This is a genomic window from Sporosarcina sp. P1, from assembly GCF_002743155.1.
In the GTDB taxonomy this organism is placed as follows: Bacteria; Bacillota; Bacilli; order Bacillales_A; family Planococcaceae; genus Sporosarcina; species Sporosarcina ureae_B.
Map to the genome: position 1 here is coordinate 1 of NZ_PDYS01000013.1, position 57,671 is coordinate 57,671.

Sequence of the window (57,671 nt, forward strand, 5' to 3'; positions counted from 1 at the left end):
GCTATCACTTGTTTCTTGCGAGTGAAGTGTATGAACTGTCCTACACACTATCTAACGAAGGCGCCTGCTGTGGTAGGCGAAGTAAGGAGACAGAGACAGGCGCACTTCCTGTCTGTGGCTCCTTGCGAAAGCCATCCTCCAGCGCTGCAGTGGGGGCAATGAGCATTACACTTACATTGCTAGCAAAACCACATACTCCTAACAGAAACGTAATCCAACAGCACTACTTCCATTTAAAACAACGATCCAAACTGCCTCACACAAGCTAACGAAGGCGCCTGCTGTGGTAGGCGAAGTAAGGAGACAAAGACAGGCGCACTTCCTGTCTGTGGCTCCTTGCGAAAGCCATCCACCAGCGCCGCAGTGGGGGCAATGAGCATTACACTTACATTGCTAGCAAAACCACATACTCCTAACAGAAACGTAATCCAACAGCACTACTTCCATTTAAAATAACTATCCAAACTGCCCCACACAATCTAACGAAAGCCATCCACCAGCGCCGTAGTGGGGACAATGAGCATTACACTTACATTGCTAGCGAAACCACAAACTCCTAACAGAATCGCAATCCAACAATGACATCTGCCGTCGTAGACTTTGCAAGAAAGTGGATCCAATCACTAGCCGCTTACCAAACTAAAAAACCGTTATAAGAAGCAAGCTTCTCACAACGGATCATTTTATTAGACAATCAGCTGATTAACTTCTTTCGCAAATACACTTTGCGCTTTAGAAATATCTACTTCATGCCCCATCTCGTTCAACGTTTCACCAATTTGCATAACTGCCTTCTCCAGCATATCCGCTGTAGTATTCCCCATATGTCCGATACGGAACGCCTTGCCTGCTAAATGGGCGAGTGAACCGGATAGGACTGTCCCTTTCTCCGCCATAGCCGCACGGAACTTTCCGTCATCAATACCTTCAGGATACAAAATACAGCTCAATGTTGGTGCTGCCACTTCTTCTGTTGCAATCGCATTCATACCATAGACCGCTAGACTCTGTCGGACAGCGCGACCGAATGCTTGATGACGTTGAATTCTCGCGTCTAGCCCTTCTTCCAATACGATACGTAATCCCTCTTCTAACGCATACACTAAGTTGACTGCAGGCGTTGCGAAATATTTTGAAGGATCATGCATGATCGGAATCCAATTATAAATATCACAATAGTAAGCTTGCACTCGCTCCATGGCGGCACGAGCTTCCAAAGCTTTCTGATTAAACGCTACGAGCGCAATGCCTGGTGGAACTCCAATCGCTTTCTGGGATCCAGTCAAGACGATATCAATCGTGTTGCCTACCCCACCGTATTCTTTACTCATATCCTCATCCATTGCAGTAGTCGCACAAACGCCGTCTACAATAACAAGAGCACCATGCTTCTTAATAACGGGCACAACTGCTTCCAAATCAATCCTTACTCCAGTGGAAGTATCTGCGTGCGTCACAGTAACTGCCTTATAATTCCCTTCAGACAATTTCTGGTCGATTTCCTTAGGTGATACTTGCTGACCCCATTCGGATTGTAATACGTCTACTTGAATACCGAATGCTTGTCCCAATTTAATGAAACGGTCTCCGAAGTACCCTTGGCTAACGACGAGAAGTTTTTCTCCTTCAGCAACTGTATTGACAATCGCCATTTCCATTCCGATTGTTCCTGAACCGGCGACTACAAATACTTCACCGTCTGTATTAAAGATCTCTCTCGTTTGATCAATAGTATGTTTATAGATTTTCACAAAACGCGGATCAGTATGTGACCATGTCTCACTGGCCATTGCATCATAGATAGAATCGACTACTGGTGTGGGTCCAGGGATTAACAGCATTTCTTTATTTCTCATTATTTAATTCCTCCTCTTAATGAAGTACATATCTTCTATACTATACAAACTATTTTAACTTTTCAATTAAAAGAAAAGGAGGGATTGGATGTATATATCCAATTCCCTCCACACTTCACACTATCTAATTGAAGATGGTGTGACCCCGTTATCATATGAATACCCCTTTGTTGCAATGAATGAAACTTTCTCCCAAAGGTCACATTCGGTAAAGCAATTATACTATTAGAACTGTGCTGTTTCAGTTGAACCAGACATAGCAGTTGTTGAAGATTGACCTTCAGAGATAACTTGTGTAACTTCGTCAAAGTAACCTGTTCCAACTTCACGTTGGTGACGAGTAGCAGTATATCCTTTTGATTCGTTTTCAAACTCAGCTTGCTGAAGCTCTGAGTAAGCAGCCATTCCGCGAGTTTTGTAGCCATGTGCCAATTCGAACATGCTGTGGTTTAATGAGTGGAAACCAGCAAGTGTTACGAACTGGAACTTGTAGCCCATCTTACCAAGCTCCACTTGGTACTTCGCGATTGTTTCTTGATCAAGATTCGCTTTCCAGTTGAATGATGGTGAACAGTTATAAGCAAGCATTTTTTCAGGGAATTTCGCGTGAATTGCATCAGCGAATTCTTGTGCTTCTTCAAGTGATGGGTGAGAAGTTTCACACCATACTAGATCAGCATATTCAGCATAAGCAAGTCCACGTGCGATTGCTTGTTTGATACCTGGTGTAGTTTTGAAGAATCCTTCGTTCGTGCGCTCTCCCGTGATGAATGGAGCGTCGATTGGATCGATGTCGCTAGTTACCATATCCGCAGCGTCAGCGTCAGTACGAGCGATGATGACTGTATCAACACCTAGTACGTCAGCAGCTAGACGTGCAGCTGTAAGGTTACGAACTGCGTTTTGAGTTGGAAGAAGTACTTTACCACCCAAGTGTCCACATTTCTTTTCTGATGCTAATTGGTCTTCCAAGTGAACACCAGCAGCTCCAGCTTCGATCATGCCTTTCATCAATTCAAACACGTTCAATGGACCACCGAAACCAGCTTCCATGTCAGCTACGATTGGAGCGAACCAATTAAATCCGTCTTCACGGCCTTCAGCATGGTCGATTTGGTCTGCACGTTGAAGTGCTTGGTTGATGCGCTTAACAACTGCAGGTACAGAGTTTGCTGGATATAAACTTTGGTCAGGATACATTTGTCCTGCAAGGTTTGCATCAGCAGCAACTTGCCATCCGCTTAGATAAATAGCTTGTAGACCAGCTTTAACTTGTTGAACTGCTTGGTTACCCGTTAGTGCACCTAGTGCATTAATGAAATCCTCTTCATGAAGAGATTCCCAAAGGCGAGCAGCACCCTTTTCAGCTAGTGTATTTTGAATTAGAAGTGAACCTCTTAGTTTAACTACATCCTCAGCAGTGTAGTTACGTTTGATTCCTTTCCAACGGCTATCCTCGGCCCAGCTTTTCTCCAGTTGTGCAATTTGTTCTTGTCTAGTTGACATTATCTTCACACCTTCCCAATTTTTCAACGGCTAACTGTTACAATCTGTTTCATAACAGCTATCTTCGTTATGTATTACTATATAACAGTGCTTCAGAATTGTCAGTCCATTTCGACAAAAAGGCTTTTTTAGAGGATGAAAGAATGGTAGAATGGATGAAAGGGCATACATTGGAATAAAATTATATAAAAAGGGGATTTTATGAAGATTATGGAAAATATCGATATCCCAAAGAAAATTCTGAATCAATACGCTTCTGTATTAGAAGACTGGGTTCCAAAAGACGCGTCTATAGCTATCGCAGTATCTGAGCAGTATATTTATTATGTTCCAGGCATGCATGATATTCATTTGAAGGAAGGCCAGCATATCCAGACGGGCAGTATCGCGGAAGTTACGATCAAAGATCAGCGCAAAGTGGAAGTTGTCATGGATAATTCCCTTTATGGTACGTCTTACTTCGGTATTGGCTATCCTATTGACGTGCAGGGAGAAAATGGCGCGTTAATCATTATCCTTCCGCCTAACTTCCACGTACTCAAAAAAGCTCAGTTACAGTTCCTAACCGGGAAGAAAGATGATGAGTGGTTCCCCATCCCTTTAGACCAAGTCAGTTATGTAGAAAGTTTACATAAGAAAACATGGTTTTACACAGCGGGTGAGAATTATAATATTAGTTTCACGCTGAAAGATTTACACCTTCGTTTGCCGCGGTATTTCCTACGTATTCATCGTTCATACATTATTAATATGAATTGTATTGAAAAGATTTCGCGAGACTTTTCTTCGAATCTTGTAATTAAACTAAAAGACGGTACGGAATTGCCAGTTAGTCAAACGTATGTGAATGAAGTGCGGTCGCTTTTAGGTTTTTAATATAAAAAAGACTGAACACCATTCCAAGTAATTCTCGGTTGGTCTTCAGTCGGAGCATATGACTCATTTCATATGCTTTTTTTATTTGTTCTTTTTAATTGCGTCCGTAAATTGTTTTGTCCCTTTCATCGCTTCTTTATATAATGAAGCGGAAAGTTCTGCGGTTTTTGCACATGTACCTTGCCAGTCTACTGCCAGTGCATCAAAAGCTTTAGTGAAGTGATCGTCCGCTGTATGCATTTCACCAATTGGAATCGCCACATCTGATAGATCTGCAAGTTTCATGAAGTCTGTCACTTTATGATGGTAGCAGACCGCGATAACAGGTGTTGCCGTGCATGTTGCTAAGATCAACGAGTGCAATCTTGTGCCAATTACTATATCTTGTTCAGCAGAAATTTGCAGTAAATCTACTGGTAATAAATTACGATCGATTATAGTCGTTTTTTGAGCTTCCTTCATTAAGGATTGAATATCTTTCGTAACATCGGCATCTTGAGGGAACTTTGTAGCAAAGAATGTGATTTCTACAGGATGTTTAGCCGCTAATTCATCTAAGTTTCTCGCCATTCCTTCTATATATTGTTGATAGATATCTTCTTTGCTTTCCGGCCAGTAGCCAGCATGATAATAGGGTACAGCTGTAATCCCGATTTTCAACGGACGATCAGCTGTCACTGTGCGCTCACGTTTTAATGAAAATGCCGGATCCCCTATCACTTCCACAGGTTTCTGTACGCCTACTGACTTCAATAATTCAGCGGATTCAGGATCTCTCACTGAAATACTTTCAGCATGTTTGCTCATATACCGGATGAACCATTTGCCTAACTCACTGCTAAGAGGTCCTGCCCCACAGCCATAAATGACATAAGGGACACCAGAATTTTTAGCCATCATAGCGTATGATCCGTATAATGGTGCTTCGCGTTTATACAGATCCATTAGAATTCCGCCACCACCTATAATCAACAAGTCGAAGGTTTTAACAATCTTTTTGTTTTGAAGGTATGTAGCACCAAACGTTTTCACTGCGTTGCCTTTTTTATAATATAAAGGTGCACTCATTACTTGATAGCGCTTCGCAGTTTGCTTCGGGTTATTGCTGAATACCGTAATGACGTCACTTGGGACATTGAACGTCGATGTAACTTGTGAAATAAGACTCAATAAAATGGCTTCATCGCCATTATTGTCATTTCCGTAGTTCCCTACTATTCCTATTTTCAATTTATACCATCCTCTGCAGTTCATTTGCTATAAGTATAGCAGAGTGACCTTTTATAGTGTATTCAAAAGACAGAGAAGCCTTCCAATCCAAGAACACACCAAGGATTGGAAAGCTTCTATTATTACTTTTCTATACTTCTATATAAGAACGCACTGAATTGAGCACGGTTGACCGGCTTGCCTGGCATGAATTCCCCTTTTTCATTTCCAGTTGTAATGCCGTGGTTTGCCAAAATATGAATTTGCTTGTACGCACCATGCTGTGGGGAAACGTCTATGAATTTCTTCGCAGACTCTCCTTCTAAATTATAGGCTTTGACTAAAATCATCGCCATCTGCGAACGAGTCAACTGTCCTGTCGGATTAAATGTCCCATCAGAATAACCGCCTACGATATTGGCATTGGCGATCGCACTGATTTCTTTGTAATAGCGATGTGTCTTTGGAACATCACTGAATTCTTTACGTGCTTCCTCTGCCGGTGATAAATTGAAAGCTCGGCTTAAAATCAATGCCGCGTGCTCTCTTGACAAAGTGTTACCCGGATTGAATGTTCCGTCTGTATCTCCATTAATAATACCTCGATCACGTAAGAAATAGATTTCTGTCGCGTACGCATACGATAAAGGTACATCTTTGAACAATTCTTTATTCGGATTATCTATAATAGGTGGCGCAGGTGGGCCTTCAGTGGATTTCACTTCAACCGGTACAGAAATCACTTTCTTGCCAAGAGTCGCCTGCACTTGCCCTTTACCAACTGTTGTTGCCGTAAACGTTCCAGATGAAGTAATCGAACCAATATTACCTGTGACACTCCATACTAATTGGTGTGGTTGATAGATGATCGGTTTACCGGAAGCATCTGCCGGAGTAGCAGTAAATGTGATTTTTTCACCTGGCTTGACACTTGTTGCAGAAGACTTCACGTCGAGTCTTGCAGGTTGGTCAATGACCGTGATGGGGAAAGATTGTTCAGCTAATCCGTAGTTGACGCTGATGCGATCTTCTCCTGCCTGAACCGCTTTATATGTCAGACCTGTTCCTTCAACCGTTCCTTTTGCAGACGTCGTTTTCAATTGGGAAGCGCTCGGCACAATGGGATTATAATGCGCATCCAATACATGATTGATTTTCAAATCGGCTGTAGCACCGACCAACATTTCTCCCATTTGAGAACGGGAAACACTCACATGTGCTGGTTGCCCAGTTGGTGCGGTACTTACCGCTTCGAGAATTGCCGAGATATTTCGTTGTGTCGAATTGGATGTACGATTAGCCAATACTACTTCGTTACTGCCATAATTGCGAATTCCCATCGTAGTAGACCCGCCACCGTCAAAGTTCAACGCGCGGTCATATCCTTGTGATACAAGATAATTTGCAAATTGGATCAATGTCATGCCGTTACTATATCCTGCTCTTGAATCAACGGTCACCATATGAACTTGCTTTTTATCTTTACTGATTGCAATAGCCGTTCTAGCCGTCTTTGCGGTCGCACGCCAGTTATTCGTATCCATCGTGATATGGCGTTGTCCGTCTTTCACAAGCATCGGCCCACTCGCCATCATAAATTCAGAGTCTTTCCATTTATCATCGATTGATAGATTCAAGGACAGCGGATCTCCAACAGCGACGGATTTGAATCGTTCCAATCCTTTTTTCCCATGGATAGATACAACAAAACCATTTTTCGGTATCGTTGCTGCCTGCTTATCGCCGTAACCACGTACTTTGACCACTTTACCTTGAAGTTGCTGCCCATAATGGGTCGATGTGATCGGCGCATCTGTTTCAACGACTAATTCAATGCCGTATTCATTGGAACCGGTTGAGTTTTTCACATGCTGCGGAGTGAAGATGATGGTTTCATCCGCCTGACGCTCACGGTTAAGGCCCGTCATTTGAAAGACATTACCATTGACTCCCACTTCAATTCCTAGATTGAAATAATCAATTTCGGAAAGACCATTACTCGTCACACCAAATGCAATTGGATGGCTGACATAGAATGAACTTGCATTCGAGATGACACCACCATTAACGATTTCATTACCTTCGGACAACAGATACATCGGCATACCTGTGTTCATATCGAAAAACGAAGTGTTTACTGCACCTACAACGCGATGACCTTCTTTTGAATCGCGGTTTGCCAAAGTCAATGTAGGGGCTGTTTTCGAAATAGGTGCGGGAAGACCCATTTTCAATTTCGTGAATGGATCACTGAGATTCACGCCTATGTGATTGATGTGACTACTTGCTGAATATGTATAGTGAGAATAAGTAACACCTGAAGACACGGGGTAACTAGAAACAACTTTCGTGCTCGCCGCCGCTGAAAATGGCAATGAAATGAGCATAGCTGCTGACATAGCGGTAACGACTACCTTCCGCTTCGTGCGAGACAGCAAAGTATTTTGTACGATAACACAACTCCACCTTTCCTACTCTTATCAATCTCTAGTCTATCAAATAAGGCCTATGTTTTCATGCACCGTTTGAACGAAATAAGTAAAGAAAAGCAGAATTGTGGAATTTGAGAGAGATATAGGGATCTTATGAATTGGTGGTTTGGATTTATGATGCTTATCACTTATTTTAGCTCGAGACGTGGATCTTGGATGAAACAATGAGCGGGTTTTAGTCTGTATTGAGCGGTTACCGCGTGACTTTGAGCGGATTCCAAACAACATTGAGCGATTACCACGGGGCTATGAGCGGATTCCAAACAACATTGAGCGATTACCACGGGGCTATGAGCGGATCCCAAACAACATTGAGCGATTACCACGGGGCTATGAGCGTTTTCCAAACAACATTGAGCGATTACCGCGTGACTTTGAGCGGATTCCAAACAACATTGAGCGATTACCACGGGGCTTTGAGCGGATTCCAAACAACATTGAGCGATTACCACGGGGCTATGAGCGGATCCCAAACAACATTGAGCGATTACCGCGTGGCTATGAGCGGATTCCAAACAACATTGAGCGATTACCACGGGGCTATGAGCGGATTCCAAACAACATTGAGCGATTACCGCGTATCTCCCCCCAAAAAAACCTACGAATGGATTAACCATTCGTAGGTTTCGATGTGTCTTGCTGCTTGCTAAACGCAACAAATGCACCAAGCAAGATAAAGTAAAACAATGTATACATCTTCAGTTCCCAAATATTATAGTACATTCCGGAAACGCCTGTTGAAAACCATAGTGCAATCATAAATACACCGAAATTCGTGTGACGTGATTTCCAGAAGTACCACAACATACTTAGTAAGAAGAGCGCGAAAATCAATACTCCGATTATGCCGGTTTCTGCAATCACTTGAATATATTGATTGTCTGAGTAGAAATACTTCCCACCGTAAATATCCGAATTGATACCATAATGGTCATAAATCGGTGACCCATACGATAATGTGGCTGAACCGCCGAATGAACCGAATCCTGTTCCCGTTATAGGATGATCACCGAAGATCTCAAACCCTTTACTAATATAGAAAAACCTCCCGCTCTCAGTCATGAGCGCTAAGTTCTTCTCATCAAACGTTTCACCGAAGCGTCCCCCGATACTCCCCGCTCCGCTAGGCTTTTCATCAACTGTCACACCTAACTCTGTTATATATTGTACAGCTAAATTTACTGGATAATATATCAAGATAATTGATGCGACACCTGCAATCACTAGTCGTTTCAGAAGATACCATTTTTTCGTCATAAGGATAAAGACAATACCGAACACCACTGCCGAAATCCAAGTTCCTCTTGAATAAGTAAGAACTAGAATACCGAAGAACAATACGAGTAATACACGGAATGTCCATTTGTATTTATTCTGCTGGTAAACATGTTGCAAATAAACGATCCCGATAATCCCGAAAAATAGGGATAATGCCAAAGAGTTCGGATTACCGGTAAGTCCGTAAATACGCACAGCATTTGTTGCAGATAAAACTTTATACTTCCATTCTTCAGGAAGCAACCACTGACGCAATGACAGTTTTTCCACTAAACCATGAAGCGACATCACAATGTTTAAAAACACTGTCACCCACGCAAGTTGTTGTAGCCATTTGTTCGTCAATGTCATTCTTGAAATGATGTAGTAAAGCAAATACATAATCAAAAATGTTCGAACTTGGAAAATAATAGAAGTCGGTGTGACATCGTTCAAGAATCCTACGATCGAGCCAAATAAAATAAAGGCAAAGTAAGACCACTCAAACCATTTGAATGTAAATAGAGAACGAATATTATGTCGGTACTGGAACAATGTCCACGCAAATACGACAAAAATAATTAAATCTCCTATTAACTTCATCCCACTATTCACTTCTAGCAAAAATGGTCGGATGTTGACGTAGATAACCAGAAATAGAATACTTTGCTGGGGTTTAATGATAGAAAATAGGACAAAAAATAAGGCCGTTCCGAGTAATGCTATCTTTGACGGCAGCAATAGTGCAATGATCATCACTGCTACTGCAATCAGTATGGTACTTGTGTTTTGTTTTTCTAATCGTTGTTTCCATATATTCATTAGTCTATAAAACCCTTTCTACGCTTGCTAGTTCCTTGTTGCATTATATCACTATCTAGGACGGAATAGTGAAAGCATTCGTTGCATCTTTTCAAATAATTGTAGATTGTCGTTTATTGTTATATTTGGTATTTCAACCTTCAAGCGTATTTTCAATAATTGGTATGCCCTTTTATCCTACCGTTCTAGTAATACCACTCATTATACAGGAATTAATTACAATAATAGTCTATTAATATACCAAAAGGTGCTTACCAATAATAGTCCTTTCTGCTACAATAGTAGGAGATTTATATAGGAGGTTTTGATTTGAAACGTTTGATTACATTACTGACACTTTCGCTTTTGCTAGCTTCTCCTATCTTCACACCAGTGGCAAGTGCAAATGATTTCACTGGTCATCAAATGCAGCAAGAACTGACATTTTGGGTAGATAAAGGCGTGATACAAAAGGATGCAAAAGGGAATGTCTATCCGAATCGTGCGGTCACGCGAGGAGAATTTGCTTCGTATTTGGCACGTTCACTCGAATTACCTGCTTCGACAAGATATACCTTTAAGGATTTAAAAGCAAATCATTCCCGCACTATTGAGATTCAAAATGCTGCAGGTGCTGGAATTTTAGCAGGATATCCTGATGGTACATTCAAGGCGAATCAGCAGATTACTCGACAGCAAATGGCAGGAATGATATTTAAAGCATTCCGCTTCCTTGATATCTCTGTCAATACACCTACAGTTCAATTTAAAGATAGCAAGAAAATCTCTTCGAACTTCATACCGGCTGTATCTGCGGCTTCTTCATTGAATATCATACGAGGAGATCAAGGGTATTTCAAACCGACAAGTAACGCAACGATTGCTCATGCTTCTGCATTTTTATTCCGTATGTTCGCAGTCGCTGACGGAAAAGGCAATACTCGTCCCCCAACGGATGTTGGCGGTACGGAAAACCCTAAAGTGCATAAAGTCAGCGCCATTTCAAACAATCAGCTGAATGTAACAAATGAATCATACCTCACGTTTGAAGATGCATTGGCAGCATATAATGCTTCTTCAAACATTCAGGCGATTTCCGTTAATAATACAATCATCAAAATGAAGTCAGGTCAGGCATTTGCTTCAGAAAACCCAAAGCAGTATACGTCACTATATAGTGACCCCACATTAAAAAACGAAGTGACATATATCCAGAAAGGGTATGAACTGGACTATGTAGGCAGTAGCGCAGAACGTGTTGTAGTAGACGTAGGCGGCTATACCTATTATGCAAAACACGATGAAATCGATCTAGTCCCTTCATTATTATCTAAAGGGGCAAGCCAGTATAAAGTAACAAGCGACGGCTTACTCATTCACCAACCATATTATCGTACGTACGATGCCAAGACGAAACAATATAAAGGCAGTTACGCAGAGTATACAGTAGGCCCAGCTTCTCCCGCAATGAAAAAAGGACAGACCTATACAAGTAACGATGGCGTTCATTTTAAAGAATTGAACGGTACGGCGACTATTACCTATTATCCGTATTTCCAATTCCAATCCGTGCGTCAGCCTTCTACTTACACTGGACAGGAACTGGATCGTTTTATTTCTAATGCATTACAAGCCAGACAAAAAACAGGTATTGCACGCTATAAAAATGCTACAACTAAGTCGAAATTAATCGGATTGGGTACGTATGTGAAACAAATGGAAAAACAGCATAACGTCAATGCGATGTTCATTTTAGCAACCGCTATACATGAGAGTGATTATGGAATGAGTGGCAATGCACAGCAGAAAAACAACATTTTCGGTATCCGCGTATTTGATTCTTCACCAGATAAAGGTGAAGTCTATAGTAATCCGACGAAAAGTGTCGATGCATTCATCACACGCTACATCAACTTAAACTATGCGAATCCACTCGGTGCTTATGCCAATGGTGCAGCTCCAGGAAATAAAGCTGTCGGCTTCAATATGAAGTATGCATCGGATCCTTTCTGGGGAAGCAAGATTGCGGGCCATATGTGGCGGATCGATCAGTTCCTAGGTAATAAAGATGCGAACCAAGCGCAATTAGCTGTGATTTCCTATACAGGCAATACAGCAGTTAATATTCGGACAAGCCCTGAAACGGGGAATAAAAATAATATTCTATTCTCTTACAAGCCCAAGCATCCAGGTAATCTGGCAGCATTCGGCTATCCACTAATTGTTACGGATCGTACGACTGGCGCAGATGGTTTTGTTTGGTACAAGGTGCGTCTGGATATCAATCCAGGGACACAACAAATCAACGAACCATATGGCTGGATCCGTTCCGATCTAGTGACGCTTATTAATTAAATAGACCGTGAAACCACCATCTCCAGTAGCTTAGGATATGGTGGTTTTTAGTGTGTAGAATGATTTAAGAAGAAGAAATGCTCATAGTTCCGTGATATCCGCTCATAAACCTTCAAAAGTGCTCTATAATCCTTCGAAAACGCTCTATCTAACTAAGTAATCGCTCTATGAACCTCAGCAAGCGCTCTATACACGTCAGTAACCGCTCTATTCATCTTCACCAGGATACCCCTCAATCCATCTATAATTGCCATCCCCCTTAATTGCTCAGTAAAACAACAAAACACCATCTCCTAGACGAACGGAGATGGTGTTGGCTTCATTATAATGCGTCTGTATACTCTTTACCTGCTGGCAATAAGTGAGACATGTTGATACGTTTCAAACCTTCTTTGATTTTCGTCGTATAACCTTTTTTCGTACTGTTCAAATAACCAGCCTTCGATTTAATCATCCGCTCAAATACTTTAGCTTTCGACTGATCGACTTGTGACCATTTTTCATAAGAATAAATTAAGTCTTCTAATGTCAGATGAACATAATCTGTTCCTGAAAATTGACCATTTGGGGCACGTTTGTACCAAATGTCCCCATTTGGACGCGTCCATTTCTTTTCTTCAAAGCGAATCGCTTTTTCAATGGCACTGGCATTTTCCAAATAGACCGGATCATTGAACTCCTGGAATGCAAGCAAGAGAATGTTCATGCCGCCTAGTAAATGATTCATTGACGTATGGGTCTTCACTTGTGATTTTGCCGGGAAGTAATCCGGAATATAATAGGCAGTTGGAGACAAGAAGTTTACATTCCCTTTTCTATGTTGCTGAACAAGCAAGTTCGCATAGTTACGTAAGCCTTCGTTGTAATCTTTATGATTGAATGCTTTGCCACCATTATAAAGGAATAGTGCAATCTGTTCATTGAAGCGTGTATCGACGAATGGCGCTGTAAAGCCATATAAATTCGTCAAATACGTACTAGTCACTTCAGTTTCCCAATACGGCTTACTTCCTCTAAAGATAGCTAAGTTCGTAAAGGAGTTATGCAAAATATCTTCATAATAGCGTTCTTTCGTTTGGTTGTATAACAACATGACACGATCTTCTTTTACTAAAAGTAAATTACGACCATATCCTCGCCCTGAAGCAGGCATCGGCTCGATAGTGGTTGCCATCTTATTGTATGGCCCTTGTGCTGTATACCATTTATTGCGCTTTTTATAGTTGGTAATGGACTCACGAAGCCATGAATCCAATCTTTCTTTTGACGAAAAGAGTTTTTTATTGGATGAAAGATACCATTGATCCACTACATCGTACCCTCTAGAGTTTAACTCATACACTGATACACGATTATCACCCATAAGAATATTGCTGTACGATTCTTTCTCGTCCTGGAGTTCTCGTGTTCTGCTGACTGCACCATTACGGTATTTTAACTCAAGCTCACGTGAACGATAGGTTTTTGATATCATTTGCTGTCCAGTACCTTGTTGCGAAATCGTTTCAAGAACACCAACTGGCGAAGTAGCAATATCGAATCCGAATGTTTCATCTACATCTTTTTTCATAGGGAACTTATCGAAACGTTCCATCGAATTCGTTTTAATATCTCCATCAATTCGTACCAAGTCGACACGAATCGGCAGACGGTCAGGGTTTCTCAACTCTACGAATGTAAAGTAATCGCCATTTGGCAATTCGCGTTTCGTTACAGTGACTCTCGTATTTTTTCTTTCACTGACACCATAGACATAAATATGATCCGTTGCATGTCCATGGGCTTTTACTCGCTTAGCTGTTAAAGACATGAAATGGTTTGACCGCAAGTATGTCTGTCCTTCTTGCGTTAGGGGGACTTCCGTAAGAAATTGATTAAAACGTATCGGATCAAATTTCCCCATAGTTTGTATTTTATTGAAAACAATCGGTTGCTTTTTTTCAAGAAGTCCTGCTTGAATCATTGCTCTATGTAGGAATACAGCGAATGAACCACGGTTTACGGAAAGTTTTGGAGCAAAGGATCCGTCCTCCTTACCTGTGGTAATGCCGTGTTGCATAAGTACTTTGACGCCATATCTGTGAGATTCACTAATTTTATTCTCATCAGTAAATTGTACTTTTTCACCTGTGTCTTTTAATTTAAATGCATGAACTAGCACACTGGCCATTTGTTCACGTGTTAATTCATCACTTACACCGAAGTTACCATCGGGCTTTCCTTTAAATATACCTTCTTGATAAGTAGACATGGCACCGCGTAAGTAAGATGACTTTGCGCTGACATCCTTGAATATCGGCTGGTAGGGAGCTTCCGGTAATTTCAAGGCCGCAGTCAGCAAGTTTGCTGCTTGTCCACGTTTAATACTGATGCCTGGTCGGAATTGCAAATCTTGGTATCCGTTAATGATTCCTTCTTCCACGAGCTGCATTACTTCATCTTTTGCCCAATATTCATTCCCTACATCGGAGAAACGTTGGTTTACCGTTTCCGCTTGCGCATGTATTGGTAGTACAATGAAGCATAACATCACGATGAGAAAAGAATTAAAAATAGCGAATGTACTTTTCTTTGATGCGCTGAACATCTTAAAAATCAACTCCAGTCTTTGAATTTCTTGATTTTAGTATGTAGTTTCCTTCGACAATTATAGCATACCAAACATTTCATTTGGGCTTTCATTGTAAAGGAAGAATACTCCATACTGTAAAGCTGTGATACGTACTTAGGCTACTTTTCAATTCATTGTAACCGCAGCGTACAGACGTAGAAAAATAGAAATAGTTTCAAAATTTTACACTTTACCTTCACTATTTATGCCCACACGAAAAAACAGTTCATGCTAAGTAAGCGATGAACTGTTTTGAGTTATGCATGTTTTTGTTCGTACTCTGTAATCTTATCTTCATATTGGAAGGTCAGGGAAATCTCATCCCACCCGTTCAACAACATCTTTTTATTATACGGATCAATATCAAAGCTATACACCGAACCATCCTCACCTGCTACAGTCTGGTCCTCGAGACTCACTGTTAATGTATACGGGGCTTTTTTCCCTTTTTGTAGAAACTCATCAATTTCTGCAACAGATAGCCTAATCGGTAAAATGCCGTTCTTGAAGCAATTACTATAGAATATATCTGCAAAGCTTGGTGCAATAACAACTCGGAATCCGTAATCCAAAATTGCCCAAGGTGCGTGTTCGCGAGATGATCCACAACCGAAGTTATCATGTGCAACTAGGATAGTTGAACCATCGTATCGAGGATCATTTAACACGAACTCTTCATTTTTTGTACCATCTGCATTAAAACGCCAGTGATAGAATAAATATTTCCCGAAACCAGTGCGCTCAATACGTTTCAAAAATTCCTTGGATATGATCTGATCTGTATCTACGTTATTTTTATCTAAAGGAGTGAGTACACTCTCTATTTTATTAATTGGTTCCATCTGAATACCCTCCTCAAATTTGCACAGCTGCTTCGATTTTACGAACATCTACGAAATGTCCATGTAGGGCAGCCGCTGCAGCCATGGATGGGCTGACTAGATGTGTGCGTGAGCCTGCACCTTGGCGTCCTTCAAAGTTCCGGTTGGATGTAGAAGCACAACGTTCGCCAGCTGGTACTACATCATCGTTCATAGCCAAGCACATACTGCATCCCGACTCTCTCCACTCAAAACCAGCGTCCAGGAAGATCTTATCAAGTCCGATCTCTTCTGCCTGCTTTTTCACTGTACGTGAACCAGGTACAACAATTGCAGTCACAGTCGGATGAACATGTTGACCTTTTACCACTTTCGCCGCTGCTTCCAAATCGCTAAGACGCGCATTTGTACATGAACCAATGAATGCGTGCTGAATTTCAATATCAGTTAACGCCATTCCTTCTTCAAGTCCCATATACTCCATTGCAGAACGAAGTGCAGATTTATCAGTTTCGGATACATAGTCTGCAGTCGTAGGGATGTTAGCCGATATTCCAGATCCCATCGATGGGTTCGTTCCCCACGTTACGAATGGTTCGATTTCATCTGCATGAATTTCAAGCACTTGATCATATTTTGCATCTTCATCCGTATTCAATGCGAGCCAACGCCCTGCTGCCGCTTCGAATTCTTCGCCCTGCGGTGCATAACGACGACCACGCAAATAATTGATTGTTGTTTCATCGGGGCCAATTAAACCAGCTTTCGCCCCTGCTTCTATTGACATATTACAAATGGTCATACGTTCTTCCATTGTAAGTCCACGAATTGCTTCTCCTGTATACTCGACAATATGTCCAGTACCCACGCCAATTCCAAACTTTGAAATGATCGCGAGAATAATATCTTTAGCTGTTACGCCAAACCCAATTTTGCCTGTTACGCGAATCTCCATCGTTTTCGGTTTACTTTGCCATAATGTTTGCGTAGATAATACGTGCTCTACTTCACTTGTGCCGATACCGAACGCAATGGCTCCAAACGCACCGTGTGTTGATGTATGGCTATCACCACAAACAATCGTCTTTCCTGGTTGTGTCAATCCTAACTCAGGACCGATAATATGCACAATACCTTGGTCTGGATGTTGCATATCTGCCAATTGCACACCAAACTCTTCACAGTTTTTTTGAAGTGTCGTGATTTGTTTTTTTGCAATCGGGTCATTGATTACCGGTAAGTTCTTTGTCGGGACGTTGTGATCCATCGTCGCAAAGCAAAGATCCGGACGACGCACTTTGCGATTTGCGAGACGTAATCCTTCAAATGCCTGCGGTGATGTGACTTCATGAATCAGATGTAGATCAATATACAATAGATCCGGCTTTCCCTCTTCTTCGTACACAATATGCTCATCCCATATTTTTTCAATAATTGTTTTAGCCATAATTGTTTCCCCTTCCAAGCCATTACCATAATAATGTGTGGCATCTGTTTCAACACGTCAGTCTGATCCCTACCTACACACAAAGGGCGCACCAGTTTCGGTATGCCCTCATGTGCATGTCGAGACTTAGACAGCGTTATTTTTTTAAATATACGAATACATAATACTATTCGAAACGAACTGAAGATCTAATTCATCTACAATCTTATCTGTCCATTCTTTAGTCGTTAATGAACGTTGGTCTTTGCCAGCCAAATCTGCTGTAAAGTGACCTTCTTCGAATACTGTATTAACAGCCTTTTCAATGGCTGTCGCTTCAGTTTCTAATCCAAATGAATACTTCAACATCATTGCGACAGAAAGAATTGTCGCTGCTGGATTTGCTATCCCTTGCCCTGCTACATCCGGTGCTGAACCGTGCACTGGCTCGTATAAACCTAAACCATCTGAACGGACACTCGCTGAAGGTAATAATCCAAGTGATCCTGTAATTACAGACGCTTCATCACTCAAAATATCTCCAAACATATTCTCTGTAACGATTACATCGAAATAGGCGGGATTTGTAATTAATTTCATTGCTGCGGAATCCACTAACTGATGCTCTACTTCCACATCTGGATACTGCGCTTTTTTCTCTTCTACAATCTTTCTCCAAAGCTTACTGGATTCGAGCACATTCGCTTTGTCCACAGAAGTTACTTTGCCTTTACGTAGGCGAGCCAACTCGAAACCTTTGTCGACAATACGTTCGATTTCTTCACGTGTATATACAAGCGTGTCAACAGCTGATTGATCTGTATGACGGCTCGGTTTACCGAAGTATAGACCTCCAGTTAATTCCCGAACAATCATCATATCGACTTCCTTGACGATTTCTTCTTTTAAAGGAGAAGCTTGGATCAAAGAAGGCACAGCTGCAACAGGTCGAAGGTTTGCAAATAGATCGAAATGTTTACGTATCGCAAGCAACCCTTTTTCCGGTCGTAATTCAGATGGATTCTGATCCCATTTAGGACCACCCACTGCTCCTAGAAGAATGGCGTCGCTTGACTCACATAACTCGATTGTCTCTTTAGGAAGTGGATTATTCTTTTCATCAATCGCTGCTCCACCAATTAGTCCATATTCTGTATGGAATGTATGGTTAAAACGTCTGCCGATCACTTCCAATACTCTGACTGCCTCTGCTACTACCTCGGGGCCTATGCCGTCTCCGGGTAATACTGCTACTTTCTTTTCCATAGAACTTCTCCTCCTTGATCAATCTCGTATCACTCGATCGAATACTCTATCCCTTTGACATATGTTGCTTATTTTATTAACTCTTCTTTCCGCAATTGTTCGCGAACTAGTTGACGATTGATAGCATTCAAATAAGCTTTTGCAGACGCTTCTAATACGTCTTGCGCTACGTCCCGGCCTGTAAGCTCAAGTCCGTTATGTCTTAAGTTGACTACTGCCTCTCCCAGTGCATCGCGGCCTTTACCGATCGATGTTACACGATAATCCAGAATGAGTACTTCACCTTTAACGGCCAATTCCAGTGCGTTGAAAATAGATTCAACAGAACCTGCACCAGTCGTTGCCACTGTAACTGTTTCCCCGCTAGGCACTGTCGCTGTCACGGTAGCAGTCGGAATATTATTCGTTCCATATTGAACTTGAACATTATGCAATTCGTAAATTGGTGTATCCGTATCAGCCAATTGCTGTCCTGTGAATAGAACAAACAAATCGTCTTCTGTAATTTCCTTTTTACGGTCCGCTAATTTTTTGAAGTTATCAAACGCTTCATTTAATTGGTGATCAGTCAGTTCAAACCCCATCGTAATTGCCCGATCTTTGAACGCAGCACGCCCGGAGTGTTTACCTAGCGCTAGTGGCCTATCCGTTTCACCGATTAATTCCGGTGTAATAATTTCGTATGTCTCACGGTTTTTCAGCATGCCGTCCTGGTGAATACCAGATTCATGTGCGAATGCATTCTTACCGACAACTGCTTTGTTTGGCTGGATGACTACACCTGTCAAACGACTAACAAGCTGACTAGCTTTTTTGATTTCTTTTAGGTTGATTCCAGTTTCCATGTTGTAGAAATCTTTACGGATGTGCATGGCGACAGCAATTTCTTCTAATGCTGCATTACCTGCACGCTCTCCGATACCATTAATCGTACATTCCACTTGATCTGCACCATTCTCAACTGCTGCAATAGAGTTTGCAACGGCCATTCCAAGATCATCATGACAGTGAGCGGAAAGCTTAACGTTGTCTATTCCTGTTACGTTCTCTTTCAAGTACTTAAATAGAGCGCCATATTCTGCAGGTGTTGCATAGCCTACAGTATCGGGAACATTAATGGTTGTAGCTCCTGCCTCAATTACTTTATTAATAATACGTACCAGGTATTCCTTATGAGAACGGAAAGCATCTTCTGCCGACCACTGAACGAGTGGGAAATACTGTTTGGCGTATTTGACCGCATCCACGGCAATGTCCACTACTTCGTCTGGAGATTTCTTCAATTTATATTCCATATGAATCGGTGATGTGGCTAAAAACACATGGATATGTGGCTGTTCTCCGCCTCGTAATGCTTCCCATGATATATCAATGTCTTTCTTCATGGCTCTAGCAAGGCCTGTAACAGTGGAATTCTTTACTGTTTTGGCAATGCGTTGAACGGCTTCGAAATCACCTGGGGATGAAGCAGGAAATCCTGCTTCAATAACTGCTACCCCAAGTTTTTCTAGCTGACGAGCGATTTCTAACTTTTCTACTGTATTTAAATTAATACCTGCAGATTGCTCACCGTCGCGAAGAGTTGTATCGAAAAGATCAATTTTTCTCACTCGCTACCACTTCTTCCTCTTTTGATTTAGCTCCTTCGTTGATGAATGGCATCATAGAGCGAAGCTTCTGTCCTACTTCTTCGATTTGGTGCTTAGCTTCTGCTTCTTCGATTGCATTGAAATTAGGACGTCCGTTTTTATTCTCTTCAATCCATTCTTTTGCGAACTTGCCTGATTGGATGTCCGTAAGAATATCTTTCATACGTGCTTTTGTATCTGCATCGATTACGCGTGGTCCAGAAACGAAGTCGCCCCACTCTGCAGTGTCTGAGATGGAATAACGCATTCCAGCCATTCCGCCTTCATACATCAAGTCAACAATTAGTTTCGTTTCGTGCAATGTTTCGAAATAAGCTAGTTCAGGCTGGTATCCAGCTTCTACTAATGTTTCAAATCCTGCTTTAACTAATGAAGTCAATCCTCCACAAAGTACTGCTTGCTCTCCGAATAGATCTGTAACTGTCTCTTCTTCGAAAGTTGTTTCCAAAACGCCGCCACGTGCAGATCCGATGCCTTTTGCATACGCAAGGGCTACGTCTTTTGCTTGGCCAGATACGTCTTGATAAACTGCGAATAGTGCAGGAACTCCGCCACCAGCTTCGAATGTTCTACGTACAAGGTGTCCTGGTCCTTTTGGAGCTACTAAGAATACATCTACATCAGCAGGTGGTTTGATTTCACCGAAGTGTACGTTGAAACCGTGAGCGAATACCAATGATTTACCTTTAGCAAGAGCTGGTTCGATTTCTGCATCGTAGATTGCTTTTTGGTTTTCATCTGGAAGTAAGATCATGATCAAATCTGCTTTTTCAGAAGCTTCTTTTACTGAAAGTGTTTCAAGACCGTCCGCTTGTGCTTGATCGAATGATTTTCCAGCACGAACACCTACTACTACGTTAAAGCCTGAATCTTTCAAGTTACGCGCGTGTGCGTGCCCTTGTGAACCGTATCCGATGATTGCGATAGTTTTACCTTCTAATAGTCCTTCATTGATATCCTGGTTATAATACATTTTTGTCATTTTAATTTCCCCCTAAGTGTGTGTGTGTTTTACTGTTTCAAAATTGACAGCTGTGGTGCTTGAACTTTTTGCATATCGCGGGCAAAGCCGGTTGCGCCAGTTCGTGTTAATTCTTTGATGCCATATGGTTTCAGCAAATCGATAAACGCTTCGATTTTATCTGGGTCACCCGTTACTTGGTACGTTACTACATTCTTTCCGGAATCAACTATTATCGGTCGGAAAGGTTCCACAATACTATTCATTTCAGAGCGAATCTGTGGTGGTGAGATGACCTTTACTAGCGCTAACTCACGTAACACGATTGCTTTGTCTGTTATATCTTTCACTGTAATAACATCAATCTGCTTTTGCAGCTGTTTTACAAGTTGTTCAATTTTCTTCTCATCTTCTACGTGAACTTGGAATGTCATCTTGGATCTGTTTGGCTGTTCCGTAGCGCCGACGGTCATACTTTCAATATTGAATTGACGCTTCATTAGCAGTCCCGTTACACGGTTTAATACCCCGCTCTGATTAATTACTGTTACTGTAATAATTCGTTTCACTGAGGACTCACTCCAATCATGTCTTGTAATCCTTTACCTGGAGCCACCATTGGATAGACGTTTTCACGTTGTTTCACTCGGCAATCGATCAAGACCGGCTCGTCAGATAATAGTGCTTCTGTAAATACTTTTTCGGCTTCTTCTAAATTGTGAATTCGATACCCTCTCAGGTCATATGCTTCAGCCAATTTAATGAAATCCGGTTGTACTGGAACTAGTGACTGTGAGTAACGTTCTTCATAGAATGTCTCTTGCCACTGACGTACCATACCAAGTGCACCGTTATTCAAAATGATGACTTTTACCGGAATACGCATTTCTTGAAGAAGCGAAAGCTCTTGTGCTGTCATTTGGAAACCTGCGTCTCCAACCACTGCAATTACACGATCTTTCGGTCTAGCAAGTTGTGCACCGATTGCCGCTGGGAAGCCGAAGCCCATCGTTCCTAATCCGCCTGACGTTACCCAGTTGTCGGGGTTATTAAAACGGTAATATTGAGCAGTCCACATTTGGTGCTGTCCAACATCTGTCGTGACGATTGCATCACCATTTGTAATCCGATGTATGATCTCAAGTGCTTGTTGAGGTAATAAAGCCTCCTCATCTGTTTGATACCAAAGCGGATATTTGTCTGCTAAACCATTTAAATAGCCTATCCATTCTGCTGTATCCGGTGATTTGAAATCTGCCTTCAGCAACGCGGTTAATGCTTCTTTCGCATCAGCTACGATTGGAATTTCAGTCTCAACGTTTTTGCCAATCTCTGCCGGATCGATGTCAATATGAATCACACGAGCATTTGGCAGGAATGCGTCCAAGTTACCTGTTAAACGGTCATCAAAACGAGCACCGACATTGAGTAATAAATCACATTCACTAAGTGCGTAGTTGGCAGTTGCTGTACCGTGCATGCCAGCCATTCCGTAGAATAGTTCATGTTCTCCATGAATTGTACCTAAGCCAAGTAATGTATTCACGATCGGAATACGATGCGTTTCGACAAGCTCCTTCAGCTCGGCTGTTCCTCCTGCATGGAGTACACCTGCACCTGCAAGGATCATAGGTTTTTTCGCACCAGAGATAGCTTTCGAAGCTTTTTGAATTTGCAGATAATTCGGCGTAGTAGTTGGCTGATAGCCAGGCAAATTCACTTCTTTACTCTCTTTTTCGACAGGAACGAAAATATCTGTTGCGATATTTTTAGGAACGTCGACAACGACTGGTCCTGGTCTTCCAGTAGAAGCAATATGGAAAGCTTCACGCATAATACGTGGAATGTCCGCTACACTTTGTACTTGATAGTTATGTTTAGTAATAGGTTGAGTAATCCCTATGATATCCGCTTCCTGGAAAGCATCCGATCCAATAACAGTGGTTGCTACTTGGCCTGTAATAACTACTAATGGAAGTGAGTCCATCATGGCATCTGTAATTCCCGTTACTAAGTTCGTTGCGCCAGGACCAGATGTGGCAATGACTACCCCAATTTTTCCGGATACTCTCGCATATCCTTCTGCCGCATGAATTGCGCCTTGCTCATGACGTGCTAACACATGGGGAATCGGATCGTTATATAATGCATCATAGATTGGGAGAACAGCTCCTCCAGGATATCCAAAGATTACTTCTACATTCTGTTCTTTAAGCGATTGAATCAAGATTGCAGAACCATCCATAGGTTTATTCTTAGCTTGTTCCGTTGGCATAGATGCAGTCTGTTTTTCTTGTACTTCAGCACTCATACTGAACTCCTCCTTACAATTTTCCACTATATTTATACTGGCCACTGACATTTTCACCTAAAAAAAAACCTTTTCATCCCACGCAAAGAATTCTTCTCTCTTTACATAGGGATGAAAAAGCTTTCATGGTACCACCCTAGTTCGTGACAATTGTCACCTTATGAAAAAGCAAGCCGAAGCTATACTTTCTCATTGCTAACGAGCCCGAATATCGAGCCCGGGACTGCCTAATCGGTATACCTTTTAGCAATCCACTCCGAGGGGATGTCGCAAATAGCTGTATTACCGGCTCGCAGCACCGCCGGCTCTCTGTGAATACATTTTCTATCTACTTTAACCTCATCAACGTTTTGTATATTAAATTTTCATAACTCCACCAGTACTTGCTGAAGTGACTAGTTGAGAATATCTAGCAAGATAGCCTTTTTTAATCTTTGGTTCGAATGGTTCCAGTGCATGGCGCCGTTCTGCAAGAACTTCATCAGATACTACCAGTTCGATCGTACGGTTTGTCAGATCAATGTCGATAATATCTCCGTTCTCTACAAGTGCAATCGGCCCTCCGGATGCAGCTTCTGGTGAGATATGTCCAATAGAAATACCTCGCGATGCCCCAGAGAAACGACCATCGGTAATTAAAGCAACTTCTTTACCAAGCCCTTTCCCCATAATTGCTGAGGTCGGTGCTAGCATTTCCGGCATTCCCGGTCCACCTTTAGGACCTTCATATCTAATGACGACTACATGGCCTGCTTTTACCGTGTCATTATCAATATTTTCTTGGGCTTCTTCTTGTGAATTAAAGACAATCGCTTCTCCTCTGAATTCCTTGATAGAGGGATCAACTGCCCCAACTTTAATGACAGAACCTTCAGGAGCAATGTTACCAAATAGAATAGACAGACCGCCTACTGGACTATGTGGATTATCTTTCGTTCGAATGACATCTGTATTGGTAATTTCATGTCCTGCGACATCTTCTGCAATCGTTTTACCAGTGATCGTAATACGGTCTTTATGGATCGCACCATCGATTTTACACAATTCATTGATAATTGCGCTCACACCACCGGCTAGATGAATATCATGCATAGAATAATCAGATGCTGGCATGATCTTCGATAAATAAGGTACTCGTTTAGCTACATCATTTACATCTTCAATGTTGTAATCAATTTCTGCTTCGTGCGCGATCGCTAATGTGTGAAGAACTGTATTAGTAGAACCACCCATTGCCATATCGAGTGCGAATGCATCGTCGATTGTTTCTTTTGTAATGATGTCTCTTGGTTTAATATCTTTTTCGATACAATTCATCAAGTGTTTCACTGCATCTTTGATTAGTACATGGCGTTCATTTGAAGTTGCAAGGATTGTCGCATTTCCTGGAAGAGCCATACCGAGCATTTCCATTAGAGAGTTCATAGAGTTCGCAGTGAACATGCCTGAACATGATCCACATGATGGACATGCATTTTGTTCAATGTCGAGCAACGCTTCAGCTGTCATGTTACCACTTTTGTAAGCTCCAACGCCTTCGAACACCGAAGTTAATGAAAGTGTCTCACCTGTTGCAGAAACACCCGCTTCCATCGGTCCTCCAGAAACGAATACAGAAGGGACATTTGTGCGAACAGCAGCCATTAACATGCCCGGTGTAATCTTGTCACAGTTAGGTATATAGAAGACTCCGTCAAACCAGTGTGCATTAATGACTGTTTCTGCTGAGTCTGCAATTAGCTCACGACTTGGCAATGAGTAACGCATACCAATATGTCCCATTGCGATTCCATCATCTACACCAATTGTATTAAATTCAAACGGTACGCCGCCCGCTTCCCAAATTGCTTCTTTAACTACTTCCGCGAATTTGTTCAAATGCATATGTCCTGGAATGATATCTATATAAGAGTTACACACTCCAATAAATGGTTTGTTCATATCTTTCGTTTTAACACCAGCTGCATATAGTAAGCTACGATGTGGTGCACGATCGATTCCTTTTTTAATCATGTCACTTCTCATTTGCAATCTCTCCTAAACTAATTGAACGAATCAATTGCTAATTACATTAATTTCATTCAGTTGAATATTCTGAACAGCTAGTGAATAATTCACCGCTATGAACTAGATTGCTGTAATCATATCTTGTATATGAATAAAGGTCAACCGTATTTTTAAAGTTTTTCGTTAATTGTGACTAATTTAAAACATCTGAATACGCTTACATACCCTGTATATAGCGATATATTGCATATCAAAATATCTTAATTTATTTTTTTATTTGGCCTTGTTACTTTCATTAAATAGAAGAAAATATAGGTAAAATCTTTATTCTACAAATAGAAGGCCATGCTTGTCCTTCCTATGACGATCCTTTTATTACAAATATTATGAAATAGAGTTCTTGCTTTATTTTATTCAATTTTGCTTATCCATCCGTTTATCAATTGCTGCAGATTGTAACTAACACTCTACTATACCTATTCAAAGGGGCGATACGTATTCATTAATTATGCAGAATACTAGTAGTGTATGATAAGTTTCGCTCGACAGCATTCGACATTTATATTTTGTTCATAACTCTATACACATTATACACCGCGTATCTTAGTAGTTTATGTAAACCATTCACATATTACCCACAGATTACCCACTAGCATTGTGGACAATTAGAACGCTTGTTCTTTTTATGAAAATTTGGTAAAGTAAGATATAACATCAAGAGAGAAGCATGCAGACTGATTACAATCAATTCATCCCAAAGGAGGCGGTTCTACTGTGTTACATTTATCGGATCAAATGCTACTCTATTCCTATCAACAAGCCCAAAAGTATCATCTAAATCTGGAGTTCATCCAAATGTTAGAACGCGAGATACGTAAACGTGCCTTGGAATCGATAAAACTCAGTAGCTGATCTTTCGGATACAATAAAACGGACATGCCTGTTAACATAGGCATGTCCGTTTTCCATTCTATACGTACACCTCCTTCTATAAGAAAGGAGATATATTTTATGATAACGCTTTTAGTCCAACTACTCCGATGACGATGAGTATGAGACTCACTACTCTACCTGTACTCTTCGATTCACCGAAGAACAGCATATTGATGAGTACGGCACCAGCTGTACCTACACCAATCCACACAGCATACGCTGTACTGACTTGCAAAAACTTAAAGGAGTTATAAAGAAAGTAGAACGCGATACCGAACCCTCCGTAGTATAGTAAGCCATTGGTCCATGTTTTATTTTCACTAAATTTCTTCAGCCCTATGACACCGGCAAACTCACTTAGTGCCGCCAAAAATACTAGAATCCACCCCATCGCCTTCCACTCCCTTCAGCGCTTTCTTTTCATCCAGACCATCCGCTACCTTCAATCCCGCTACACCAATAACTAGAATGAAAATGAAGAAGATCTTCCCTATACTAATATGTTCACCGAAGAACATGACGTCCATTAATGATGTACCGACTGTTCCGATTCCAGCGAATATCGCATAGACCGTCCCGGTTGGTAAACCTTCACAAGCTTTCGTGAGGAAATGAAAATCCACAAATATAAAGCCGATGATCACTATCCAATGCCACCATTGAGTCGCTGTGTTAAATCCAAAGATCCATACTAATTCAAAAAAGCTAGTTAATGCGACATATAGCCACGCTTTACTCATACTATCCGCTCCAATTTAATTTTCGTCGTCCTTATGACTGACTATCATTCATTTTATCATAAAAGCTAACATTTGGCTATGTTAACCTTCCACTGTTTGAAATTGCAGTGCATGAGATAGGAAATCGAGGACTTCTTCTTTCTGTCTATCCGCTTCACTTTCATCATGTTGAGCATAAAGAAATACTTGCTCAGCAGTCGATTCGATAAGACCAATAATAATCTTCGCCGTCCGGTCAGGTTTGATCGATTGACGAACCGCTCCTGCTTTTTTGGCGGCTTCAAGTTTTTCGCTAATCCATTCATAAAATGGCGCGTACACCGATTCCCACTCGCGAATATGCTCAGTTGAAGCTAGGCCGGAATATATAACAGCCAATATTTCATAGTATTCTTTATTCACTTCATATATTGCATCTACCATCTGCTCGAACTGTTTGGCATATGATGCGTCGTGATCGACAGTGAGTTTGACCACATCCATCGTCTTGGCCACCATTACCTCGGCAATCGCAGGCATTAAAGAGAGTTTTGACGGAAAATATAAATAGAATGTACCTTGCGCAATCCCTGCACGCTTAACAATATCCGAAATTTTAGTCTTCTCAATCCCCTGTTCTTTAAACACTTCTATAGCTGAATGTACAATAGCTGTTTTTTTTCCCAAATGAATTCCCCACTCTCTATCTATAGATTCTATTATTGTATCGCAATGATTCTTTTCTAACAATTTAACTAAATTTATGAAGCGGTAAGCTAATCAAAAAGTAACCAACTGCATAGCAACGATAATTATTATTTGATTCACTTAATACTCTTCAAATCTACCATCATTTGATGCAAAGTACACATCCAAACTACTATCAGATATTTCTATAGTGAAAACTTGTATGTGGCACGGGCAAGCTTTTGCCTTGGATCAAAATAGAAATAGAGGAGATTTTACTTCGCCTCGTCTATTGTTATATTATACTGATTCGCATTCACTAACATATCAATTAGTATTACCGATAAAAATACCGCCCTATTGTTAGGACGGCATCTTTACATTCATTATTTAACTGCCTTTGTTTCTTGTACAAATGTTTCTCCGCTTTTACGCGCTTGGATATCAATGCTATGTTCTGGATACTCTTTTTCAATACGTTCATAGTATTTTTTACTAACTTTTTCAGCATCTTCTTTTTTCATGTCTTCTGATACTTCAAAGTCTAGCAAGACGAAGCCACCTGCATCTTCAGTAATAATCAAACTTACTTCTGATACCCCTTCTTCTTTCCCAAACTCCTCTTTTAACTCATCATTAGTAGCTGTTGTCTCAGATTTATCTATAGGATCTTTAACGACATTTTCAGCTGGTTCGGTTTGTTCCTTGTCTACATCTGTTTCTTTTTCAGTATCCGCGTTACATGCTCCTAATAATAGAAGTGAAAGACTAAGCGGAGCCAATAGCTGTCTTTTTCTCATGATAAACCGACCCTTTCTATTGTTAACTATACTGTGTATCCTATCATATCTGTAAAACCTTAACAAATAAACCGATACTATGAAACGTACAGCTAAAGAGTTATGTAACGAAATGACCAGACACAATTATGAATCTTTTTCTTCGTTTCTATTCGAAATGACCATTGTAGAATGCATGCGATAAATTTTGGAGGTGGATGCAGAGTTCCTTCACTCTGTACAGACGATTTTTTTTACACTTGATCTTACATACCATCCCCCAATCTTTTTCAACGTTCGGCAGGTTTTTGAAGAACAATAAACGGGTATACTATGTAGAGCAACTATAAAGAGGGAGGCAATACAATGGATGAACTAATCAGCAAAACATTTATTGGTGTGTATTACAACGATGCTGACCTTCTAAGCAAAATAGAGGAATTAAAAGAAACCGGTTATCTTGATGACAATATTTATGTAATCGCTAAAAATGAAAACGATGTAGCCATGCTGCGCAGTAGAACGGGAGCAGACGTGTACTCCGCATATGATACGTGGACAGATCGTTTTATGGACTTCCTTACAGGCGAAAATCATATCAAACAAATGATGTATGGCATCGGGATGGATACGACCCAGGTAGACCGCTATTACGAAGAAGTGCAACACGGTGGCATGATGCTATATGTAGATGAAGGATGGGCTCTCAGCGTGTATTCGAATGACGAGACTTTTCAAACAGACAGATTATCGAGTCCTGTGCCTAGACCCATCACCGATTCCTCTAGAACGACAAAAACTATAGAATCTGAACCCTCATATGGTGGATATGAACCACTACAAAACGCTGCACATCCTGAAGTATTGAAGTCAACCAAGTCAGACGAGACTATTCAGACAAATGATCTTACTTCTGAAGAAGAGCGTGCTGTCTTATCTGAACAAATTGTAGAAGAAGATCCTCCTTCTTTTCCTAGAAAGTAATCTCATTCGCTACAAGCCTTCCTTTCTACAGGAAGGCTATTTTGCTTTGTTACAATCTGTTTACAAAGCACCATTCTTGTAACTCCTTCTTAATATGAACGTAATGTTTAACACTACATAGCTCGTGTAAGATATTATTTGCAGCTAGAGAGCGATAAACATTATTTTGGAGGAGAATCATTCGTGAAAAAATTATTATGTTCAATTTTGATGACATCAGTTCTGTTTATGGGATTCAATGGCGGAACAGCCGATGCCGCAAGTAAAGCTACAGCGAAGAATGGTACATACATAACAGTACATAATGCAAATGTTCGAGCAGATGCTGGAACAAACCATAAAAGAGTCTTTACATTAAAAAAGGGAACTCGTGTTCAACTGACACACCAAAAATACGCAGGTAAGCAATTATGGTATAAAGTAAAGGTTAATGGTAAAAGAGGATATGTTTCCAGTTCCCTATTAAAGAGATCTACAGGCAAAGCAGTAGCAGCAACTTCTCCTACTAAAGGTGGCGGATCTGGTGTTGTGAAAACAGCAATGAACTTGCGCGGAATCCCATACCGTTTCGGTGGGACTACCACTAGAGGATTCGACTGCAGTGGATTCATTCAGTATTCATTCAAGAAAAATGGTAAGTCTGTATCTAGAACGACAACTGGACAATTCAACCAATCGGCAAAAATTAAATCGCCAAAACCTGGAGACCTAGTATTCTTCCACAATACATACCGCAAAGGGATTTCGCATGTAGGAATCTATGTGGGAAACAATAAATTTGTTCATGCAGGTGGCAAGAAGTCAGAAGTTGTCAGCCTAAACAATCCATACTGGAAATCTAAATTCAATAGTTTCAGAAGACTATAATCAGTAAAACGACCCGATGAACATTCATCAGGTCGTTTTTTCACTCAATTGAATGGACTTTTCCACGCTCGTCTTTATACACTACATGATGTCGTTCAAACTTGGTTGGAGAGTCCAGTCCTGCAGCTGCAGCTACACGGAACAATCCTTCCCTCATTGTCAAAATATAATTGGTCACACGGAACTTCTTCTCTTCTACAACAAGTGCTCGTTGTAGACTCTTATCCGTTGTTGCGACACCAGCTGGGCAAGTATTCGTATGGCATCGCTCTGCCATGATGCATCCTACTGAAATCATGAAACCACGTGCCACTTGAATCAAATCTGCACCTAAAGCCAATGCAATTGCCGCTTTATCAGGTGTGATAATTTTCCCTGATGCAATGATTTTCACTTGATCACGCACTTCAAACTTACGCAACGCATCATCAAGTAGAATAAGTGACGAACGAAGGGGTAAGCCTACACTATCCGCTAAATCTTGATAGGTAGCCCCTGACCCACCTTCTGCTCCGTCAAGTGAGATAAAATCAGGACCCATGCCTGTCTCAGACATATAAGACGCTAATTCTTCCGCATCTTGCTTCCCTCCAATAACTATTTTGATACCAACCGGTTTACCACCTGCATGGCGAATATCTTCAATGAAGGAAAATAAAGTTGGATAATCGTGGAACTGTTTAAAACGATTTGGACTGTTGATAGATGTATAAGCTTTCACATTTCGTATAGCCGCAATCTCTTCTGTGACTTTCTCTCCTTCAACATGTCCCCCACGCATTTTTGCTCCTTGAGCCAACTTGATTTCAAATGCCTTAATCTGTGGAATTTTTGCTTTCTCTTTTACTTTTTCCAAATCAAACTGCCCATCTTCTGTTCTGAAGCCGAATAAACCTGACCCGATTTGCGCAATGATATCTGCTCCACCTACTAAGTGATGGTCTGATACACCACCCTCGCCTGTATTCATCCATGCACCTTGAGCCATACCAATACCTTTAGATAGTGCAGTAATTGCATGGTCTCCGAGTGCCCCATAACTCATTCCGGACTGACCTAATAAGCTACGCACAACAAATGGATGCTGACAATTTGGACCTAATACAATTGCATCTTCCTCAGGTAACAACCAAGGCAATGTTGTAATTTCCTCACGATGTTCTTTACGCGAGAATAAATTGTCTGTATCCACCTCATAGCGCATAGTGTTTAATAGACTATCATTATCCACACGCATTTCTTCATTCTGTTTCGTGAACATGGCATTACGAATATAGTGACCAGGCTCTTGAAAGTCTCGTTTAGATCCAAAACCGATGATACTGTTCAAATACTTCCCCGGCATCACCATATGTAAATATTCTTCCCGGCTAAATGGTTTTCCACTATTATCATCGTTGAATAAATATTGTCTGACTTCTGGTCCCGCTTTCTCGAACATATAGCGTACTCTGCCCAAAATCGGGTAGTTGCGCAAGATCGCATGCTGCTTTTGACTGCGATCAAAAAAGTATAGGAAAATTCCCATACTGATGGGGATCGCCAAGACGATGAGAACTACCAATGAAGTTGTGAAATTAATTCCTTCTAACCAATTCATAGCTCCACTCCTTTCTGATTGTTTGTATTTTACCTGTACCCTTGATAAGTAGCTGACTAAACGTAAAAAGCCCTATTCCTTGAATGTCTTCAAGGAATAGGGCTGGAGTGTTGTTAGTTTACTATTGTGAATAGCATATTTTAATTATTTTGGAACATTAACTTCGATTTGCTTAGTAGCAATCGCGCTAGATTGTCCAGCTTTTTTCACGCTTACTACGATTGTACCTTGTGCACCTGCATTCGCTTTACCTGAAAGTTTACCACCGTCTATATTCAAATCAGTAACAGCTGCAGCATCGCCAGAATAGACCGCTGCGATCGTACCTAATTTGATTTCAGCGCCTTCGTTTACCATATAAATAGTGCCGTCATTTTTCATTAGTGGAGTAGCTTCTGATGAAGTTAATTTAATTCCATCGCCAGTTACTACTTGCATTTCAAAGTTTCCTGAAGTGATAACAGGTTTCGTTTCTTTAAACTCTACTGAAGAAATCGATGGAGTTGAGTTCACTACAGTGATCGTAGCAGTCGCTCTTGTAATATCTCCTTGTTTAATCAAGATATTCGTAGTTCCTGCTTCTTTAGCAACAACAGTTAGTTTACCTGTTGCATCATCTTTTGTAACTGTTGCAACATTCGGATTGGATGAAGTCACTTGATACTCAGTTCCAATTTTGTCGTCACTTACGTAAAATCCTTGGCTGTTGTACTGTTTCCAAGCTAATTCTACAGAGCCATCTTTTGAACCGGCAATAGCATCAATTGTTAAGTCATCTGAAGCGGAAGATGTTTCCAACTTTTTAGTTGCTGGTGTTACATCGTCCGATACAGCAACTGCAATGTTGCCTAGAACCGTATCGCCAGATTTAATTTGGACAGTTGTTGTACCAGCTTTTACTCCTGTCACGTTTACAGTAGTTTTACCTTCTGTCACTTTTAAAGGAGTTGTAGACACAGTAGCAATCTCAGCGTCTTTTGACTCGACAGTTATATCACCAGCATACAAATCACCATATTGGTCTTTAACTACTACATTTGTTCCTTGAGTAGTACCTTGTATCAACTTAGTCTCTGTTGATGATAATGTAGCACTGCTTGCCACGCGCTTACCTACACCTACTGTAAGCTTTATGTCTTTTGTTACATCGCCAACTTTTGCTACAATCGTAACTTCGCCCGCGCTGATCGGTGTAACTTGTCCAGCAGAAGTGACTGTTGCTACACTTGGATTAGAAGAAGTGAATGTTGCGGTTGGATTCTTTTGTGTTGCTCCAGTTAGTGTAATAGCTTCGTCAACTTTCACATCAACTATGCCATCTTCAAGTGAGATTTTCCCACTCTCAACTTTTACATCACCTTGCATAACTGTCACTTTACTAATCTCTGAAACCGTATTAGCGAAGTCTACTACTTTAACATCTACTAATTCTGATTCGATAGCTTTTCCATCTTTATCCGTAATGATTACTTTATAAGAGAATTTTGTACCCGCATCGAGTGACTCCAACGTACCAGTTGCCTGATCAGAGAATACACCAGTATTAGTAGACTGGAACGTAACTTTATAACCAGCATCCGTCAATTTCTTCATATCAACTGCTTTACCGTCAACGTTAAACGCTAACTTCTGACCAGCAGTACCAGCATTTACTTGAGTAGTAGTAGCTGTAACTTTCTCTACTTTTAACTCATACGTGAACTTATAAGAAGTAACTACATCTTCTTCGCCTTCAACTTCTGCTTTTGTCGTCAAGTGAAGAGTCATTTCTTTACCCGACGTCAGTTCGTTTTTTAATTCGATTGTCGCTTTTGTACCGTCTTCGTTCGCTTTAAATGAAGCCAGTTCATTTCCTTCAATTTTTAATTGCTCTGCTTTTAACGTGTGTAAGTTCTTACCAACTAATTCAAGTTCCTTTTCGCCAGTTGCTGTAACAGAAGTGATTTCAGATACTTCTGGAGCTGGAGTTCCTGGTACTTCTACTTGAATAGTTTTATATAGGAATGAAGCAAATTGTGCACGTGTCGTTGTTTCTTTCGGTCTGAAGTTTGGTGCAGCTGGGTTCGTAATGTCAAAGTAGTCTAATACATCGATTGCAGTGCGTGCTTCAGCTTTCGCTTTGTTCAAATCTTTAACATCTCTATCGAATTCTTGTTCTTTTACATATTTTAATAGGCTCGTTTTGTTAACTGAATCGTACGCACGAACTAATACAACCGCCATATTTTCACGGGTAATAGAACCAGCCGCGCCTAATGATCCATCTTCATATCCTCTAAATACATCGTTATCCTTTACGATTGCTGCTGATTGCAACAGTTCGTCATTAGACTTCGATGTTAAGTCTGTGAAGCGTGGGTTAGTTTTATAGTCTGTCGGAATTGAATAACCTTGTGATACAAGCCATTTTCCCATTAACTTCACTACGTCGGAACGAGTTAAAGTTTTATTAGGCTTGAATGAACCGTCCGGATAACCATTGATAACACCTGTTGCTGCTAGTGCATCAATTGCTTCCTTGTGTGAGTTAGTGTCCGCAACGTCATTGAAGTCTGCAGCACTGACAACTGGTGCCACCGCTGATGCTACTAATGCCGCTGATGCTACACCTGTTAGATACTTGCTGTACTTCTTTTTTGTTTGAGATTTCATTAAATAATTTCCTCCTCTAGTGTGTTTGTAAGCGTAAATGCTGGTTGGTTGTAGAGCAGCATAAAAACCACTCTCTTACTCTAATACCCTCTTTCCTATTAAATAATCCAAAAGACTATTAAAAGAATTAAGAATATAAAAGAAAAAAGTGATTACTAGCTACTCCAATTAATATTAACATACTTTCCCACGGTTGGTAATGGAAAATGTAGGATAGCCAGCATAAATTATGAACTACCAATCTGAATGTACTATACAACTGGCATATTACATTCAGGTAACAAGATTGTAACTAAGTAAAGTCAAATAAAAATATAGTTTGCTTACATCATAAAGATACTTTTTATGATACAATCCCCATATGAAAAAATTACTTGCACTTCTCATACTCATTAGCATTTTAGTCGGACTGTCGATCTCGTCCAGTCAGACATACGAACAGCAATCACTTGTCTCCACATTACAAGAATTGCTACCTGGAGAACCTGGGAAAGATACTCTGTCGACATGGGAGTTCAACTATTGGAATAGAACAATCTCTATTGAAGAACGTGGATATTATCACTTTGTAGAATTTCTAATAAGAAAAGCTGCACATTTCTTTACATTTGGATTTTTAGCGTTAGTAATTTACTGGCTATTACCTAAAAGTAAGGGACGCATATTGTTGGCGGCTCTATTTACTTTTCTACTCGCATGCGCTGATGAATTGCACCAATACTTCACAGGAGGCCGTACAGCAACAATGCAAGACGTTTATTTAGACACAGCTGGCGCCGTAACATTTCTTTTACTATTGGCTATAATTCGTTTAGCAATTCACTTACGTAAAAAGTAGTTCTATAGATTTATTTTAGTTTTTAGTATTCCTAACATTTTTATGAGCATAATACTCCATGTTATGATATGGGCGAAACAGGAGGTTAATTAATGAATAACTCAGGTGATCAGTTAATTCTTTCGCTAAGGTATATTTCTATCCAACGAGTCGTGGACCGCTTAGAACAAACATTTCAAAAGTCCACCCACACAATTTGTTTATTCCAAGATCGGATTACAACATCCCAGCGAACTTTCCCCTTGCAACACGTTTTTGATTTATCCTACCGCCCTTTCTCAGGACAAACGGGATTATTTTACCTGCATACCAATGAAGGAGTTTTTACGTTTGAAATTGAAGAGGAGCCGGAACACTTCATTTCTTTATTCAAACAAATCCAATTAAAATAAGAAATGAATAATGTATAATTCAACGTCTTACTTCATAACTTTGGAGTAGGACGTTTATACTTTTATATACCGGGGTATAAACAACTAAATACCAGTATAAAAAAATGAAATCACTCATTAAAATGGCCTATTTGATTATATCTATTTATTTCTAAAATGATATAATGGTAATGTATTCCAAACATGAAAAGGAATGAATATACTAGTAAAAAATTGATACTTCCCATTATGGAGGAGAGAAACTATGTCAGGGGAAAATGAGATAAATGCTGTGGAACGTAAAATTAACGAAGTGATAAATGATGGACGCCATGATCTAGTCATTAGACATGCGGAAGATTTATTAAGGAAAGGTATGTTGTTTTCAAATAGAGAAGCCGTTCTATCGGCTCATTACATGTGCGCTATCTCCTATTACTACGTTGGAAATTTCAAAAAAGTTCTTTTCCATATAGAAGAGCATCATTCACAATGTATTTCATATGGCGAAAAGTCCGATTGGATGCGCTCTTATTATTTGCAATACTTCGTCAGCTCATTTGCATTAGATTATACTAGAGGACAAAAATTACTAGAAGATATGCTATCCATCGCGCTGGAAATTGAAGACTATTCGTATATCAGCAGGGCATACAGTCAACTAAGTCATCTACACAATAAAATAGAACAATACGAGCAAGCTTTGAAGTTTGCCCAGTTGGCCATTTCTAACGCAGAGATGAAAGATGTAGACAGAGAAATTTTACTAATTCGAGCACATTTATACGCAATTGAATCCGCTATCAATTTACAAAGCTCCAATTGCGCGATGACTAGCCTAAAGTATTTAAGCCAACTACCTACTATACACAATCATCCTCGTGAAATAGCAATTCTCGAAATTTTTAAAGGTAGATTTTATGATTTCATAGGTGATTCTAAAAAAGCTTTCCATTTTTATACCATAGCGAAAGAAAAAGAAGAAAAATGGAGAGATTACACTCTCCTAAAAGAAATTCAGCAAAAACGCATTGCGTTGGCTGAAAAACTTTGTAGTTTTGATGAATTAGCAATCATCCAGAAAGAATACATCGATTTATTGCATGAAATCGAAGACAGTTGCTGGGTAAAAGCAGCGTACGAATTGCAAATACGTTTGCAAAGTTCTTCTATTAAGACCAGCGAAAACTTGGATTACTTAACAGGTGTCTACAACCGAAAATATTTGGAAGAAACGACTAATCTATGGTTGGCCGACGCAACCCTAACTAAAAAATCCGTTGTGTGCATGGTCTATGATATCGATAATTTAAAAACTATTAATGACACATATGGCCATCTAATCGGCGATGAAGCGATTAAATTCGTGGCTCATACTTCTATAAATGAAATTAGAAAAGAGGACGTACTTGCTCGTTTCGGTGGTGATGAATTTGTTTTAGTGATGCAAGATATTTCCTTGGTAGATGCAAAAAGAAAGGCAACTTTACTCGCTAAAAAAATTGAGTCTATGTCAACCACTTCAGATGTGATCCCCATTCCAATAACTATCAGCACAGGACTGAGTGACAATAAAATGCGTAGTATGCAAGGCTTCAATGATTTATTTCATTTAGCGGATCTCGCTCTTTACCAAGCAAAAAGGAATGGAAAAAACCAAGTCGTCTCCTTTATTTAACATAGATGATGATACTCAGTATTCAAAAAAGCTCACTCAGCAGTTATGCTGTGTGAGCTTTTAACGTCTTAGTTCAGTACTTTCACTTTTACATTTTTACGTCCCCATTGGTAAGCACGTGATTTACTTGGAATGAATACGTCGATTTTATTCCCTTTGATCGCTCCGCCAGTATCTCCAGCGATAGCGTATCCGTAGCCTTCAACGTGAACTTTTGTTCCTAATTTGATAACTCGCGGATCTACTGCAATTACTTTCAAGTTAGGATTTTTGCGTAAGTTCAATCCTGTTCTAGTAACGCCTGAACAGCCATTACAATGTGCTGTATATGCAGTTGCACTTACCATAAGTTCTTTAGAAACACTTGCTCCATTTGAACGGGAAGGCGTGTTTTGTTTCTTCGGAGTACTAGCAGCCACTTTAGAAGACTTCACTAAACGTAGTTTTTGATTTGGATAAATAACTGTTGATTTCAAGTTATTCCATTGCTTGATGTTCGAAACAGACACTTTATGTTGTTGAGATATTTTATATAGTGTGTCACCTTTTTTAACTGTATGAACTGATGCTGCAGCAGACGTTTCGTTCATTCCGCTCGTGAATATTGTAATGAACATGGCTACTGTAAATGCAAATACTAACTTCTTCAATATGCCACCCCTAACGATTTGATAGCTTTAGCTTACCAAGACTATATTACAAAAAGATTACAAACGTGAAACAATGCCGTGACATCGATAATTGATATGTTACAAATGACGGGTTTTCGGTTGGAATTGTATGATAATTGAGGTGTTAAGACCTATACATACACAATACGATTCATCGATTTCATACAATTTCAAGTTTTAAGTAGATAGAAAGGGGTAGTTTTAAAAATAGCAAAAAGCATGTTCTAGTAGATTTAGAACAAAGTCGATGGTTCGATTCAATTCCAGCTGACAAAGACTTTCTAAAGCAAATCAAAAGAGTTTCCATGGAGGCTTTTTTTTATTGGCTAAAATGACTTTAAATTGTGTCTTATGGTTTCTTTCCTTTTATATAGGGGAATGATTGAATGACCGTAACTATTTAAAGATAAGAGAGGTGCGTTACATGCCAGTGACCCGGAATCAAGATGATGTTTCACGAGCGATTATACAACTCATTAAAGATGGTAATCTGGAATCCTTGAAAAAAGCTATTGGTGAACTAGAACCCGCGGAAGTAGCTGATCAATATAAACGATTGCCGCTAAAACGCCATACTACATTTTTGGAAGTACTAGACAAAGATACATTCGTACACATGCTAGGCTTTCTTTCAAAAAATGAACAATTGCGGGCATTAGATTTAGTAGGACCCGTTCGTTCCACTGAACTACTGGAAGAAATGAAAGGTGAAGATCTATCCTATCTTTTGGCTGATCTTTCAGATAGACAAGTGGAGAAACTCATAGCGGAATTGCGTCACGAAGAAAAAAAGAATATCCGACAGCGTCGAAAATATCCGAAAGATTCTGCCGGACGTATTATGACGACACGTTATGTATGGATTCATCAGTCATACACCGTCGAGAAAACGATTGAAAAGCTCAAGCATTATGAAGCGTTTGCTCATTACTTAAATTACGTCTATATCATCAATGATGACAAGCAATTAATCGGTGTACTATCTTACCGCGATCTATTGCTCGCCAAGCCAGATAGAAACGTAACGGAAATCATGGAAACCGGTCTCGCCAAAGTTTTCGACACAACTGATCAAGGCGATGTAGCCAAAATGATTGGACGATTTGATTTCGTCTCTCTACCTGTTGTCAACGAAGAGAATATCTTAGTAGGAATTATACGCGCCGATGAAGTACTAGATCTAGTCGTTAGAGAAGCAAATAAAGATATTGAAATGCTTTTTGCTTCAGGTAAATCCATCGACTTCCAGACAAAACCTCTTGTAGCAGCCTATCGCAGACTACCTTGGCTCATTCTTTTATTATTTATCGGACTCGTTTCAGGAAGCATCATTTCCAAATTTGAAGAAACATTGGAAGCCGTTGTCGCTCTCGCTTTCTTTATGCCGATGATTGCTGGAATGACCGGTAATACAGGAACTCAATCTTTAGCAGTCGTTGTGCGTGGTCTAGTGTCTGAAGATTTGAATATGAAAAAGTCCTTGCATTTAATCTTTCGCGAATTAATTGTCGGCATTATATTAGGTGTCGTTTGCGGTGCCGCAATCGCTGTGATTGCGTATGTATGGCAAGGCAGTTTTACACTAGGATTAGTAGTAGGTTCGTCTTTGGTGGCTACACTAATTATCGGAACAATTGCAGGAACGGTTATTCCTTTGATTCTCAATAAATTTAAAGTAGATCCAGCTGTAGCTTCTGGTCCTTTAATTACTACAATCAATGACATTCTGTCGTTACTAATTTATTTTGGAATTGCTACAATGTTTATCTCGAAATTAATGTAGTTGAGTATTCTGACTCGTGTGTATATAGTCTGAACATTCAGCATATTATATTGTATTGAAAGGCTCATGTAAGGTTCATGTAATTTATCTCAATTTGATGCCAAACACTACAGTAACATGACATTCTTCACAGTTTGATGATTTGCGTTTATGACGGTTTTGTTAGGTTATACTAGTAGTAACAGCAAATGTCCAAACGGATTTGGGTTGAAGTTTGGTGCAGCTGGGTTTGTGATAGTGAAGAAGTAAAGTCGAATAGTCTGTACCGCTTCGTCGAAGAGCGAGTACATACCAAAAACTCCGTGGCCATGGGTTGACCGCGGAGTTTTTTTCATTTCATGCTCTTGTCAGTAAAGCGGGTTTTCTGTTTTTCATAGGGTTTGTCTGTTCAATTGCATAACCAACATCAAGCAATAAAGCTTCCGAAAAAGCAGGTCCAATAATTTGCACACCTACAGGAAGGTCTCCCTTGAAACCACCCGGCACAGACAATGCAGGGTTACCTGTTAAGTTACTAGGTCCTGTAAAGCGTATAATGTTGTCAATCAAATCCACTTGATTACCATTTAGTTCCACAGTATCATCACCAATTTTACTAGCCACTACTGGCAGAGTCGGCGCAATCAATACATCGACCTTTTGGAATATTTCATGGAATTCTTGCTTTAATTGACGACGTACTTGCTGTGCTTGCAGATAATCGACAGCAGATGGCAGTTCTCCTAGTTCGAACAGCATGCGGATATCATCACCGAAATCTTGCGGACGCTTCAACATGTCTTCGTGATGAATGGTAGACGCTTCTGAAAGTGATGTGATCAGCTCTGCCCACTCTGCATATTTTAGAGTTGGAATCTTGACCACTTCTACTCGCGCGCCTTGATCGGTCAACGCTTTTATATTTCCACGCACCACTTGATCTACGTCGTTGTCTACTTCATTAAAGAAATATTCTTCATTAACGCCAATAACTAAACCGTTGACATCCCCCTTTATTCTCTCCAAATGTTGACCTACGGGGGTATTGATAGAAGTTGGATCCTTTTTGTCGTACCCTGAAATAATGTCCATCATTCCCGCTGCGTCTTTAATCGTTTTAGTCATCGGTCCGATATGATCGAGTGACCACGCCAATGGATAGCATCCATATTTACTGACTCGCCCATGGGTCGGCTTCAATCCGACGATACCGCAAATCGATGACGGAATTCGGATGGATCCGGCCGTGTCAGTTCCAAGTGACGCAACACTTGAACCGATCGCTACAGCGGCTCCTGAACCACCGCTCGAACCGCCAGGAATTCTATCGGTATCCCAAGGATTTCTGACAGGTCCGTAATGGGGGTTATTGTTCGTGATTCCCCAAGCATATTCATGCATGCTTAGTTTACCGGTAAAGATCACACCTGCGTCTCTTAACTTACTGACTACAGTCGCATCGTCTTCCGGAATGAAATCCTTATGAATTTTAGATGACATCGTCGTCACTTTACCTTTAAAGTATAAATTATCTTTCAAGGCCATCGGAATTCCGTGATACATGCCTCGATAGTTTCCATTTTTGATCTCTTTCTCTGCTTCACGTGCCGATTGTTCTGCTTCTTCCCGATAAATTGTCATATAGGCATTAATCGTATCCTGCGTTTCTTCCGCATGATCAAGCACTGCCTTCGTTAGCTCAACTGGTGAAAGTGATCCACTTTCTAAAAGCGGTGCCAATTCCTCAACTGATTTCTGAATTAAATCTTTAGCCAATATGATCACCTCCAGGAATATTTCGAAGCCCGATATCGGCATCCTCGATTTTCACATTCTCTAGTGTACCTCTTAACTTTTGCATTCCATTCCAGCGACTTTCTAAGATTTCCAGATGTTCTGGCTTAGCTTGAATCCCTTTGCTTTCCAATAGTTGCTGCACAGATAGAGACAATGCATTCACTCCTTCAGTTTGTATTTGTCTTCATAAGGTTCCCCTAGTGAGATCAAAAACGAAAAAAGCTACTCTCACCATAAAACTCATTCGCTAAGTTCATATGAACGTCTTTAGACTATCAGTTATTTAACTAGTAATCAAATAATTTCAAATAAAATGACAATTAGATGATATTCGACTTTATTCGATTCAAAGTGCGGGATGAAGTTCAAGGAGAATTCGAAAGACCGTTTATATTCATTAAAAACGGGAATTTGTGAATTAGGAGGTGATGTCATATGCCATGGAGTAAAAATGATTTTCCTGCTTCGTTAAAAAATTTGGACCCTTCAGTACGCAATAAAGCAATCGAAATAGCCAATGCTTTGTTGCGTGAAAATTATTCCGACGAGCGCGCTATTGCCATTGCAACTGCACAAGCACATGAGTATGTAAATGGCAAAAGTGAAAGTCGTCCTCACTATGAAGTAAAACCGCGAGAGGACGAATGGATTTTCAGAAAAACCGGAAGTGATCATGTACTGTTTAAAGAAGATACTAAGTCCGCATTACTTGAAAAGGCGAAAAAGTATGTAAACGAACATGAAGGTATATTAAATGTCTTTCATGCTGACGGATCACATGATAAAACTTTATATGAATAAAATAAGTGCCCTATTATAAAAGGGCACTTATTTTATTCGTCTTCATTTAGCTCAGGAGGATATGTCAACTCTCCGTTATCCAAAACAATAGGTTCAGCGCCCCACTTCCCTACTTCATGATCTTCAATTAAAGTCTTTTCCTTAGGTCCATCAATAATGTGTTTTACATTCCAACCATGTGTTGCGAGCCAATTGCTAATCAACAAGCGATGGCATCTTGCGGGATGGCGTTCGGAACAGCATATCGCAATTCGTTGTCGTGATGCTTCATTCATCAATTCAGCGATCCCCTCTTCGAACTCGGGCGTCAACGTGTAATCCGCGTAGTTATGGAAGGATTGATTATTCCATCCTTTATTGACTGCATTATCAATAGTTTTGGATTTCCTCCTACGTCCTCCTAATTTGCCACAATGTCGGTAGGCAATATCATGTGCTGGCAACCATTCTTTCATTCGATCCTCATGAAAATGGGGGAATTTACGACTACCGGGAAATGCACGAACATCCACTAACTTTTCAATACCCGCATCATCCAATAACTTCAAAAACTGTTCTTTAGTATGAGTGGAATGCCCAACTGTATAGATTTCCATATTTATTCACTCCTTTGTCCTTACCATTCCCTACCACTCGAATAAAATAACCTATTCACTTTTACATCATCTCGTCTATTATTTCTAGCTTTTTTATAACTCTTCTGGTTTCTACATCACGTTATCGGGAATAATAAAGTAAAAAAGGATGTGAAGAATATGCTTCATTTCAAGCGGGCATTGTTTGTATATAACCGTTCTGCTGGAGAGGAAGACACGGAACAGAAGCTCTCTGAAACACTTCACATATTCGCGCAAGCAGTAGATGAGCTCATCGTGCTGAATACAGCTTCCAAAGATGAACTTCAGCAAGCTTGTGTAAAATATAGCAGTCAAGTAGACTTACTCATTATTCTTGGAGGTGACGGCACTATACACACATGCATGAATAGTATCGCGCCACTCGCCATACGTCCGGTCATAGCTATATTGCCTGGCGGTACATCAAACGATTTCAGTCGGTCATTAGGTATTCCACAAACTCTGAATGAAGCAGCCATTTCTTTACTCAACGGCTCTATTATCAAAACCGATATAGGAAAAGTGGGCGAGCACTACTTTATGAATTTTTGGGGAATTGGACTAGTAACCGATACATCCGAAAATATAAAACCAAAAGAAAAGAAGCGCTTTGGTTCGATTAGTTATGTGCTCAGTACATTACGTACGTTGAATCAAACTGAATCATTTCATTATAAAGTGCAATCTACTGACGAGATATTAGAAGGAGAGGCTATTTTACTATTCGTACTAAATGGACGCTTTATTGGTACAACTGAACTTCCCATCGCTTCCCTATCACCTGTTGATGGAAAATTAGACATTTTGATCGTGCGTGATTCCAACTTAGCTGCTTTCAAAGAACTATTTGCATTACAAGATCCTGCTGTGGAAAATAAGCAATTATCTGAACTCGAATATATTCAAATAAAAGAATTGGACATTGTGCAACCTGTCGGGAAGAAAGTAGACATGGACGGGGAAATCTACGAAGATACTGCACAGCAGATTACAGTGTTACCTGGTCATTTACAGATGATTCATGTAAACGCGCTCTAAAAAGACAGTCCTTCGATTCGCTGGGTCATAATCGCTTATGTACCTTTCACATCCTATTGCGTAACGGTCATATCCGAAGTAGGTACATAAGCGTGTAGATCCGCTTGACGATAACCGATTTTATGATCAAGAAGCGATCCATGTCTACTACAATAAATAATAGAACTAGCTTTATGCGTAGAATTGAGTAACTATATGAACCTCCACTCTATACTCCTCCCTTCCACTCTACTCTTCCACTTTTTAAACGAAATACCATTTAATATTATGCATCGCATGGTATTCTATATTTACTAACATGTTTATCGGAGGTTCGACATGATCCGTATACGTAGAGAAGATTTATCCATTCATCGAACGAATGACAGACCTTTTATCAATCTCCATTTGAAAATGATCGGCTTAATCGGTGCGCTTTCTGTCGCGATTATTCTATTGATTGGCGGATTCATGAGTTTCTTCGTCACGGACACATTAGAAACTCAAATTGGTGAAAGGGCTCTCAGTGTAGCAAAAAGTGTAGCCGTGATACCAGAGATTTCTCAGGCCTTTGATTCGAATGACCCTTCCGCTATTATCCAGCCTATCGTGCAGAAAATCCAAGCACAGACAGACGCCGAGTTTATCGTTGTTGGTAATCAACAAGAAATCCGCTATGCCCATCCGAGTCCTGACCGAATCGGCAAAAAGATGATCGGTGAAGATAATGAACGTGCGTTAAGTAACGGAGAATCCTATATTTCTAAATCAATTGGATCATTAGGAAGCTCACTTCGTGCAAAAGCTCCGGTCTACTTAGATGGAGAAATTGTTGGTGTCGTCTCTGTAGGTTTCTTGGTAGGCTCTATCGAATCAATCATTTGGGAATATAGCCAGGAAATCTGGTTGGTCCTTCTTGGTATTTGCACAGCTGCCATCATTGGTGCAGTGCTGATCGCGAACTATATCAAAAAAGTGTTGTTTGGATTGGAGCCTGAAGAAATATCACATTTACTCTTTCAAAAAGAAACCATTTTGCACTCTATTCATGAAGGTATTATTGCTACCAATAAGGATGGCCTCATTACGATGATCAACTCCACCGCATTAAAACTATTGACAGGTGGTGAACAACAAGCGGACGATTGGATCGGTAAACCTATACAAGAGTGCTTCCCGAATTCTGATTTACCCTATGTGCTAGAGCATGGCAAATCAGTCTTCGATCAGGAAAGGCTTTTCAACAATCATATCGTTTATGTAAATAGTGCACCGATTTTCTACGAGCATGAATTGCTCGGTGCAGTCGCCACTTTCCGGAATAAAACCGAGATTGAGAATTTGACGAAAAGACTGGCACATATCCAACAATATGCTAACGCTCTTCGCTCTCAGACACATGAATTCTCAAATAAATTATATACGATCATGGGACTGACGCAGCTGAACAAGAAAGATGATGTGCTCGATTTCATCCAAGAAGAAACAAACATCCAGCAACACTGGACAAACACACTTCTTGATAATATAGATGATCCATATATTAGTGGGCTACTTGTTGGAAAGCTAAGTCAAGCGAGTGAATTGCAAATTAATGTATCCGTCCAGCCCGACAGCCAATTACATTCCATACTATCCGACTTAAACCGCCAAGCACTGCTGACAGCTATCGGAAATCTTCTTGACAACGCATTTGATGCAGTTTATGACGAACGCGCCATTTCCCGGGACATATCGATTTCTTTTACTGATATCGGACAAGATCTGCTGTTTGAAATTGATGATGCAGGTCCGGGAATCGATGAAGCTTCACTTGATAAAGTCTTATCCCGCGGTTTCTCTACAAAAGATGGAGCAGGTAGAGGTTTCGGCTTGGCTTTAACAAAGAATGCTATTGAAGCAGCGAATGGCCAGCTGTCCATTGAACCGAGTGAACTGGGTGGTACATATTTTGTCGTCTCATTACCAAAAGATAAATAAAGGAGAGATTTCCCCGTGATCAGTACTATACAAGTCATAATTGTGGAAGATGATTTTCGAGTAGCAGAGATTAACCGCCAACTAATCGAACAGATTGCCGGCTATAAGGTCGTGACAGAAACGAGAACTGCCTCAGAGACCATCGCCTTTTTGGGACAGGCTGAAGCCCTACCCAATCTGATTTTATTGGATGTTTACATACCCGACAGTCCAGGACTCGATTTATTTTGGCATCTACGAAGAGAATTCCCCACAATCGATATTATGTTGCTAACAGCTGCTAAAGAGACGAAAATAGTAGAGGAAGCACTCCACGGAGGGGTGTTGGATTATTTAATCAAGCCTGTTGAGCCTGTGAGGTTTGCAGAAACATTTAGACGATACCGTTCAAGAAAAGTATTGCTATCATCCAAAAATGAACTCTCTCAAGAAGATCTTGACCGCGTATTATTTGGTACTGAAATGCGGCAGGATCCTACTTCTAACGTATTGCCAAAAGGGATCGACCGTCTGACACTTGAACGAATAGAAAATGTTTTACTTCAAAGTCCAGCAGAAGGAATAACTGCTGTTCAAGTAGGTGAAGCAGCCGGTGTCAGTCGTTCTACTGCACGTCGATATCTGGAGTACCTCGTATCGGTTGAAATAGTAGGAGCGCAACTACATTATGGAGATGTCGGTAGACCTGAAAGGACATATAGAAAACTTTAAATACTTGCCCGTGAACAAAATGAACAAAATACGTAATATGAAATATATCCTTCTTATGTAAACAAGCTTTTTAGCGACTTTTTCTCATGGTACATTATGGACAGCTTAAGAGGGATTATTCAGATACTTTTGTATGTATCCGCTTACATACCTCTTTCACCATTTTATCTATTGGAGGAAAATCGCTATGTTAAGTATTATTGGAATTCTGACGATCTTTATTATCGTCGCATTATTGATCAGTGGCCGGATCACACCAATTGTCGGTCTGGTTATAGTTCCCATCTTCGGTGCATTCTTTGCTGGATTCAACTTCATAGAAATCGGAGAGTTTTTCAACAGCGGAATTGAATCTGTTATTAGCGTTGTCATTATGTTCATCTTTGCGATTTTGTTCTTTGGCATTATGCAAGATGCCGGCGTATTCGACCCGCTAATTAATACTATGATTAAAATTTCACGAGGAAATGTAATTGCTGTTGCCATGGCGACAGTGGTAATCGCAGCTATTGCACAGTTAGATGGCTCAGGCGCTTCCACATTCCTCATTACAATCCCTGCGCTTTTACCGCTCTATAAAAGGTTGAAAATGAGTCCTTACTTACTGCTACTGCTTGTCGGCATCTCAGCAAGTATCGTCAACATGGTTCCATGGGGAGGTCCACTTGGGCGGGCAGCCGCTGTACTTGGTGTCGACGTTACAGAATTATGGCGTCCACTTATCAAAATCCAAATCATTGGCCTACTCCTATTAATCGTAGTTGCTTTCATACTCGGATTACGTGAAAAGCGAGTCATCGCTAAGAAAGTAGCCAGTGGACTTTTTGAAGACGAACTAGATGAACTTGGAGAAGAGGAAGAGCAAAAAGAAGAATCTAAAGGCATTTCTCTCCTTCGACCAAACATGTTATGGATTAACGTGATGATTGCCGTAAGCGTGATCGGCTTACTCGTTTGGGGAAAAGTGCCGGCAGGCTTTATCTTCATGGTCGGATTCAGTATCGCGCTTCCGTTAAACTATCGCACTGTGAATGAACAGATGGACCGTATTAAGACACACGCACCGAATGCTCTACTAATGGCTGCAATCATTCTAGCAGCCGGTTCATTCCTCGGTATCCTGAATGGTACCAATATGCTAGATTCGATAGCGACCGATTTAGTGAAAGTGTTACCGGCAATCATCGTACCGTATTTGCACATCATCATCGGCCTTTTCGGTGTTCCGTTCGATCTATTGCTTAGTACGGATGCGTATTACTTCGCATTACTGCCGATTGTAGAGCAAGTTGTCTCCGGCTTCGGCGTTCCATCGATTTCCATTGCGTACGCATTAATCGTAGGAAATATTATAGGAACATTCGTTAGTCCTTTCTCGCCTGCACTTTGGCTGGCATTGGGACTTGCAGGTTTAGAGATGGGCAAGCATATCCGCTACTCATTCCTTATCATGTGGGGGTTCAGTATCGTATTATTCCTCATTGCAATGGCTATGGGCGTTATTACGTTGTAAACTCTCTTATCATTCCATATCGTTATTAACACCATCTTGAAAAAATCGGCTGTCGCGGAACCTCATGTATGAATGAGCTTCTCGATAGCCGATTTCTGTTTATACTTGTTATAAGCAACTGAAGAACTAATGCCCACGTGTTTTTTAACGTTCTATTTCTACTATAGGTTCATTAGGATTCGACTTCCCTGCTAATTCATCACGCAGTAAATACGCACCCAACATACTATAGACCGTTCCGTTCCCGCCAAGTCCAATCAAATAGTAAATATGCGGCTCGAATGGATGGCGCCCGATTACTGGTAGCTCATCTGTCGATTCTCCAAATAACGCTGTCCACTCATACTCAAAATCGAACTTCTGGTGAGGAAACAACTCTTGCAATTCCTGTTTTAATTGCCTGAATTTCTTATCGATTTCTTCTTGTGAACTCGGTATTGTATCCATATTCTGATCCAAGCCACCCGCCACGATGCGATTATCATCCGTCAATCGCATATACAAATAAGGGCGTTTGGTTTCCCAAATCATCATACGATCATGCCAGAATGACAAATCTTCTATCGGCTTTGTTGCGACTGCATACGTAACTTTTAAGTCTTTTTGAGGGATCATCATATCCGGAGTCGGTGCATAACCAGTAGTGACCACGACGGACTTTGCCTGAAATTCTCCATTCGTCGTTTTAATGATTACACGTTCTTCTGTATCTAGAATGCCGAGTACTTCGGTATGTTCAAATATGTCCATGCCCTTTTCATATGCATACTGGATGGCACCCATACACAAACGCAACGGATTCACTTCTGCATCCCCTGCCGTCACGATAGCGGCAGGTTGTGAAAATGGGAAATGCGCTTCAATATCTTCAGGCTTCCAGAATTCTACCGGAAAACTATATTTTTGTAACACTTCAAACTCTTTGCGCAATCTCGCCACATCTTCTTCTGTGCTGGCATAATACAAACTATCACGTGTATGGAAATGGACATCAAATGGTGCGTGTTCCGCAACGTCTTGCAAATTTTTCATTGCTTCTTTACATGCCCGATAAAATTCCACAGCTTTCTCTTCGCCAATTTGTTCTATTAATTCATGCAGCATAATATCATTGGAGAATTGTAATAAACCAGTATTTGCAGAAGTACTTCCCCCACCTACTTCCTCTTGTTCAATCAACGCAATCGAATAGCCTTCATTCGATAATACGTATGAAGTCAGTGCACCCGACATCCCGCCACCAACTATCGCTACATCATATAGATCTTGACGATTTACTTTTGCAAAACCTTCTTTTGTAAAAGTCGACTCCCAATACAATGACCCCGTATGTAACTTCATAAGTAGCAATCCCCTATCTATTCGTTTTTCCTTTCTTTACCCTGTAAGACTGTTCCTATAAACATAGAGAAAAGGTGCTCAGTCAGTAGCTGAGCACCTTTTCCTTTATCCTCTAAACGGCCACCATACACCACGTCCGAATGACATCGTAATGGCTGGAATTAACAGCGGTAAAATAATTAAACCATAGAGTAGTAACCCTGAAATAACAATCGTTGCGATTTGCATAAGACTCAAAACGCCTGAAGGCATCATAGCACCGAATGTGCCTGCCAAAATCACAGCTGCCGTAATAATCACGGTACCCATCTTCGCCATTGAGTACATCAACGCTTCACGAATCTTCATACCCCCAATACTCTCTTCGCGGAAACGATCGAGTAAGAAAATCGAGTAATCCACGCCAAGCGCAATCAGCATGATAAATCCGAAGAATGGAACTGCCCAACTGATGCCGTCATAACCAAGACCGTTGACGAAGATCAATTCCGTAATAGATATCGCTGTATAATATGTCAGCAATAGCGAACCGATCATATACAAAGGCATGATAGCTGAACGGAATAAGACCAAGAGAACAACGAACAAACCGACTAACATGATAGTTACCGTACGCGTAAAATCAGCGGACGAAATATCACTTAAATCTGAGTTAATGCTAGAAATACCACTAAATGCCAAATCCGCATCTTCAAATGGTGTACCAATGACCGAGCGTTTCACCGTATCTTTAATTTCATGTACAGTAGAAATCGCTTCACGTGAATAAGGATTTTCCTTTAGGATGACTTCCATCAAAATTCCTTTTTCATCATCGAATGTATAGCGGTCGATGACTGGTGCAAACTCTTCATTACCAAGCGTACCTTTTGGAATGAATAAACCAGTATCGCGTACACTTTTCGTATCCGCCATATCATCCAGCATACTTGCAATTTCTTGAAGGCCTGTCGTCACTTCTGCTAAACCGTCTTTGGAAGCTTTGACACCACTGCCTAGCTGTTTCAATCCACCTTTTAATTGACCAATTTGCGAACCACTTTGGTTGATTTGAGATCCAGCTCCTGCAATGCCTTTACTGATCTTATCCAATTCATTACCTAATGCATTCAACCCTCCAGCTGCTTGTGCGGCAGGAAGACCTTGTTGCAAGCCACCCGAAATCTGCGCGAGCTGGCCATTGATCTGCTCAATACCGTTTGCAGCTTGAATTAGGCCACTGCCGCCACTAGTTCCACCGGCAGGCAATTGATTAGCTACGTCGCGTAAATTATACTGCACTGCCGCTAATCCTAAACGAATTTCCTGTATCCCATCATTCGCTTGGTTTAAGCCATCTGCCATCAAACCGATTTGATGATCTACATATAAGTCTTCCAATATTTCACCAGTCGGTCGTGTGATAGTACGAACACTTTTGACTCCTTCAACTTTCTCCAAGTCTCGGGAAATCGCTTCTAAATAGGTGATATCTCCTTCTTTAACGATGGGAGAATCTTTCTTTACTACTACTTGTACTGGTAGTGAATCCCCTTCACCGAAAGCATCTGAAATAAGATGTAATCCCTTTACAGACTCTTTACTTCCATCAATTTCATCTACCGTATTGAAGGATAGATCATTGTCATACGTCAATAATAGCGGAACCGTAATGATGGCTACGATGAACATGGAAAGTAAGGGGCGCATAACAGATAATTTGCTGAACGCAATCCATAATTTACTATCCTTATGAGTAGCTGAACCTTTTGCAGGCCAGAATAATTTGTCTTTCAAAATAGACATTAACAGCGGTACGACAGTGAATAGAACGAGCATTAACACCGCAATCCCTACCGCTACTGCGACTGCCGATTTAAATATTGGGAAGTCTGCAAAACCGATTGCCGCGAAACCGATAAATACCGCAAGTGCACTGATGAAAAGTGTGCGGCCTGCTGTTTTATACGTATTAATAATCGCTTCTTCCACGTCATGCCCTGCTAGTAACTCTTCTTTATAACGACTTAACAACAGAATACAATAATCTGTTCCAAGACCGAATAAAATTGCCACTAAAAATATTTGGGTATAATTCGAAACCGGAAATCCAAACCAGTCGATAAAGAACGCTACGAAGGACTGACTTAATAAATAGGTGATCCCTACCGCCACTAACGGAACGAATGGTGTCACAATCGAGCGGAAAACAATGAGTAATAAAGCGAAAATCAATACAACCGTAATAATCTCAGTCTTTTTTAGCCCTTCTTGCGCACTCTCATTTACGTCATGATTGATGATTACTTCGCCAGTCATATACACTTTGTCTTCTTTAGATACAATATCTTTTTTTATTTTATCAGCCAACTGAATGACTTCATCATCTGTACCGTCTACCGTTATAGGAAGTAATACCGTTTTCCGATCTTCAGAAACGAGTTGGTCTTCCATGTCTTTACTTTCAAACGGATCTAGAACATCCGTCACAATCTTGCTGGCATTCGCAATCTCTTTGGCAGTCGTAGAAATTTCTTGTTTCTTTGCTTTATCTGCCGGTTCATCGAGATCATAGACTAGCGAAATCGTTTCATCTGCTTGGCCTGCATCTTCTAGCATTTGTGCAGCCTTTTGGGAATCTGCTGAGTCGAGCAATTGGAAGGAACCTGCTTTTTCCGCCTGCTTTGCCAAATCGGGTGCTACTATAAATAAAACAGCAGTCAGTATAACGATACCGATCGCAATAGGCCATTTGAATTTTACTATCGTTTTCATGCGTTATCTCTCCTTCATTACTAAAATCGATTTAAGTTTACGGAATGTCTTAATGAATTGTTCGAGCTCCTGTTCATCAATTTGGTCTGTGAACAGGATTTCGATGCTTTCATTTATTGCTGCATTTGAAACAGCTAGTACTTCTTGGCCTTTTTGGGTCAGTGAGATTCGATTGATCCGCTGATCGTTCACGTCTTTTTCAGACTGCACCAGGTCTTTTTCGGTCAGTTTCTTGAGACGTGTCGAGATGGCGCTTTTATGTACGCCTTGAATCTCTGCCAGTTGTCCGCTAGATAGATGGCCATAGGCAGAAAGTATTTTCAGTACTTGGATTTGTTCTGGTGAGTAATCTTTCCAGATAGGAACGTCCAAGTTTTTCACGACATGTTCCATGCCGTAGATCATGACTTCTTCAAATAGTTCTACTGCTTCTTGAAGTTGATAATTCAAAATAGTCTACCCCCTAAACCAATAATTAATAGTTTAGGGAGTAGACTAAATAAAGTCAAATAAAAAAGCTAGCTTTAGAGATATTTCTCTGAAGCTAGCTAGTTATGAACCGTATTAAATAATAAAGTAGGCGATGACCGATAGTAGTATGGATGTAATGGTCATCGCGGCTAGTGGTCGCATGGCTCGATCTTTCAAGTCTCGTAAACTAACGTTGAGTCCAAGCCCTACCATGGCCGCTGTCAGTAACCATGTAGTCAATGTGAAGACGCCTTCCATTATGTTGTCTGATACAGGAATGGAATGACCGAACACGTAGCTTCCTAGGATACTTAAAACGATAAATCCTACAAGGAACCACGGAAATTCAATTTTAGCGCCCGTTTCGTCTGTATCTTTATGTTTACGTTTCATGATAAATATTAAAATGAAGCAAAGTGGTACTAATAGGAATACACGACCGAGCTTGGCTAGCAAAGCAATGGCTAAACCGTCTTCGCCTGCCGGTGCCCCGGCCAAGGCTACGTGTGCCACTTCATGTAAACTGATTCCTGCCCACATTCCGTACTCAATTGAATCGAGCGGAAGAATTGGACGCAGAATGGTATAGCCGATCGCAAACACCGTACCCATTAATGCGATGATTCCTACACCTATTGCTGTGTCTTCATCTTTTGCTTTGATAATCGGTGCGACCGCTGCAATTGCCGCTGCACCGCAGACACCTGTTCCGACACCTAAAAGCAAGGAAATATTTTTATCTGCCTTAAATACTTTTGCGAGCCAAATAGTCATGAAAATAGCGAAAATGATGACACCTACATCGCGCGCGAGTAAGCCGAGTCCGTCGCTTAAGACTGTGTCTATATTTAATTTCAAACCGTATAAAATGATGGCTGTGCGAAGCAAGCGCTTGGATGAGAAAGCAATCCCACTTCTTATTATTTCAGGATAGCCGAAGAATTGACGGTATGCCACCGCGATAATAATCGCACATGCCAGTTGTCCGATATGATCGAAACCTGGTACTTTTGCTAGTAAATATCCTAAAAATGCAATGAAGAATGTGAAAGCTATTCCACCGACCCACGATCCCCATTTAGATGGACGTTGTGGTGTGTGCTGTTCTGGTGACCTATTTAAAGAAACCACGATGACAACACCTCCTACTAGTAGTATAGAAAATAGCTCGCTATAAGAGAAATAACTATTTATAATAGCTATGATAAGTAAATCTATATACATAGAAAGGAGTTGCTTCCCTATCGATCCGCAACTACAAGTATTCATTGAGGTAGCTGAGCAAAAGAACTTCTCTAGAGCAGCAAAAGAACTGCATATGACACAACCTGCTGTCAGCCAATATATTCGCTCATTCGAAGAATCCATTGGTGTACGACTGCTCGAGCGAACTAATAAATACGTTCGACTCAACCAAGCTGGTGAAATTGTCTATCATCATGCAAAAGAAATCGCGGGCCTGTATTCCAAAATGCAAAACTTAGTCGATGACTTGGCTAATAAAGCTAGCGGCCCTCTTACCATTGGAGCTAGCTACACATTTGGCGAATACGTCTTACCTCATATTCTGTCTAAACTTGTCGCAGATTATCCATCGATTGAACCACAAGTCACAATTGGCAATACAGCCGATATTGCGGAGTTAGTCATCACGCACCAGCTCGATGTCGGTTTAATCGAAGGACATTTCAAGGAAGCTGCACCGCTTCAAAATGAGGATTTTGCAGAAGACGAAATGTACGTCGTGACTTCCATTGATCATCCACTGGCGCAAAAAAAAGGGCGCCAATCAATCACTGCACTAGAAGACGAAATCTGGCTATTACGCGAAGAAGGTTCTGGTACACGCGAGGCGGCAGAACTATTCTTCTCCCAGTCTGGATTCTATCCGAAGCGCATTATGCAATTCAGCAGTACGCAGCCGATTAAAGAATCTGTTGAAGCCGGACTTGGCGTCAGTTTGCTGTCACAGTGGGCGATACAAAAGGAATTGCGCCATGGTGATTTGACAACGCTGTCGGTGAAAGGAACGCCATTCAAGCGGCATTTCTCTATCGTGACGAATTCTCCGTTTCAAACGAAAGCGTTGCAGGTGTTCATTGATTTATTGAAGAATAGCAAGGAATTAACGGTTTTGAATGTCGGGACGTCATCGTGATGGTCATTTCTGGATTATGGTTAGATGCATGAAAGTGGAGTCACTTTGGCACTGGCTTCGCCTACTACAGCAAGAGCGTTCGTTGGATTGCGTGTAACTTAGGTATACCTACGGAAGTTATTTAACTTACAAGTCATCTGCTAACTGAATTAATCCATCTGATGAATGAGCAATGGTTTCAATTGCCTGATTAATCTCTTCTAAGATTTGAACCGTGCTTTCGATGGATGTATGTGATTCAGCTGTTTGTTCTTTCATCCCGCTTACCGCTTGGACAATCCCGTCATATGATTGCGTCACTAGCTCGTTTCCTTTTGCACTTTCCTGAATTAGTTTTTCCATCTGCTTCATAAAGTTAGACATCTCGGCGATATTCGCATCGGTGACTTCAATCATGCCGGTAACTTTACCTATTGCTTGTTTAGTTTCCACCGACAAATTTCGCACTTCTGCCGCAACTACAGCAAATCCTTTACCATGCTGACCTGCTCGTGCTGCTTCAATTGCTGCATTCAATGAAAGTAAGTTTGTTTGATCAGCAATGGAAGTAATAAGCGTCACGACTCCTTGGATTTGCTCTGAAGAATGATGTAACGCCTTCATCCGGTCCTTGAAATCTGACATATACTCCACCATTTGGCCAAATTGTTCAGTTTGAGTGACTACCAATTCTTTGCCTGTCAATGAAGTTTTCTCGGTTTCCGTAATAAATTGTAGGTTGTGAACGGTCATATTTTCTAATACGTGTGCTTTTTTGGATAGTTCGTCTGTTGATGCACTCGTCTGCTGACTGATTGCCGCTAGATTCTGGGACGTATTTAACACTTGATCTTTCACGACCGCTTTGGAATGTTCTACTTCCTGTCGCTTCACTTTATTCTCTTCTTCATATGCATCCAAAACCAATTGTTGTTCAAAGTTCATGACTTTCATAAACGCACGCAATGTATTAAATTGTCTTTTCTTGGGCAAGTCCTGTTGTTCAATAAAAGCAAAAAACTCTTCGTACAATGATTCTACTGCCGCTAAATACCATTTCGGTTCCAAACCAATGCGGACGTGCACCTTCGCTATAATGCGACGTTGTTTCAAATAGTTCTCGTCAATTTTCCCTTGAAATATTGACTGCATATGTTTCGTTAATGATTCTTTCAAACGGTCCATACTACTATGTTCCGCAATAATATGTAGAAGTTGAGGCTGATCATCCATCGCTTGATAGAAACGATTGGTCATCATAGGTAAAATAGGTTGCATTTGCACTTGCATACAGGAGAGATACTTTAAATCTTGCTCTGTTAGATTAATCATTCGCAGTTGCTTTTTTACAGCCGGATATCTTTCCAACGATATAATACCAGTACTGTGCTGTTCGAGGTCTTCCATCTCTTTTACCGTTGCTAGATTCTCACCTTTTTTAAATAAACGTAACACTTGGCTTCAACTCTCTTTTAAGATATTAGTGTAGTAAACTATTAGTATATCATTTCATTCTACTTATTAAGTGTTTACTTACCTCGCCCCCCTTTCCTTAATGACGCTTGAATTCAGACAAAAGCAGAAGTGGACGATGCCACTTCTGCCGATTACGCTATTGAATTACGATAATTTGAATCGATCAACTACACTTCGCAGTTCCCCGGCGATCTGATTCATTTGATTTGTAGAATCTGCTACTTGCTCCAATTCGCCTTGCTGTGCGGCAGCTGATGCACTCACTTGTTCAGATGAAGCAGCCGTCTGCTCGGAAATGGCAGAGACATTTTGGATGGCTAAAATGGCTTCGTCCTTATATTCCATCATTTCAGCAAGTTTTTCGGATAGTTCCGTAATCGATTGGCGAATTTGATCGATGATGCCTGCATTTTGTACAAACGACTCTTCTGTATCCGTAACGGACTGGTTTTGACCGTCCATTGACTTCATATTCAGTTCAATGACATCCACCGTCTGCTGTGATTCTGATAAAATTTCTTTCACGGTTTCTTGAATTACTTCAGTTTCTCTGCGGGATTGTTCCGCTAGCTGACGTACTTCATTCGCAACAACTGCAAATCCCTTACCGCTTTCACCCGCTCGAGCCGCTTCAATGCTCGCATTCAGCGCTAGAAGATTCGTGCTTGCAGTAATATCATGCAATGTTTGAATGACTTGATTAATAGATGAAATTTTAGTGGTCAATGTTTGGATTTGCAACTGTACTTTTTTATTCATTTCATTTGCTGTCGTATTATGAACACGTAGTTTTTTCACTTCCGTCATTCCATTTTCCGCAGAATTGGAAGCGTCTGTAGATAACTGATTCATGGTCATGAACATCGTGTGGATATGATCCATACGGTCCGCTAAATCAGAAATTCGTAGACTTGTTACTTCAGTATCTTCGGATTGTTTAGAAGCTCCTTGTGCGATTTCATCTGTCGCTACCGATACTTCCTGATTCGCAGCTACTAGCTCTTCGAAAGCATGTGTGACTTGCGAGGATGAATCGCTCAACTGACCTGAAGACAACTGCACGGTTTGTAACGCTGCATTCGTCTGACGCAACATATCGTTATAAGCAAGT

47 protein-coding genes, 1 pseudogene and 1 other annotated feature (1 of these 49 running past the window's edge) are annotated in these 57,671 nt (G+C 40.7%); of the genes and pseudogenes, 17 read left to right on the plus strand and 31 right to left on the minus strand.

The window, feature by feature from the left end; translation table 11 throughout:
* Positions 1–269: hypothetical protein (locus tag CSV73_RS16750; protein WP_233202893.1), on the plus strand; the 269-nt coding region annotated here is incomplete at its 5' end.
* Positions 270–686: 417 nt separating this feature from the next.
* Here CSV73_RS16750 and CSV73_RS12215 read toward each other — a convergent pair.
* Together CSV73_RS12215 and aceA are read right to left on the minus strand one after the other, a co-directional pair.
* Positions 687–1,856, minus strand: coding sequence for a pyridoxal-phosphate-dependent aminotransferase family protein (locus CSV73_RS12215; RefSeq protein ID WP_085132937.1), 1,170 nt, complete (start codon positions 1,854–1,856; stop codon positions 687–689).
* Positions 1,857–2,081: 225 nt separating this feature from the next.
* Entirely contained in the window at positions 2,082–3,362 is a 1,281-nt protein-coding gene (gene aceA / locus CSV73_RS12220) for an isocitrate lyase (protein ID WP_085132936.1), read from the minus strand.
* Between the two features lie 201 nt (positions 3,363–3,563).
* On the opposite strand from aceA, the gene CSV73_RS12225 reads away from it, so the two are divergent.
* Positions 3,564–4,238, plus strand: coding sequence for a LytTR family DNA-binding domain-containing protein (locus CSV73_RS12225; protein ID WP_232319160.1), 675 nt, complete (start codon positions 3,564–3,566; stop codon positions 4,236–4,238).
* An 81-nt stretch (positions 4,239–4,319) separates the two neighbouring features.
* On the opposite strand, the gene CSV73_RS12230 is transcribed toward CSV73_RS12225, so the two are convergent.
* The gene (locus CSV73_RS12230) at positions 4,320–5,468 is read right to left on the minus strand and encodes a polysaccharide pyruvyl transferase family protein (protein WP_085132935.1); all 1,149 of its coding nucleotides are present in this window, start codon (positions 5,466–5,468) and stop codon (positions 4,320–4,322) included.
* Positions 5,469–5,590: 122 nt separating this feature from the next.
* Positions 5,591–7,846, minus strand: a complete 2,256-nt coding sequence (locus CSV73_RS12235; protein WP_085132934.1) for an S-layer homology domain-containing protein — start codon at positions 7,844–7,846, stop codon at positions 5,591–5,593.
* A gap of 278 nt (positions 7,847–8,124) precedes the next feature.
* Here CSV73_RS12235 and CSV73_RS16360 point away from each other — a divergent pair, with 278 nt between their 5' ends.
* Positions 8,125–8,562, plus strand: a complete 438-nt coding sequence (locus CSV73_RS16360; RefSeq protein ID WP_143560961.1) for a hypothetical protein — start codon at positions 8,125–8,127, stop codon at positions 8,560–8,562.
* Here CSV73_RS16360 and CSV73_RS12240 read toward each other — a convergent pair.
* Positions 8,549–10,018: an O-antigen ligase family protein gene (locus CSV73_RS12240; protein WP_085132933.1), complete on the minus strand. Its 1,470-nt coding sequence runs from the start codon at positions 10,016–10,018 to the stop codon at positions 8,549–8,551. The genes CSV73_RS16360 and CSV73_RS12240 overlap by 14 nt on opposite strands.
* A gap of 309 nt (positions 10,019–10,327) precedes the next feature.
* Here CSV73_RS12240 and CSV73_RS12245 point away from each other — a divergent pair, with 309 nt between their 5' ends.
* Positions 10,328–12,352: an S-layer homology domain-containing protein gene (locus CSV73_RS12245; RefSeq protein WP_085132932.1), complete on the plus strand. Its 2,025-nt coding sequence runs from the start codon at positions 10,328–10,330 to the stop codon at positions 12,350–12,352.
* A 322-nt stretch (positions 12,353–12,674) separates the two neighbouring features.
* Here CSV73_RS12245 and CSV73_RS12250 read toward each other — a convergent pair whose 3' ends face one another.
* From CSV73_RS12250 to ilvD, 9 genes are all read right to left on the minus strand, one after another.
* Complete coding sequence (locus tag CSV73_RS12250; RefSeq protein ID WP_232319159.1) at positions 12,675–14,939, minus strand: S-layer homology domain-containing protein; 2,265 nt, start codon at positions 14,937–14,939, stop codon at positions 12,675–12,677.
* A gap of 281 nt (positions 14,940–15,220) precedes the next feature.
* Positions 15,221–15,805, minus strand: coding sequence for a 3-isopropylmalate dehydratase small subunit (gene leuD, locus CSV73_RS12255; RefSeq protein WP_099627730.1), 585 nt, complete (start codon positions 15,803–15,805; stop codon positions 15,221–15,223).
* A 13-nt stretch (positions 15,806–15,818) separates the two neighbouring features.
* Positions 15,819–17,231 (minus strand): 3-isopropylmalate dehydratase large subunit, encoded by a 1,413-nt coding sequence (gene leuC / locus CSV73_RS12260; protein ID WP_085132930.1) that lies wholly within the window; start codon positions 17,229–17,231, stop codon positions 15,819–15,821.
* 144 nt (positions 17,232–17,375) lie between these two features.
* On the minus strand, positions 17,376–18,476 hold the full coding sequence (leuB, locus tag CSV73_RS12265) for a 3-isopropylmalate dehydrogenase (RefSeq protein WP_085132929.1): 1,101 nt from the start codon (positions 18,474–18,476) through the stop codon (positions 17,376–17,378).
* Positions 18,477–18,544: 68 nt separating this feature from the next.
* Entirely contained in the window at positions 18,545–20,086 is a 1,542-nt protein-coding gene (locus CSV73_RS12270) for a 2-isopropylmalate synthase (protein ID WP_085132928.1), read from the minus strand.
* Positions 20,073–21,107 carry a ketol-acid reductoisomerase gene (gene ilvC, locus CSV73_RS12275; RefSeq protein ID WP_085132927.1) on the minus strand — a complete coding sequence of 345 codons (1,035 nt, stop codon included), beginning with the start codon at positions 21,105–21,107 and terminating at the stop codon, positions 20,073–20,075. The genes CSV73_RS12270 and ilvC overlap by 14 nt, the downstream gene beginning before the upstream one ends.
* 29 nt (positions 21,108–21,136) lie before the next feature.
* Positions 21,137–21,655, minus strand: a complete 519-nt coding sequence (gene ilvN, locus CSV73_RS12280; RefSeq protein WP_085132926.1) for an acetolactate synthase small subunit — start codon at positions 21,653–21,655, stop codon at positions 21,137–21,139.
* The gene (gene ilvB / locus CSV73_RS12285; protein ID WP_099627731.1) at positions 21,652–23,397 is read right to left on the minus strand and encodes a biosynthetic-type acetolactate synthase large subunit; all 1,746 of its coding nucleotides are present in this window, start codon (positions 23,395–23,397) and stop codon (positions 21,652–21,654) included. Before ilvB ends, ilvN begins: the two co-directional genes overlap by 4 nt.
* Before the next feature lie 104 nt (positions 23,398–23,501).
* Positions 23,502–23,752 (minus strand) — a binding site (T-box leader).
* Between the two features lie 2 nt (positions 23,753–23,754).
* Positions 23,755–25,422 carry a dihydroxy-acid dehydratase gene (gene ilvD, locus CSV73_RS12290; protein WP_085132924.1) on the minus strand — a complete coding sequence of 556 codons (1,668 nt, stop codon included), beginning with the start codon at positions 25,420–25,422 and terminating at the stop codon, positions 23,755–23,757.
* Between the two features lie 777 nt (positions 25,423–26,199).
* Between ilvD and CSV73_RS16755 the strand changes: the two are divergent.
* Positions 26,200–26,244 (plus strand): annotated as a pseudogene (locus CSV73_RS16755) (hypothetical protein); the annotation flags it as partial.
* Between the two features lie 169 nt (positions 26,245–26,413).
* Here the strand turns inward: CSV73_RS16755 and CSV73_RS12300 are convergent.
* From CSV73_RS12300 to CSV73_RS12315, 4 genes are all read right to left on the minus strand, one after another.
* Entirely contained in the window at positions 26,414–26,728 is a 315-nt protein-coding gene (locus CSV73_RS12300; protein ID WP_099627732.1) for a DMT family transporter, read from the minus strand.
* Positions 26,691–27,077 (minus strand): DMT family transporter, encoded by a 387-nt coding sequence (locus CSV73_RS12305; protein ID WP_099627733.1) that lies wholly within the window; start codon positions 27,075–27,077, stop codon positions 26,691–26,693. Before CSV73_RS12305 ends, CSV73_RS12300 begins: the two co-directional genes overlap by 38 nt.
* Before the next feature lie 81 nt (positions 27,078–27,158).
* Positions 27,159–27,743, minus strand: a complete 585-nt coding sequence (locus CSV73_RS12310; RefSeq protein ID WP_085132920.1) for a TetR/AcrR family transcriptional regulator — start codon at positions 27,741–27,743, stop codon at positions 27,159–27,161.
* Between the two features lie 386 nt (positions 27,744–28,129).
* Entirely contained in the window at positions 28,130–28,543 is a 414-nt protein-coding gene (locus CSV73_RS12315; protein WP_099627734.1) for a cation transporter dimerization domain-containing protein, read from the minus strand.
* A 345-nt stretch (positions 28,544–28,888) separates the two neighbouring features.
* On the opposite strand from CSV73_RS12315, the gene CSV73_RS12320 reads away from it, so the two are divergent.
* Positions 28,889–29,506, plus strand: a complete 618-nt coding sequence (locus CSV73_RS12320; RefSeq protein WP_099627735.1) for a YflT domain-containing protein — start codon at positions 28,889–28,891, stop codon at positions 29,504–29,506.
* A gap of 183 nt (positions 29,507–29,689) precedes the next feature.
* The gene (locus CSV73_RS12325) at positions 29,690–30,373 is read left to right on the plus strand and encodes a C40 family peptidase (protein ID WP_232319158.1); all 684 of its coding nucleotides are present in this window, start codon (positions 29,690–29,692) and stop codon (positions 30,371–30,373) included.
* A gap of 40 nt (positions 30,374–30,413) precedes the next feature.
* Here CSV73_RS12325 and CSV73_RS12330 read toward each other — a convergent pair whose 3' ends face one another.
* Together CSV73_RS12330 and CSV73_RS12335 are read right to left on the minus strand one after the other, a co-directional pair.
* Complete coding sequence (locus CSV73_RS12330; protein ID WP_085132917.1) at positions 30,414–31,973, minus strand: FMN-binding glutamate synthase family protein; 1,560 nt, start codon at positions 31,971–31,973, stop codon at positions 30,414–30,416.
* Positions 31,974–32,117: 144 nt separating this feature from the next.
* Positions 32,118–34,625 carry an S-layer homology domain-containing protein gene (locus CSV73_RS12335; RefSeq protein WP_099627736.1) on the minus strand — a complete coding sequence of 836 codons (2,508 nt, stop codon included), beginning with the start codon at positions 34,623–34,625 and terminating at the stop codon, positions 32,118–32,120.
* Between the two features lie 361 nt (positions 34,626–34,986).
* Here CSV73_RS12335 and CSV73_RS12340 point away from each other — a divergent pair, with 361 nt between their 5' ends.
* The 3 genes from CSV73_RS12340 (at position 34,987) to CSV73_RS12350 (ending at position 37,512) form a co-directional block, all read left to right on the plus strand.
* A complete protein-coding gene (locus tag CSV73_RS12340; protein WP_099627737.1) occupies positions 34,987–35,463 on the plus strand; it encodes a VanZ family protein in 477 nt (158 codons plus the stop codon).
* A gap of 92 nt (positions 35,464–35,555) precedes the next feature.
* Positions 35,556–35,855: a hypothetical protein gene (locus CSV73_RS12345; RefSeq protein WP_099627738.1), complete on the plus strand. Its 300-nt coding sequence runs from the start codon at positions 35,556–35,558 to the stop codon at positions 35,853–35,855.
* 244 nt (positions 35,856–36,099) lie between these two features.
* Positions 36,100–37,512, plus strand: coding sequence for a GGDEF domain-containing protein (locus CSV73_RS12350; protein ID WP_099627739.1), 1,413 nt, complete (start codon positions 36,100–36,102; stop codon positions 37,510–37,512).
* A 68-nt stretch (positions 37,513–37,580) separates the two neighbouring features.
* Here CSV73_RS12350 and CSV73_RS12355 read toward each other — a convergent pair whose 3' ends face one another.
* The gene (locus tag CSV73_RS12355) at positions 37,581–38,162 is read right to left on the minus strand and encodes a 3D domain-containing protein (RefSeq protein WP_085132912.1); all 582 of its coding nucleotides are present in this window, start codon (positions 38,160–38,162) and stop codon (positions 37,581–37,583) included.
* A gap of 445 nt (positions 38,163–38,607) precedes the next feature.
* Between CSV73_RS12355 and mgtE the strand changes: the two genes are divergently transcribed.
* Positions 38,608–39,966: a magnesium transporter gene (gene mgtE, locus CSV73_RS12360; protein ID WP_085132911.1), complete on the plus strand. Its 1,359-nt coding sequence runs from the start codon at positions 38,608–38,610 to the stop codon at positions 39,964–39,966.
* A gap of 167 nt (positions 39,967–40,133) precedes the next feature.
* Here the strand turns inward: mgtE and CSV73_RS16520 are convergent, their stop codons facing one another.
* Genes CSV73_RS16520 through CSV73_RS12370 form a run of 3 tightly spaced genes read right to left on the minus strand, consistent with a single transcriptional unit; the run spans position 40,134 to position 41,905 of the window.
* Complete coding sequence (locus CSV73_RS16520) at positions 40,134–40,301, minus strand: hypothetical protein (RefSeq protein WP_157111265.1); 168 nt, start codon at positions 40,299–40,301, stop codon at positions 40,134–40,136.
* A 1-nt stretch (position 40,302) separates the two neighbouring features.
* A complete protein-coding gene (locus CSV73_RS12365) occupies positions 40,303–41,721 on the minus strand; it encodes an amidase (protein ID WP_099627740.1) in 1,419 nt (472 codons plus the stop codon).
* Complete coding sequence (locus tag CSV73_RS12370) at positions 41,714–41,905, minus strand: hypothetical protein (protein ID WP_232319157.1); 192 nt, start codon at positions 41,903–41,905, stop codon at positions 41,714–41,716. The genes CSV73_RS12365 and CSV73_RS12370 overlap by 8 nt, the downstream gene beginning before the upstream one ends.
* Positions 41,906–42,177: 272 nt before the next feature.
* Here CSV73_RS12370 and CSV73_RS12375 point away from each other — a divergent pair, with 272 nt between their 5' ends.
* Positions 42,178–42,543, plus strand: coding sequence for a DUF2188 domain-containing protein (locus CSV73_RS12375; protein ID WP_099627741.1), 366 nt, complete (start codon positions 42,178–42,180; stop codon positions 42,541–42,543).
* 32 nt (positions 42,544–42,575) lie between these two features.
* On the opposite strand, the gene CSV73_RS12380 is transcribed toward CSV73_RS12375, so the two are convergent.
* The gene (locus CSV73_RS12380; RefSeq protein WP_099627742.1) at positions 42,576–43,139 is read right to left on the minus strand and encodes a DUF488 domain-containing protein; all 564 of its coding nucleotides are present in this window, start codon (positions 43,137–43,139) and stop codon (positions 42,576–42,578) included.
* 159 nt (positions 43,140–43,298) lie between these two features.
* On the opposite strand from CSV73_RS12380, the gene CSV73_RS12385 reads away from it, so the two are divergent.
* The 4 genes from CSV73_RS12385 to CSV73_RS12400 all read left to right on the plus strand — a co-directional run bounded on the left by CSV73_RS12385 (position 43,299) and on the right by CSV73_RS12400 (position 48,381).
* Positions 43,299–44,198: a diacylglycerol/lipid kinase family protein gene (locus CSV73_RS12385; protein ID WP_085132907.1), complete on the plus strand. Its 900-nt coding sequence runs from the start codon at positions 43,299–43,301 to the stop codon at positions 44,196–44,198.
* Positions 44,199–44,516: 318 nt separating this feature from the next.
* The gene (locus tag CSV73_RS12390) at positions 44,517–46,157 is read left to right on the plus strand and encodes an ATP-binding protein (protein ID WP_099627743.1); all 1,641 of its coding nucleotides are present in this window, start codon (positions 44,517–44,519) and stop codon (positions 46,155–46,157) included.
* Positions 46,158–46,172: 15 nt separating this feature from the next.
* Positions 46,173–46,868: a response regulator gene (locus CSV73_RS12395; protein WP_099627744.1), complete on the plus strand. Its 696-nt coding sequence runs from the start codon at positions 46,173–46,175 to the stop codon at positions 46,866–46,868.
* 187 nt (positions 46,869–47,055) lie between these two features.
* Positions 47,056–48,381 (plus strand): CitMHS family transporter, encoded by a 1,326-nt coding sequence (locus CSV73_RS12400; protein WP_085132904.1) that lies wholly within the window; start codon positions 47,056–47,058, stop codon positions 48,379–48,381.
* Between the two features lie 144 nt (positions 48,382–48,525).
* On the opposite strand, the gene CSV73_RS12405 is transcribed toward CSV73_RS12400, so the two are convergent.
* The 4 genes from CSV73_RS12405 to CSV73_RS12420 all read right to left on the minus strand — a co-directional run bounded on the left by CSV73_RS12405 (position 48,526) and on the right by CSV73_RS12420 (position 54,150).
* The gene (locus tag CSV73_RS12405; protein ID WP_099627745.1) at positions 48,526–49,722 is read right to left on the minus strand and encodes an NAD(P)/FAD-dependent oxidoreductase; all 1,197 of its coding nucleotides are present in this window, start codon (positions 49,720–49,722) and stop codon (positions 48,526–48,528) included.
* A 105-nt stretch (positions 49,723–49,827) separates the two neighbouring features.
* On the minus strand, positions 49,828–52,476 hold the full coding sequence (locus tag CSV73_RS12410) for an MMPL family transporter (RefSeq protein ID WP_099627746.1): 2,649 nt from the start codon (positions 52,474–52,476) through the stop codon (positions 49,828–49,830).
* A 3-nt stretch (positions 52,477–52,479) separates the two neighbouring features.
* On the minus strand, positions 52,480–52,926 hold the full coding sequence (locus CSV73_RS12415) for a MarR family winged helix-turn-helix transcriptional regulator (RefSeq protein ID WP_099627747.1): 447 nt from the start codon (positions 52,924–52,926) through the stop codon (positions 52,480–52,482).
* 114 nt (positions 52,927–53,040) lie between these two features.
* Complete coding sequence (locus tag CSV73_RS12420; protein WP_369802593.1) at positions 53,041–54,150, minus strand: YeiH family protein; 1,110 nt, start codon at positions 54,148–54,150, stop codon at positions 53,041–53,043.
* Positions 54,151–54,190: 40 nt separating this feature from the next.
* Between CSV73_RS12420 and CSV73_RS12425 the strand changes: the two genes are divergently transcribed.
* Positions 54,191–55,105 (plus strand): LysR family transcriptional regulator, encoded by a 915-nt coding sequence (locus CSV73_RS12425; RefSeq protein ID WP_099627770.1) that lies wholly within the window; start codon positions 54,191–54,193, stop codon positions 55,103–55,105.
* A gap of 126 nt (positions 55,106–55,231) precedes the next feature.
* On the opposite strand, the gene CSV73_RS12430 is transcribed toward CSV73_RS12425, so the two are convergent.
* Entirely contained in the window at positions 55,232–56,539 is a 1,308-nt protein-coding gene (locus CSV73_RS12430; protein ID WP_099627749.1) for a globin-coupled sensor protein, read from the minus strand.
* 165 nt (positions 56,540–56,704) lie between these two features.
* A protein-coding gene (locus CSV73_RS12435; protein ID WP_099627750.1) for a methyl-accepting chemotaxis protein crosses the window boundary here: on the minus strand, positions 56,705–57,671 show its 3' end. It continues 1,136 nt past the right edge of the window; 967 of the gene's 2,103 nt are visible here — the last part of the coding sequence; its start codon lies beyond the right edge, outside the window — the gene reads right to left on this strand; it ends in the stop codon at positions 56,705–56,707.

Coding starts and splice junctions, on each gene's coding strand:
- CSV73_RS12215 (WP_085132937.1), bottom strand. CDS start 1,856: ATGAGAAATAAAGAAATGCTGTTAATCCCTGGACCCACACCAGTAGTC.
- aceA (WP_085132936.1), bottom strand. CDS start 3,362: ATGTCAACTAGACAAGAACAAATTGCACAACTGGAGAAAAGCTGGGCC.
- CSV73_RS12225 (WP_232319160.1), top strand. CDS start 3,564: ATGAAGATTATGGAAAATATCGATATCCCAAAGAAAATTCTGAATCAA.
- CSV73_RS12235 (WP_085132934.1), bottom strand. CDS start 7,846: ATGTCAGCAGCTATGCTCATTTCATTGCCATTTTCAGCGGCGGCGAGC.
- CSV73_RS12240 (WP_085132933.1), bottom strand. CDS start 10,018: ATGAATATATGGAAACAACGATTAGAAAAACAAAACACAAGTACCATA.
- CSV73_RS12250 (WP_232319159.1), bottom strand. CDS start 14,939: ATGTTCAGCGCATCAAAGAAAAGTACATTCGCTATTTTTAATTCTTTT.
- leuD (WP_099627730.1), bottom strand. CDS start 15,805: ATGGAACCAATTAATAAAATAGAGAGTGTACTCACTCCTTTAGATAAA.
- leuC (WP_085132930.1), bottom strand. CDS start 17,231: ATGGCTAAAACAATTATTGAAAAAATATGGGATGAGCATATTGTGTAC.
- leuB (WP_085132929.1), bottom strand. CDS start 18,476: ATGGAAAAGAAAGTAGCAGTATTACCCGGAGACGGCATAGGCCCCGAG.
- ilvC (WP_085132927.1), bottom strand. CDS start 21,107: ATGACAAAAATGTATTATAACCAGGATATCAATGAAGGACTATTAGAA.
- ilvB (WP_099627731.1), bottom strand. CDS start 23,397: ATGAGTGCTGAAGTACAAGAAAAACAGACTGCATCTATGCCAACGGAA.
- ilvD (WP_085132924.1), bottom strand. CDS start 25,422: ATGAGAAGTGACATGATTAAAAAAGGAATCGATCGTGCACCACATCGT.
- CSV73_RS12300 (WP_099627732.1), bottom strand. CDS start 26,728: ATGGGGTGGATTCTAGTATTTTTGGCGGCACTAAGTGAGTTTGCCGGT.
- CSV73_RS12305 (WP_099627733.1), bottom strand. CDS start 27,077: ATGAGTAAAGCGTGGCTATATGTCGCATTAACTAGCTTTTTTGAATTA.
- CSV73_RS12315 (WP_099627734.1), bottom strand. CDS start 28,543: ATGAGAAAAAGACAGCTATTGGCTCCGCTTAGTCTTTCACTTCTATTA.
- CSV73_RS12320 (WP_099627735.1), top strand. CDS start 28,889: ATGGATGAACTAATCAGCAAAACATTTATTGGTGTGTATTACAACGAT.
- CSV73_RS12330 (WP_085132917.1), bottom strand. CDS start 31,973: ATGAATTGGTTAGAAGGAATTAATTTCACAACTTCATTGGTAGTTCTC.
- CSV73_RS12335 (WP_099627736.1), bottom strand. CDS start 34,625: ATGAAATCTCAAACAAAAAAGAAGTACAGCAAGTATCTAACAGGTGTA.
- CSV73_RS12340 (WP_099627737.1), top strand. CDS start 34,987: ATGAAAAAATTACTTGCACTTCTCATACTCATTAGCATTTTAGTCGGA.
- CSV73_RS12345 (WP_099627738.1), top strand. CDS start 35,556: ATGAATAACTCAGGTGATCAGTTAATTCTTTCGCTAAGGTATATTTCT.
- CSV73_RS12350 (WP_099627739.1), top strand. CDS start 36,100: ATGTCAGGGGAAAATGAGATAAATGCTGTGGAACGTAAAATTAACGAA.
- mgtE (WP_085132911.1), top strand. CDS start 38,608: ATGCCAGTGACCCGGAATCAAGATGATGTTTCACGAGCGATTATACAA.
- CSV73_RS16520 (WP_157111265.1), bottom strand. CDS start 40,301: ATGAAAAAAACTCCGCGGTCAACCCATGGCCACGGAGTTTTTGGTATG.
- CSV73_RS12375 (WP_099627741.1), top strand. CDS start 42,178: ATGCCATGGAGTAAAAATGATTTTCCTGCTTCGTTAAAAAATTTGGAC.
- CSV73_RS12380 (WP_099627742.1), bottom strand. CDS start 43,139: ATGGAAATCTATACAGTTGGGCATTCCACTCATACTAAAGAACAGTTT.
- CSV73_RS12385 (WP_085132907.1), top strand. CDS start 43,299: ATGCTTCATTTCAAGCGGGCATTGTTTGTATATAACCGTTCTGCTGGA.
- CSV73_RS12390 (WP_099627743.1), top strand. CDS start 44,517: ATGATCCGTATACGTAGAGAAGATTTATCCATTCATCGAACGAATGAC.
- CSV73_RS12400 (WP_085132904.1), top strand. CDS start 47,056: ATGTTAAGTATTATTGGAATTCTGACGATCTTTATTATCGTCGCATTA.
- CSV73_RS12405 (WP_099627745.1), bottom strand. CDS start 49,722: ATGAAGTTACATACGGGGTCATTGTATTGGGAGTCGACTTTTACAAAA.
- CSV73_RS12410 (WP_099627746.1), bottom strand. CDS start 52,476: ATGAAAACGATAGTAAAATTCAAATGGCCTATTGCGATCGGTATCGTT.